The sequence below is a fragment of the Streptomyces sp. NPDC091412 genome, assembly GCF_044756885.1.
Taxonomy (GTDB): domain Bacteria; phylum Actinomycetota; class Actinomycetes; order Streptomycetales; family Streptomycetaceae; genus Streptomyces.
In genome coordinates, this window is sequence record NZ_JBIVTV010000009.1 from 1 (window position 1) to 55,274 (window position 55,274).

At 70.2% G+C, this 55,274-nt stretch carries 53 protein-coding genes and 1 pseudogene (1 of these 54 running past the window's edge); 20 read left to right on the forward strand and 34 right to left on the reverse strand.

Annotated features, from left to right (window positions below):
* The first annotated feature begins 343 nt into the window (after window positions 1–343).
* Window positions 344–1,018: a CBS domain-containing protein gene (locus ACIQMV_RS22030; RefSeq protein ID WP_401778392.1), complete on the forward strand. Its 675-nt coding sequence runs from the start codon at window positions 344–346 to the stop codon at window positions 1,016–1,018.
* 146 nt (window positions 1,019–1,164) lie between these two features.
* Here the strand turns inward: ACIQMV_RS22030 and ACIQMV_RS22035 are convergent, their stop codons facing one another.
* Complete coding sequence (locus ACIQMV_RS22035; RefSeq protein WP_402594864.1) at window positions 1,165–1,983, reverse strand: universal stress protein; 819 nt, start codon at window positions 1,981–1,983, stop codon at window positions 1,165–1,167.
* Window positions 1,984–2,179: 196 nt separating this feature from the next.
* Between ACIQMV_RS22035 and ACIQMV_RS22040 the strand changes: the two genes are divergently transcribed.
* Window positions 2,180–3,046 carry a universal stress protein gene (locus ACIQMV_RS22040; RefSeq protein ID WP_402594866.1) on the forward strand — a complete coding sequence of 289 codons (867 nt, stop codon included), beginning with the start codon at window positions 2,180–2,182 and terminating at the stop codon, window positions 3,044–3,046.
* A 548-nt stretch (window positions 3,047–3,594) separates the two neighbouring features.
* Here ACIQMV_RS22040 and ftsH read toward each other — a convergent pair.
* From ftsH to ACIQMV_RS22060, 4 genes are all read right to left on the reverse strand, one after another.
* Complete coding sequence (gene ftsH, locus ACIQMV_RS22045) at window positions 3,595–5,532, reverse strand: ATP-dependent zinc metalloprotease FtsH (protein WP_402595196.1); 1,938 nt, start codon at window positions 5,530–5,532, stop codon at window positions 3,595–3,597.
* Between the two features lie 574 nt (window positions 5,533–6,106).
* The gene (locus ACIQMV_RS22050) at window positions 6,107–7,534 is read right to left on the reverse strand and encodes an RtcB family protein (RefSeq protein WP_402594868.1); all 1,428 of its coding nucleotides are present in this window, start codon (window positions 7,532–7,534) and stop codon (window positions 6,107–6,109) included.
* Between the two features lie 53 nt (window positions 7,535–7,587).
* On the reverse strand, window positions 7,588–8,025 hold the full coding sequence (locus ACIQMV_RS22055; RefSeq protein ID WP_401778405.1) for an archease: 438 nt from the start codon (window positions 8,023–8,025) through the stop codon (window positions 7,588–7,590).
* A 226-nt stretch (window positions 8,026–8,251) separates the two neighbouring features.
* A complete protein-coding gene (locus tag ACIQMV_RS22060) occupies window positions 8,252–8,719 on the reverse strand; it encodes an Hsp20/alpha crystallin family protein (protein ID WP_402594870.1) in 468 nt (155 codons plus the stop codon).
* Window positions 8,720–9,232: 513 nt separating this feature from the next.
* Between ACIQMV_RS22060 and ACIQMV_RS22065 the strand changes: the two genes are divergently transcribed.
* Together ACIQMV_RS22065 and ACIQMV_RS22070 are read left to right on the forward strand one after the other, a co-directional pair.
* Window positions 9,233–10,738: an ATP-binding protein gene (locus ACIQMV_RS22065; RefSeq protein WP_402594871.1), complete on the forward strand. Its 1,506-nt coding sequence runs from the start codon at window positions 9,233–9,235 to the stop codon at window positions 10,736–10,738.
* A gap of 334 nt (window positions 10,739–11,072) precedes the next feature.
* On the forward strand, window positions 11,073–11,300 hold the full coding sequence (locus tag ACIQMV_RS22070) for a hypothetical protein (protein WP_402594873.1): 228 nt from the start codon (window positions 11,073–11,075) through the stop codon (window positions 11,298–11,300).
* 48 nt (window positions 11,301–11,348) lie between these two features.
* Here ACIQMV_RS22070 and ACIQMV_RS22075 read toward each other — a convergent pair whose 3' ends face one another.
* Both ACIQMV_RS22075 and ACIQMV_RS22080 read right to left on the reverse strand, forming a co-directional pair.
* Complete coding sequence (locus ACIQMV_RS22075; protein WP_402594874.1) at window positions 11,349–11,813, reverse strand: universal stress protein; 465 nt, start codon at window positions 11,811–11,813, stop codon at window positions 11,349–11,351.
* Window positions 11,814–12,138: 325 nt separating this feature from the next.
* Window positions 12,139–14,562 carry a DUF4118 domain-containing protein gene (locus ACIQMV_RS22080; protein ID WP_402594876.1) on the reverse strand — a complete coding sequence of 808 codons (2,424 nt, stop codon included), beginning with the start codon at window positions 14,560–14,562 and terminating at the stop codon, window positions 12,139–12,141.
* Between the two features lie 445 nt (window positions 14,563–15,007).
* On the opposite strand from ACIQMV_RS22080, the gene ACIQMV_RS22085 reads away from it, so the two are divergent.
* A complete protein-coding gene (locus ACIQMV_RS22085; protein ID WP_401778416.1) occupies window positions 15,008–15,475 on the forward strand; it encodes a universal stress protein in 468 nt (155 codons plus the stop codon).
* An 85-nt stretch (window positions 15,476–15,560) separates the two neighbouring features.
* Here ACIQMV_RS22085 and ACIQMV_RS22090 read toward each other — a convergent pair whose 3' ends face one another.
* Entirely contained in the window at window positions 15,561–15,845 is a 285-nt protein-coding gene (locus ACIQMV_RS22090; RefSeq protein ID WP_402594879.1) for a DUF1540 domain-containing protein, read from the reverse strand.
* A gap of 1,557 nt (window positions 15,846–17,402) precedes the next feature.
* Here ACIQMV_RS22090 and kdpF point away from each other — a divergent pair.
* The 7 genes from kdpF (at window position 17,403) to ACIQMV_RS22125 (ending at window position 24,154) form a co-directional block, all read left to right on the forward strand.
* Complete coding sequence (kdpF, locus tag ACIQMV_RS22095) at window positions 17,403–17,492, forward strand: K(+)-transporting ATPase subunit F (RefSeq protein WP_384095769.1); 90 nt, start codon at window positions 17,403–17,405, stop codon at window positions 17,490–17,492.
* A gap of 37 nt (window positions 17,493–17,529) precedes the next feature.
* Window positions 17,530–19,194, forward strand: coding sequence for a potassium-transporting ATPase subunit KdpA (gene kdpA / locus ACIQMV_RS22100; protein ID WP_402594881.1), 1,665 nt, complete (start codon window positions 17,530–17,532; stop codon window positions 19,192–19,194).
* On the forward strand, window positions 19,194–21,323 hold the full coding sequence (gene kdpB / locus ACIQMV_RS22105; RefSeq protein WP_402594883.1) for a potassium-transporting ATPase subunit KdpB: 2,130 nt from the start codon (window positions 19,194–19,196) through the stop codon (window positions 21,321–21,323). Before kdpA ends, kdpB begins: the two co-directional genes overlap by 1 nt.
* Before the next feature lie 21 nt (window positions 21,324–21,344).
* Window positions 21,345–21,980, forward strand: coding sequence for a potassium-transporting ATPase subunit KdpC (gene kdpC / locus ACIQMV_RS22110; RefSeq protein WP_402594885.1), 636 nt, complete (start codon window positions 21,345–21,347; stop codon window positions 21,978–21,980).
* Between the two features lie 115 nt (window positions 21,981–22,095).
* Window positions 22,096–22,800, forward strand: a complete 705-nt coding sequence (locus ACIQMV_RS22115) for a response regulator (protein ID WP_401778427.1) — start codon at window positions 22,096–22,098, stop codon at window positions 22,798–22,800.
* Window positions 22,797–23,216, forward strand: coding sequence for a DUF3592 domain-containing protein (locus ACIQMV_RS22120; protein WP_402594887.1), 420 nt, complete (start codon window positions 22,797–22,799; stop codon window positions 23,214–23,216). The genes ACIQMV_RS22115 and ACIQMV_RS22120 overlap by 4 nt, the downstream gene beginning before the upstream one ends.
* Before the next feature lie 278 nt (window positions 23,217–23,494).
* A complete protein-coding gene (locus ACIQMV_RS22125) occupies window positions 23,495–24,154 on the forward strand; it encodes a pyridoxamine 5'-phosphate oxidase family protein (RefSeq protein ID WP_402594889.1) in 660 nt (219 codons plus the stop codon).
* Here the strand turns inward: ACIQMV_RS22125 and ACIQMV_RS22130 are convergent, their stop codons facing one another.
* The 5 genes and pseudogenes from ACIQMV_RS22130 to ACIQMV_RS22150 all read right to left on the reverse strand — a co-directional run.
* Window positions 24,155–24,607 (reverse strand): CBS domain-containing protein, encoded by a 453-nt coding sequence (locus ACIQMV_RS22130; protein ID WP_401778436.1) that lies wholly within the window; start codon window positions 24,605–24,607, stop codon window positions 24,155–24,157. It abuts the gene before it with no gap.
* Window positions 24,608–24,632: 25 nt separating this feature from the next.
* The gene (locus ACIQMV_RS22135) at window positions 24,633–25,622 is read right to left on the reverse strand and encodes an Acg family FMN-binding oxidoreductase (protein ID WP_402594892.1); all 990 of its coding nucleotides are present in this window, start codon (window positions 25,620–25,622) and stop codon (window positions 24,633–24,635) included.
* A 30-nt stretch (window positions 25,623–25,652) separates the two neighbouring features.
* Complete coding sequence (locus tag ACIQMV_RS22140; protein ID WP_401778440.1) at window positions 25,653–26,531, reverse strand: universal stress protein; 879 nt, start codon at window positions 26,529–26,531, stop codon at window positions 25,653–25,655.
* Complete coding sequence (locus ACIQMV_RS22145) at window positions 26,515–26,961, reverse strand: DUF1918 domain-containing protein (RefSeq protein WP_402595198.1); 447 nt, start codon at window positions 26,959–26,961, stop codon at window positions 26,515–26,517. The genes ACIQMV_RS22140 and ACIQMV_RS22145 overlap by 17 nt, the downstream gene beginning before the upstream one ends.
* A gap of 3 nt (window positions 26,962–26,964) precedes the next feature.
* Window positions 26,965–28,317: pseudogene (locus ACIQMV_RS22150) on the reverse strand (nicotinate phosphoribosyltransferase); the annotation flags it as partial.
* Window positions 28,318–28,488: 171 nt separating this feature from the next.
* Here ACIQMV_RS22150 and ACIQMV_RS22155 point away from each other — a divergent pair.
* The gene (locus ACIQMV_RS22155) at window positions 28,489–28,911 is read left to right on the forward strand and encodes an Hsp20/alpha crystallin family protein (RefSeq protein ID WP_141355697.1); all 423 of its coding nucleotides are present in this window, start codon (window positions 28,489–28,491) and stop codon (window positions 28,909–28,911) included.
* A gap of 63 nt (window positions 28,912–28,974) precedes the next feature.
* Here ACIQMV_RS22155 and ACIQMV_RS22160 read toward each other — a convergent pair whose 3' ends face one another.
* From ACIQMV_RS22160 to ACIQMV_RS22200, 9 genes are read right to left on the reverse strand one after another with little or no spacing between them, the layout of a single operon-like run.
* Window positions 28,975–29,595, reverse strand: a complete 621-nt coding sequence (locus ACIQMV_RS22160) for a V-type ATP synthase subunit D (RefSeq protein ID WP_402594895.1) — start codon at window positions 29,593–29,595, stop codon at window positions 28,975–28,977.
* Entirely contained in the window at window positions 29,592–30,986 is a 1,395-nt protein-coding gene (locus tag ACIQMV_RS22165) for a V-type ATP synthase subunit B (RefSeq protein WP_402594897.1), read from the reverse strand. The genes ACIQMV_RS22160 and ACIQMV_RS22165 overlap by 4 nt, the downstream gene beginning before the upstream one ends.
* Complete coding sequence (locus ACIQMV_RS22170) at window positions 30,983–32,785, reverse strand: V-type ATP synthase subunit A (protein ID WP_402594898.1); 1,803 nt, start codon at window positions 32,783–32,785, stop codon at window positions 30,983–30,985. The genes ACIQMV_RS22165 and ACIQMV_RS22170 overlap by 4 nt, the downstream gene beginning before the upstream one ends.
* Window positions 32,782–33,291: a hypothetical protein gene (locus ACIQMV_RS22175; protein ID WP_402594900.1), complete on the reverse strand. Its 510-nt coding sequence runs from the start codon at window positions 33,289–33,291 to the stop codon at window positions 32,782–32,784. The genes ACIQMV_RS22170 and ACIQMV_RS22175 overlap by 4 nt, the downstream gene beginning before the upstream one ends.
* Complete coding sequence (locus tag ACIQMV_RS22180; protein ID WP_390727712.1) at window positions 33,288–33,515, reverse strand: V-type ATP synthase subunit F; 228 nt, start codon at window positions 33,513–33,515, stop codon at window positions 33,288–33,290. Before ACIQMV_RS22180 ends, ACIQMV_RS22175 begins: the two co-directional genes overlap by 4 nt.
* 2 nt (window positions 33,516–33,517) lie before the next feature.
* Window positions 33,518–33,931 (reverse strand): ATP synthase subunit C, encoded by a 414-nt coding sequence (locus ACIQMV_RS22185; protein ID WP_141355687.1) that lies wholly within the window; start codon window positions 33,929–33,931, stop codon window positions 33,518–33,520.
* Window positions 33,916–35,358 (reverse strand): V-type ATPase 116kDa subunit family protein, encoded by a 1,443-nt coding sequence (locus ACIQMV_RS22190; RefSeq protein ID WP_402594902.1) that lies wholly within the window; start codon window positions 35,356–35,358, stop codon window positions 33,916–33,918. The genes ACIQMV_RS22185 and ACIQMV_RS22190 overlap by 16 nt, the downstream gene beginning before the upstream one ends.
* Window positions 35,345–36,274: a hypothetical protein gene (locus ACIQMV_RS22195; RefSeq protein WP_402594904.1), complete on the reverse strand. Its 930-nt coding sequence runs from the start codon at window positions 36,272–36,274 to the stop codon at window positions 35,345–35,347. Before ACIQMV_RS22195 ends, ACIQMV_RS22190 begins: the two co-directional genes overlap by 14 nt.
* On the reverse strand, window positions 36,271–36,708 hold the full coding sequence (locus tag ACIQMV_RS22200) for a hypothetical protein (RefSeq protein WP_402594905.1): 438 nt from the start codon (window positions 36,706–36,708) through the stop codon (window positions 36,271–36,273). The genes ACIQMV_RS22195 and ACIQMV_RS22200 overlap by 4 nt, the downstream gene beginning before the upstream one ends.
* 167 nt (window positions 36,709–36,875) lie before the next feature.
* Here ACIQMV_RS22200 and ACIQMV_RS22205 point away from each other — a divergent pair, with 167 nt between their 5' ends.
* Window positions 36,876–37,742, forward strand: a complete 867-nt coding sequence (locus ACIQMV_RS22205; RefSeq protein ID WP_402594907.1) for a CBS domain-containing protein — start codon at window positions 36,876–36,878, stop codon at window positions 37,740–37,742.
* A gap of 182 nt (window positions 37,743–37,924) precedes the next feature.
* Here ACIQMV_RS22205 and ACIQMV_RS22210 read toward each other — a convergent pair whose 3' ends face one another.
* The 3 genes from ACIQMV_RS22210 to ACIQMV_RS22220 all read right to left on the reverse strand — a co-directional run bounded on the left by ACIQMV_RS22210 (window position 37,925) and on the right by ACIQMV_RS22220 (window position 39,695).
* Window positions 37,925–38,578: a CBS domain-containing protein gene (locus ACIQMV_RS22210; protein WP_402594909.1), complete on the reverse strand. Its 654-nt coding sequence runs from the start codon at window positions 38,576–38,578 to the stop codon at window positions 37,925–37,927.
* A 43-nt stretch (window positions 38,579–38,621) separates the two neighbouring features.
* A complete protein-coding gene (locus tag ACIQMV_RS22215) occupies window positions 38,622–39,080 on the reverse strand; it encodes a cyclic nucleotide-binding domain-containing protein (RefSeq protein WP_141355680.1) in 459 nt (152 codons plus the stop codon).
* 351 nt (window positions 39,081–39,431) lie between these two features.
* Window positions 39,432–39,695, reverse strand: coding sequence for an SHOCT domain-containing protein (locus ACIQMV_RS22220; protein WP_402594910.1), 264 nt, complete (start codon window positions 39,693–39,695; stop codon window positions 39,432–39,434).
* Window positions 39,696–39,835: 140 nt separating this feature from the next.
* Between ACIQMV_RS22220 and ACIQMV_RS22225 the strand changes: the two genes are divergently transcribed.
* Window positions 39,836–40,378, forward strand: coding sequence for a MarR family winged helix-turn-helix transcriptional regulator (locus tag ACIQMV_RS22225; protein WP_402594912.1), 543 nt, complete (start codon window positions 39,836–39,838; stop codon window positions 40,376–40,378).
* Between the two features lie 18 nt (window positions 40,379–40,396).
* On the opposite strand, the gene ACIQMV_RS22230 is transcribed toward ACIQMV_RS22225, so the two are convergent.
* Window positions 40,397–40,750 (reverse strand): hypothetical protein, encoded by a 354-nt coding sequence (locus ACIQMV_RS22230; protein WP_402594914.1) that lies wholly within the window; start codon window positions 40,748–40,750, stop codon window positions 40,397–40,399.
* 39 nt (window positions 40,751–40,789) lie between these two features.
* Window positions 40,790–42,493, reverse strand: a complete 1,704-nt coding sequence (gene ctaD / locus ACIQMV_RS22235) for a cytochrome c oxidase subunit I (protein ID WP_402594916.1) — start codon at window positions 42,491–42,493, stop codon at window positions 40,790–40,792.
* A 497-nt stretch (window positions 42,494–42,990) separates the two neighbouring features.
* On the opposite strand from ctaD, the gene ACIQMV_RS22240 reads away from it, so the two are divergent.
* The gene (locus tag ACIQMV_RS22240; protein ID WP_402594918.1) at window positions 42,991–43,368 is read left to right on the forward strand and encodes a hypothetical protein; all 378 of its coding nucleotides are present in this window, start codon (window positions 42,991–42,993) and stop codon (window positions 43,366–43,368) included.
* A 110-nt stretch (window positions 43,369–43,478) separates the two neighbouring features.
* Here the strand turns inward: ACIQMV_RS22240 and ACIQMV_RS22245 are convergent, their stop codons facing one another.
* Window positions 43,479–44,546: an endonuclease/exonuclease/phosphatase family protein gene (locus ACIQMV_RS22245; protein WP_402594920.1), complete on the reverse strand. Its 1,068-nt coding sequence runs from the start codon at window positions 44,544–44,546 to the stop codon at window positions 43,479–43,481.
* A gap of 87 nt (window positions 44,547–44,633) precedes the next feature.
* Between ACIQMV_RS22245 and ACIQMV_RS22250 the strand changes: the two genes are divergently transcribed.
* Together ACIQMV_RS22250 and ACIQMV_RS22255 are read left to right on the forward strand one after the other, a co-directional pair.
* A complete protein-coding gene (locus tag ACIQMV_RS22250; protein ID WP_141355664.1) occupies window positions 44,634–45,329 on the forward strand; it encodes a response regulator transcription factor in 696 nt (231 codons plus the stop codon).
* Window positions 45,322–46,437, forward strand: coding sequence for a sensor histidine kinase (locus ACIQMV_RS22255; RefSeq protein ID WP_402594922.1), 1,116 nt, complete (start codon window positions 45,322–45,324; stop codon window positions 46,435–46,437). The genes ACIQMV_RS22250 and ACIQMV_RS22255 overlap by 8 nt, the downstream gene beginning before the upstream one ends.
* A gap of 245 nt (window positions 46,438–46,682) precedes the next feature.
* Here the strand turns inward: ACIQMV_RS22255 and ACIQMV_RS22260 are convergent, their stop codons facing one another.
* Both ACIQMV_RS22260 and ACIQMV_RS22265 read right to left on the reverse strand, forming a co-directional pair.
* Window positions 46,683–48,284: a hypothetical protein gene (locus ACIQMV_RS22260; RefSeq protein WP_402594923.1), complete on the reverse strand. Its 1,602-nt coding sequence runs from the start codon at window positions 48,282–48,284 to the stop codon at window positions 46,683–46,685.
* A 268-nt stretch (window positions 48,285–48,552) separates the two neighbouring features.
* On the reverse strand, window positions 48,553–50,121 hold the full coding sequence (locus ACIQMV_RS22265; protein WP_402594924.1) for an MDR family MFS transporter: 1,569 nt from the start codon (window positions 50,119–50,121) through the stop codon (window positions 48,553–48,555).
* Window positions 50,122–50,313: 192 nt separating this feature from the next.
* On the opposite strand from ACIQMV_RS22265, the gene ACIQMV_RS22270 reads away from it, so the two are divergent.
* Complete coding sequence (locus ACIQMV_RS22270; protein WP_141355656.1) at window positions 50,314–50,910, forward strand: TetR/AcrR family transcriptional regulator; 597 nt, start codon at window positions 50,314–50,316, stop codon at window positions 50,908–50,910.
* Between the two features lie 592 nt (window positions 50,911–51,502).
* Here ACIQMV_RS22270 and ACIQMV_RS22275 read toward each other — a convergent pair.
* Window positions 51,503–52,960 carry a sensor histidine kinase gene (locus ACIQMV_RS22275; protein ID WP_402594926.1) on the reverse strand — a complete coding sequence of 486 codons (1,458 nt, stop codon included), beginning with the start codon at window positions 52,958–52,960 and terminating at the stop codon, window positions 51,503–51,505.
* Entirely contained in the window at window positions 52,953–53,639 is a 687-nt protein-coding gene (locus tag ACIQMV_RS22280) for a response regulator (protein ID WP_402594927.1), read from the reverse strand. The genes ACIQMV_RS22275 and ACIQMV_RS22280 overlap by 8 nt, the downstream gene beginning before the upstream one ends.
* 145 nt (window positions 53,640–53,784) lie before the next feature.
* Here ACIQMV_RS22280 and ACIQMV_RS22285 point away from each other — a divergent pair, with 145 nt between their 5' ends.
* Window positions 53,785–54,468, forward strand: a complete 684-nt coding sequence (locus tag ACIQMV_RS22285; protein WP_402594928.1) for a PepSY domain-containing protein — start codon at window positions 53,785–53,787, stop codon at window positions 54,466–54,468.
* 65 nt (window positions 54,469–54,533) lie between these two features.
* Here ACIQMV_RS22285 and ACIQMV_RS22290 read toward each other — a convergent pair whose 3' ends face one another.
* On the reverse strand, window positions 54,534–55,016 hold the full coding sequence (locus ACIQMV_RS22290) for a hypothetical protein (RefSeq protein ID WP_402594929.1): 483 nt from the start codon (window positions 55,014–55,016) through the stop codon (window positions 54,534–54,536).
* A 113-nt stretch (window positions 55,017–55,129) separates the two neighbouring features.
* Window positions 55,130–55,274, reverse strand: partial view of a hypothetical protein gene (locus ACIQMV_RS22295; protein ID WP_402594930.1) — the end only. 545 nt of this gene lie beyond the right edge of the window; 145 of the gene's 690 nt are visible here — the last part of the coding sequence; its start codon lies beyond the right edge, outside the window — the gene reads right to left on this strand; it ends in the stop codon at window positions 55,130–55,132.

A 55,274-nucleotide genomic window follows, 5' to 3' on the forward strand; every position in this document is an offset into this window, starting at 1 on the left:
TGAGGGACATGTCGCCGACAGGCCAACGGCACAACGCCGTCCCACAGCACCGGCCCCTCACCAGCCCAAACACTTTTTCAGGGGCAAGTAGCTAGGCTGCGGGCAGCAGTGCCTGGCCCTGGCGGGGTGAGGGGTCGATGCCTCCGCCACGCAGTTTCGCCGTCGCGCCTCGCGGCGCCGGTCGCCGGCTTTCGATTGACCAGTTGGGCGCCGAGGTGAGCTCGCATGAGCGCTGCCCTCTCCTCAGAATGGTGCTGTATCCAACCTGCCGCGCTCGACACACCGCCGCACGAAGCGAGAGGTCCCCGTCCGCGAGGTGGGCGGCCCGTATCCGGGAGGCACCATGCACCACCGAACGGTCGAGGAACTCATGACCCGCGATGTCGTCCGGGCACGGCGTGACGCGCCATTCAAGGAGCTCGTCAGGTTGCTGGAGGAGAACGACGTCACCGCCGTGCCCGTCGTGGACGAGCTGGACCGCCCAATGGGTGTGGTGTCCGAGGCTGACCTGCTGCGGAAGACCACCGACCAGGCCGACCCATCGGGAAGGACCCCGATCCCGCACTTGGAGGCCTGGGAGCGGGCCAAGGCCGAGGGTTCGCGGGCCGAGGAACTGATGTCCGCCCCCGCGGTGTGCGCGCGGCCGGAGTGGACCGTGGTCGAGGCTGCCCGCCTCATGGAGACCCAGCACGTCAAACGGCTTCCCGTGGTGGACGAGGCGGACCGGCTCCTGGGTATCGTCAGCCGTGGTGACCTGCTGCGGATCTTCCTGCGCCGCGACGAGGCCATCCGCGACGAGATCACCGGCGATCTGCTGCGGCGCACCCTGGGGCTCGATCCACGGGACGTGACCGCGGAAGTGCGCGACGGGCGGGTCACCCTCGCCGGCATCGTGGAGTCCAGGAGTCTGATTCCCGTCATCGAGCAGTTGTGCCGTGGCGTCGACGGCGTCGTGTCGGTCTCCGGGAACCTTGCCCACCGCACGGACGGCTCCGGCGACGCACCCACCGGCACCTGAGGTGAGGAAACAGGTGGCCGGCCTCCAGCAGGCCGCTGGTCGCCCCTGGTCTTCTCAGCATGGAACGACAGCGCTCACCGGGCCCCTGCTGGGACCGGCGACCGGGCCCAAGGAGGCCGGTGACGGTCCGTCTCGTCCCGTGGCGGTCACCTTTGCGGCACGACGGCGACGGGACACGGCGCGTGATGCAGCAGCGCGTGACTGATCAGGCCCAGCTGCAAGCCCGAATGCCCAAGTCGTGGCCGGGCGCCCACGACCAGCAGATCCGCCGTCGACGCGGCCTCCAACAGGGCACGGCGCGCCGGTTTCTCGATCAATTGCCGGATCACTGAGGCGTTCCGATACCTTTCGGCAGGGCGGCGCAGGGCGTCGTCGAGCACCTGCGCCGGCGGACGCCGGTGGGCTTCCAGGAACCACGACGGGGCCCGCGGTGTCGTACAGGCACCGGACGGTGCGCTCCAGGCGTGTACCGCCACAAGTCGACAGCCCCGCACATGGGCCTCGCGCAACGCGAAGTCCACCGCCGTGCAGCTGCCCTCCCCGTCCTCGACTCCCACGACGACATTCCTGAACCGGGCGGCATGATGCTCCGGGCTGCCGCGGACGACGACGACCGGGCAGTCGGCACGCGCTGCCACGGCGAGGCTGACCGAGCCCAGGAGCATGCCGGAAAGGTCCCCGTGGCCCCTGGAGCCCAGCACCAGCGCGAAGGCATTGCGTCCCTTGCTGACCAGTGCGGAGGCCGCGTCCTCGTGCGAGACCTCGCTGGACAACGGCACCGCGGGAGCATCCTGCCTGGCACGCGCTGAGGCAGCGCTGATCACGTCGGACGCTTCCTGCTCACCGGCCGCCGCGTGCAGGAGATGGAGCGGGATCCCGTGCCGGGCCGCCTCGTCGGCCGCCCAGCCGACTGCCTCCAGGCTCGCCTTGGAACCGTCGACGCCCACCACCAGGGGAATCCTCACCGCGCCCTTCTCCTCTCGTGGCGGATTCCACGGCTCCGATCGCTCCTCCGCGGGTCCGCATGCGCCGCGGTCGGGGCCGGGGGATCCTCGAATGGGAGAAGCTCATCGCGCCCGGTATGCAGGCGACGTCCCGACCACACACTCGGCCGGACGTCCACCGTCCTCTCCAGCTTCATACGAGACGGAGGCCGCCGCCATGCAACCAGTCGTCACCGTGGGCGTCGACGGCTCGCCCGAGAGTCTGGCCGCTGCCCGTTGGGCCGCGGACGAAGCAGTGGGACGCAAGCTCGCGCTGCGGCTGCTGCACGCGTGGCCGCTGCTGGCGCCGGAACCAACCCGGATCCCCGCCGAAGTCGACCAGAACTACTGGGCGAAGCGTCTCGTCCATACGGCGCAGGCGGAGCTGCAAGCACGCCATCCGGGCCTGTCCGTCGTCGGGAACCTGGTTGCCGACGACGCCGAGCACGCCCTGCTCCAAGCGGCCTCGGAGTCGGAGATGATCGTCCTCGGCTCCCGGGGGCTCGAGCCCGTTGAGAGCTACTTCCTGGGGGACGTCAGCATGCCTGTCGTCGCGCGGGCCGAGCGGCCCGTGGTGCTGGTGCGCACCGAGCCCCCGGAGCGGAGACAACCGACGCCGGCGAGCCGTGTCGTGGTGGCCCTGAAACTGCACGGATCCTCAGACGACCTGCTCGACTTCGCCTTCCACACCGCGGCGGCCCGGGGTGTCCCTCTCCTCGCCGTCCACGGTCGCAGCGTGCCGCTCCACGCACGTGTGCCCTGGGGAGTGGACCACCACATCAGCGAGGACATGACGCGGGATGCGAACGAGCAGCTGAGCGGAGAGCTGCACTCGTGGCGGGCGAAGTACCCACAGGTGGACGTGGCCGACAGCATCCGTCTCGACAGTCCCGCAAAGGCCGTCGTACAGGCCGGCGAGGGAGCTGCCGTGCTGGTCTTGGGCCGGCGTCGGCATCGTGTCAGCCTGGTGCCCCGTCTCGGGCCTGTGGCGCAGGCCGCCATTCATCACGGACGCTGCCCTGTCGCCGTCGTCCCTCATGGCTGAGCCCAGCCTTCGCGCCGTGTGGCGGGCCGGGTGCGCGGGAACCATGGAGCGACGGTCGTCCGGGCCGAGTGCGGCACCCCGTTCGAGGAGTCGCCCGCCTGCTCGCAGGTAACCGGATCAGCGGACTGCCGGTGATCGAAGCCGACGAGCATGTCATGGGTGTGGTGTCGGGGACCGACCCCATGACGCGCCAGGCGGACATGCCCGGCCGGCACGCGTCGGCGCGTCGGTTCCGCGCCATGCTGACCATGGCCCCGCCGACAGGAGGCGAAGCTGAACGGCTGGACGACTTGCGTGTTCGCCGACCGACGATGAAGATCCGGACGGCGACGGCGCCAGGCGCTGTGCACGCCGGCGGTCTCCGAACCGGGCTACGGGCGATGTCGTCTTCGAGGCTGACGAGGTGGACGCGACGCCCGGGTACCGGGCGGAGCGTCGTCATCACCTACTCCGACCCGCTGGTGACCGACTCCTGATCCATCCATGGGGGACGCCATGGAGGAATCCAAGTACACCGTCGATGACGCGATGCCCCGGATCGTCGTGAGCTAGGACGTGTTGACGGCCAGGTCATCGCCTCGTCCGTCGGCCTCGTTGCGTTCTTGGCGCAGGACGTCGAGGACGACGGAGCCGTCGATGGTCTCGTGGGCGACCAGCCGTTCCGCCAGGCGTTCCAGGGCGGGCCGGTGACCGCGCAGCAGCGTGATCGCGCGTTGTTCGGCCTGGCGCAGCAGCCGGGCGACCTCCTCGTCGACGATCCGCTGGGTCTGCTCCGAGTACGGCGGCCGGCCGGGCTCGTCGGTGGTCCGGCCGAGGAAGTGCGGGTCGGAGGAGGCGTACCCGATGGGGCCGAGTTCCGGGGAGAGACCGAACTCCCGGACCATGCGGGTGGCGATCTGGGTGGCCCCGGCCAGGTCGTTGGCGGCCCCCGTCGATCCCTCGCCGAAGACCACGAGTTCGGCTGCCCGCCCGCCCAGGCGTACCGACAGAAGGTCGGTCAGATAACTCTCGCTGTACAAGTGGCGTTCCGCCTCGGGGAGTTGCTCGGTGACCCCGAGGGTGACACCGGCCGGCAGGATGGTGACCTTCGCCACCGGGTCGGCGTGCTCGCACAGTGCCGCGACCAGGGCGTGGCCCGATTCGTGGACCGCGACGGAGCGGCGTTCCTCGGGCAGCAGGGCGTTGGAGGACTCCCGGCGTCCCAGCAGCACACGGTCGCGGGCGGCATCCAGGTCGCGCGGCTCGATCCGGGTGCGATTGTCCCGCACGGCGTTGATGGCGCCTTCGTTGACCAGGTTGGCGAGATCCGCGCCTGAGAACCCGGGTGTGGCGCGCGCCACCGCGCGGAGGTCGATGTCCGGTGCCAGGAACTTGTCGCGGGCGTGGACGGCGAGGATTGCGGTCCGCTCGGCCTGGTTGGGCAGCGGCACGGTGACTTGCCGGTCGAAGCGTCCGGGGCGCAGCAGCGCCGGGTCGAGGGCATCTGGCCGGTTGGTGGCGGCGAGGACGACGATGCCGCTGGACTGGTCGAAGCCGTCCATCTCGGCCAGCAGCTGGTTGAGGGTTTGCTCGCGCTCGTCGTTGCCGCCCAGACGTGCCCCGTCTGCGCGACGCGATCCGAGTGCGTCGATCTCGTCGATGAAGATGATCGACGGAGCGCGTTTGCGGGCTTCGTCGAAGAGGTCGCGTACCCGGGAGGCGCCGACCCCGACGAACATCTCCACGAATGCGGAGCCGGTCATCGACAGGAAGGGCACGTCAGCCTCGCCGGCGACTGCCCGCGCGAAGAGTGTCTTGCCGGTACCGGGAGGCCCGACCATGATCACGCCTCGGGGTCCCTTGGCGCCCGCGGCGGTGTATCGGGCGGGATTGCGCAGGAAGTCGACGACCTCGCTGATCTCCTGCTTGACGCCGTCGTAGCCGGCGATGTCGTTGAAGCCGGTGGTGGGCCGTTCTGCCTCGATGATCTTTGCGCGCGAGCGTCCGATGGCGCTCAGCCCGCCCGTCACTGATCCTGCGGCACGGCGTCCCATCCACACGAAGAAGCCGATCAGCAGCAGGAACGGCAGGAACGTGAGGAGCACGGACAACCAGGCCGAGCCGCCGCCGCTGCTCTGGCTGGCTTCGATTCGCACGTGGTGCGATGTCATCTGCTGCTGGAGCTGGGCCCCGGTGCCCAGTGCGGTGGGGATCTGTGTGGTGAACTTCGTCCCGTCCTTCAGAGTGCCGCTGACCGCGCCTTTGTCGTTGATGTCCACCATCTGCACCTGGCTGGCGCCGACCTTGCCGACGAAGTCGGTGTAGGGCAGTGATGTCGTGTGCGGCCCGGAGCGGGCGCGAGAGAGCAGCAGGACGATGACGAGCGTCATAAGTATCCACCAGAAGATCCACCGTCCGCCGACCGGCTGAGGTTGTCGGGATGGAGGTGTAGGTGGTTCACGAGACGGCCCCGCCTTGGCGGGTGGCGTCATGTGCCGGTGCGGCATCCGCACTCGTGTGATCACCAGTCCCACGCCCTTCGGTTGGCATGAACCCCATCTACGAGCCTCAACCCGCTCGTTCCTGGGTGGCAGGGGTCGAATGGCCCTGATGGGGCCATCGGTCAGTGTTCATCCAAGCTCGCAGCCCTTGCCTGTTCCTCGCCGATGCCGCCACCGGGCGGGGAAGCATCCTCTACTACGGCTACGCCAGCCATTACGGCACGAACCCCCCTGTCGAGCAGCGGCCCGTTACCTGAGCCCGATGCCGCGCCCAGGCTGGAAACGCAAAGTTGCTCGTGCACGGTCAGCAGACGGACACACACCGCCTGATTCGGCTCTGAGCGAGTGGTACAGCGGGCAGGAGTCACGGGGATTGTGCCACCGCACCGCACCGCACCGCGCTTGCGCAGCCGCCCATATCCGGCCCCGCAGTCAGAATCGGCTCGCCAGCTCCCGGGCATCGGACTGTTCGCGCAGCCAGCCGGTGGCGTCCGTGAGCCGACGCACCAACCGGCTGCGCAACTGCGAGGTCCCGGACACGCTGTCGGTGCGCGCCTGAGTGTGCCGTTCGGGGCGGTTCTCAGCCTTTGAGGACGCCCAGCGGCACCAGGCGGGCGACAAGGCGGCCCAGGTTGTTGTGTTCGCTCGCCCGGACGACGGCGTCGACATCCTTGTACGCCTCTGGTGCCTCCTCGGTGATGCTCCTCCAGGAGGCGGGGCGCACAGCGACCCCCGCGTCGATCAGCTCCCGGCGCAACTGCCCGGCGGACATTTCGCGGTGCGCGCGGTGTCGGCTCCAGACGCGGCCCGCGCCGTGGCAGCAGGAGTCGAACGCCCGATTGCCGGTGCTGCCGGTCATGACGTACGAGGCGGTGCCCATTGTGCCGGGCACGAACACCGGCTGACCCAAGGGGCGGAGTGCGTCCGGCAGGTCGGGGCGGCCCGGTGGCAGGGCCCGGGTAGCGCCTTTGCGGTGGATGCACAGCAGGTGCTGGGCGGCATCGTTGTCGGTGTGGCGTTCCAGTTTGGCGAGGTTGTGCGAGACGTCGTAGAGCAGGTCCAGGCCTGCGTCGGTGGCCTCGAGAAAGACGCTGCGGGCGGCTTCGGCCAGCAGCTGGCGGTTGGCGCGGGCGAAGTTCGCAGCCGCGGCCATCGCACCCAGGTAGGCGCGACCTTCGGGCGAGTCGACGGGAACGCAGGCGAGTTGCGGGTCGGGTACCTCGATGCCGTACCGGCGCATCACGGTGTCCATGGCCCGCACGTGGTCGGCGCAGATCTGGTGGCCCAGACCGCGCGAGCCACAGTGGATCATGACGCACACCAGACCGGGGCGCAGGCCGAACGCTTGCGCGCACGGCTCGTCGTAGATGGCGTCGACTGCCTGGACCTCCAGGAAGTGGTTGGCCGACCCCAGGCTGCCGACCTGCCCGGCGCCGCGCTCCAGCGCACGTTCCCCGACCTGGGTGACATCGGCGTCGTCGACGGCTCCGCCGTCCTCGCACCGCTCCAGGTCGCGCGGTACGCCGTGGCCCTGCTCGACGGCGTACCGGGCACCGCCGCACAGGATTTCGTGCAGTTGCGCCCGGCTCGCCAGGTGCCACAGTCCGCCGCGCCCGAGCCCGCGCGGGATCATCACGTCCAGGCGGTCCATCAGTACGGGCAGCTTCGGCAGCAGGGCGGTGCGGTCCACGTGCGCGGTGAGCAGGCGTACCCCGCAGGAGATGTCGAAGCCCACGCCGCCGGGCGAGATGACCCCGCCGTGGGCGATGTCGGTCGCGGCCACGCCGCCGATCGGAAAGCCGTAGCCCCAGTGGATGTCGGGCATGGCGTACGAGGCGCGGACGATGCCCGGCAGCGTGGCCACATTGGCCACCTGCTGAAGGGCTTGGTCGCCGGGCTCGTCCGGCAGCAGCTCCCGTGGCGAGAGGACAACTCCGGGTGCGCGCATGGCGCCGGTCTGTTCGATGCGGAACCGCCAGGGTCCCTCCGCCACCAGCCGGATGTCCATGTCGCTTCGGCCTCCTCGGCGAGCCGTTCCGGCGCAGGACGCCGGGACGGACATCACACATCCAGCGTCACCCGGCAGGCCCACCCGTGCGCATCCCGGGCCAGCCACAGCCCGTGCAACGCGACCGCCTTGGGTATGGCCCCGGTCTGCGTGGCCGTCGAACTGTCGGCCATGCTGAATCGCACCCGTACCCCGCCCGGCTCCGGCGTCACCGTGATGTCCGCGGGAAGCTCGTCCGCAGCGTCCATGCGGTAGATGACTTCTTCGAGCACGGCAGCCAGGATCCGGCCGTCGTCCTCGGCTGACACCACGCACTCCCGGGTAACCATGGAAGCACCTGGAGGCAGTTCGGCGAAGCTGCCGACCATGCCCCGTACTGCTTCGACGATGCATTCCTCGCGCGTCGGCGCCCACGCCTCGACACGAAGATCACCGGTGTGCGGAAGACTCCGGTGTCCTCGCGGAGACTGTCCGGGCCCGGCATCGGTCATGGTGCTTGGACACCTTGACCCGAGAGCAGGCCGGTCGGCCGGGCATGCGTTCCGCGCCTGCCGGTCATCGTGGGTGGGGCGTTGTCGCATGGCGCAGGGATGTGCGGCAGATGTCGTACGACGTTTTCGTGCCACCTTTCTGCTGGTGACCACACGTGGTCGTACGGGCGCGGATCGAGGGTCGGTCGACCGAACCCGTCGATCGTGCCCGAGTAGGAGCGATGGTTCAGCCCTCGATCTCGACGTGGTGGGGCTTGGCTGTCTGAGACTTGGGGACGGTGACGGTGAGGATGCCGTCGGCGAGATTGGCGTGAACGTTCTCCGCTTTCACCTCGGTGGGCAGCAGCGCCCGGTACTCGAACCGCCCAGTGCGGCGCGTGCCGCGGCGCAGGACGCCTTCCCGTTCGCGCTCCTTCAGCTCCCCGGTGATGTGGAGTTCCCGTCCGCCGACCTCCACGTCGATGTCCTCGCGCTTGATGCCGGGCAGTTCGCATTCGATCTTGTAAGCCTCGTCGGTCTCGCTCAGGTCGGCCAACGGCGCCCAGGCCATGGGCTCGGTCCAGGACGGAGCGGCGGACTCCAGAAACCGGTTCATCCGCTCGAAGAGTTCGTCGAACTCGGCGGCTATCGGCTCACGCCAGGGGTAGGCCCGCTCCAGCAGGCTGCCGTGCCTGTGTCGTACGGGCAGAGTCATGCGGCTCACCTCCGCGGATGTGAACTCGAAGAGCCATGTGACTCCCTCCCTTCCATCATGAGCGATGGCTGCCCGGTCGGCGACCTCGTACCGGCACGGCTCGGACGCTGTGAGCTGGGGTGTTCGGCGGCTGATGATCAGCGTGGCGGTGTTCAGGACGGAGCGGCGAAGGTCGTGATCGCGCCGACCGGCGTCGGTATCGGACCGGCCGGGGCGCCGCGCCGACGCGCGCGGAGAAAAGGACCGGCAGGGCGCTACCGCAGGCCAGAAGCGTCGGGCCGGTTCGCCTCACTGCCTTTGCTGGAGTTCGGTGCACCCCCGAACCGTCGGGGCCGAACTGACGTGACGTCAGTTTGAGGAGCGCATGCGTTCAGGTCAGCGCCCCCTGGATCCACTGGGGAAAATCTGCGGCGTGCGCTGACGGCGGGACGCGCGGAACGCCGGGTGTGAGTCCGCGCGTGTCGCGGCGACCGGCATTCGAGGTTGTACTGGTGGCAGGAGCGCTGCCGAGCGATGGGAGCAGCCGTGTCGCCGTCCGACCTCACCCGCCCCGCGAAGCCGGAGACGGTCTTCGACCGCGACGCCGAGTGGGACGCGCTCGCCGCTTTCACCTGTGACGCCCGGCCCGGCGCCGGACTCGGTGTCGTGTCGGGACGACTGCGGCAGGGCAAGACGTACCTCCTGAAGGCACTCACCACAGCCCTGGACGGTTTCTGTTTCGGGGCGCAGCAGGCGGCCCGGGCCGAGTCTCTGCGCCGTCTCGGCATCGAACTCGCCCGGTACACGGGCGCAGCGCCGCCCCCTCACGGACCTTGCTGGGAGGATGCCATCGACGCGCTGCTCGCGCTGGGTGACCGAGGCCGGCCCGTGCCTGTCATCTTCGACGAGTTCCCCGACCTGGTACGACAGAGTCCCGAGCTGCCTTCCGTCATCCACAGCGCCTTCCGGCGGCTGCGCGAGACAGGGCGGGACAACCGCACGCGCCTGCTGCTCAGCGGCAGTTCCCTGCCGGTGATGCACCGGCTCTTCGGCGCGGCCTCACCGCTGCACGGACTGGCCGATCTGGAACTCACCCTTCGTCCGCTGGGCTTCCGGCAGGCCGCACGGTTCTGGGGCATCGACGACCCCCGCCTCGCCCTGTTGGTTCACGCCGTCGTTGGCGGAACCCCCGCCTACCGGCGCTACGTCGCAGACGACACTCCCAGCGGACCGGACGACTTCGACGGCTGGGTGTGCAGAAACGTCCTGAACTCCCGAACTCCCCTGTTCCTGGAAGTCCATCACCTGTTGCAGGAGGAAACCGACCACTGGGACCGCGCGCTGTGCCACTCCGCGCTCGCCGCCATCGCGACGGGCTGCCAGACCCAGGGCGAGATCGCAGAATGTCTCGGCACTCCGCTCACCGACGCCTCACACTGTCTGGCGCTCCTGCAGGCGAACGGCCTGCTGTACAGCGAACCCGACGCCTTCCGGCCGCACCTGGTCCGGCTGCGTATCGCGGAGCCACTGCTCGCCTTCGAACACGCAGCCGTCTGGCCCCATCGCTCGGCGCTGGAACAGTGGAACGCCGTCGAGGTCTGGCGGCTCGCACGTCCCGTCTTCGACTCTGCGGTAGCCGGCCCCCACTTCGCACAGATCTGCCGGGACTGGGCCCTGGACTTCGCCGATCAGGCCGTATTCGGCGCACACCCCGCAACAGCGGCTCACGGCTCACTCCCCGACCCCGAGCAACGCGCCGGTCCGGACGCGGCAGCGGACGTCGTCGTACGCGGCCGGGCGGACGCCCGGTCCGGGCCTCTGCTGTCAGTGGGAGTGGCACGCTGGGACGAGGTCATGGACCTGCATCACCTGGAACACCTCCGTCACCTCCTCACGCTGCTCGCCGCCAATGGCGAGGACGTCACCCATACCCGTCCTGCCTGCTACAGCGGCGTCGGCTTCACACCCGCGCTCCACGCGGCGCAAGCCGACGGACAGGTGGTGCTGGTCGATCCCGACCGGCTGTACCGGGGCGATTAGCCCGGTGGCAACAGCGACGACGTGCAGCGCCCAGCGGTGATCCCGTTCAGCCGGGGATGCGGTTCGTCGTCCCGCACCTCGCAACGTCCCGGTGCTCCCCGTGGACCTGCGCCAGCCATCGGCGACGGGCTGTCGAACGCCGGACCGCCGGACCGCCGGACCGATTCCGTTCCTCCGACCGGTCTCCCGTACCTGGCCTGGAAGCCGAGCGCCAGGGCACAGCCTCGGCAAAGGGTTCGCGGCCGGTGACCGTGCCGCCCACGCGGGCAGGCGGGCAAGAGCGGCCGGGGCGCGTCAGCAATGCGGACGCACGATCGACCTGACCCGCTGGCAGGTGGCCAACTGCTACATGGGCCGGGTGGGACTTATCAACAGCGGCGGCGTGTCGGCAGGCCAGGGGGACCTCGCGCAAGTCGTACGGACGGCAGTGATCAACGAGCGGGCCGGCGGTACCGGCCTCATCACCGGTCGAAAAGCCTTCCAGCGGCCCACCGGCGAAGGCATCGAGTTGCTCCACGTCGTCCAGGGCGTCTACCTCGACGACACCATCACCGTAGCCTGACCAGGCCCCTGGATTCAGCCGTCGTAGTCACGTACGCCGCCGCGCCGTTCAGGCTCCGTGGCCGGAACCGCGGACTACGACGACGGGGCACGGGGCGTGCTGCACGCAGTGCTGGCCGACCGACCCCAGCAGTGCCTCGCTGAATCCGCCGTACCCTCGGTTGCCCACGACCAGCAGCTGAGCTCCCGCGGCGGCATCAAGCAGGACCGCGGCCGGGTGTCCGTGAGCTGAGACAGGGCGGAGGTCGACGGGCCGTCCCGGGCCCGGGCCGAGGGCCTCGTCGATCGTCCGGTCGAGGATTTTGCGTGCCTGCTTCTGGTAGTCAGCCGGATCCGTGTCTGTGGGTGGCGCCAGGCCGAACCAGGGCGTTGGGAAGTCCCAGGCAATGATCGCGTCGACCACGCCCCCTACCAGCTTTCCCTGGCTGACTGCCCACCGCAGGGCTGCCTTCGAGGGTTCAGAGCCGTCGACACCTACCACAATCCGCGGAACTGACGTCGCTTCGTCACTCATCACGTACCTGCCTGGTCACGCTTGGCATCCCCTTCTCACCATGCCTGTGGCTGCCTGGGACCGCCACTTCGACGGGACGTCGATGACGTCCGACGGCTGGGCGCCGCGGCACTCGGACCGGTGAACCGCTACGCCACATGGCGCAGTGGGCGGTGCTCCTTGTCGTGGGGACACGGGACCGGGCGGCTTCGATGGCGCCGCAGTCGGCTCGGTGGCCCTGCGGGCAGCCGCAGCAACTGCCTGGCCCGGAACCTGGCCCATTCGCCCTCCCCAGCGCGGCGAGTACGGCCTACTGCCTGTGGTCGGGCGACTGCCCAGGGCGGGGTCAGGAGCGTACGGCGGCCGCTGGAAGGGTGAGTGTCACCGAGAACAACCGTCCGTCGTCGTACGTCGGTTCGAGCGTGCCGCCCATCGCCTCGGTGAGGTCCTGGGAGAGCCGCAGCGTCAGGCTGTCGGCACGCTGGGCGCCGTCGGCGCCGCCCGTGAGCCGGATGCGAAGCCTGCCGTCGAAGGCTTCAGCGGTCAGCGTCGGCGGCCGCCCAGCCGGGCTGTGAATCAGGGCGTCGGCTGCGAGAGCGGTCAGGACCCGGGTGAGCAGGGCGCCATCGGCGATCACATCGGGCGCCTGCTCCGGTAGCCGGACCTGGATGGTCCGGCCGCCGGGGCCCAGGTCGTCCAGTACGGCGGTCAGTAGCTCGTCGAGGCCGACGGGGCGCAGGTAGAGGTCGAGAGCCCCACCCTGCAACCGGTCGAGGTCGGCGAGGTCGGCGACGACCTGTGCGGCACGGCGGACCGACGTGCGGGCCGTGCCCATGTCCTGGCGGGCGAGGGCTTCTTCCGCCGCGCGCAACCGCTCCCGCAGGTCGCGGCCGGCTGCCCGGATCAGGGAGGCGCGCGTGCGTTCGGCGTCTGCGAAGGTGTCCGTCTCGGCGGCGTGCCGGGCGAGCGTGCCGTGCAGGTGGGCCATCCCGAGTTGGGCCGCGCACGCCCCGAGGATCCGCTGGTCGTCGGTGGCCAGGACACCTTGGGTCGCCAGCGTGAGCGTGTCGCTGACCGGACTTTCGACGTCGGCTTCGTACGGCTGCTCCGGTGGGTGTGCACCGGCGCTTGCGACCACGTACCAGCGTGGCCCCGGTGCTGTCTCGGGTGCGCGTTCGAGAAGGCTGACGCCGGTCAGCCCGAAGCTCTCCCGCACCTGTTCGACGAGGCTCGGCAGGTCCTGGCCGTGCATCATGGCCGTTGCCAGCCGGTTCAACACCCGCGCCTCCCATGTCGCGCGTACAGCCTGGCGGGTGTGCCGGGCGGCCGCGTGGGCAGCGGCTCCCACCAGGGTGGCGGCAATGACGAAGCACGCCAGGGCGAGGGCGTCGCCGCCGTGTTCGACCCGCAGCGAGTGAAGGGGCGCGGTGAAGTAGTAGTCGGCGAGCAGCGCCGCCGCGAGGGCCACTGCCAGCGCCGGAACCAGCCCACCGACCAGGGCGGTACCCACGGCGGCGAGCAGGTAGACCAGAAGCACGCCGGACAGGCCGAGCCGGGGGACTGGAGCGGTGAGGAGCAAGGTCAGCACGGGTAGCAGCAGCGCGGCCCCCACCGCCGCTGACCAGAACCGCCGTGGTCCTGTACCGCGGCCGGGGCGCGGCAGCCGCGTCGTGAAGGCGGAGCCGGCGGCCGCCTCGTGGGTGATCACATGGACGTCGATGGGGCCGGAGCCACGGATCGTGCGATGCCCCACCCCGGCGTCCAACAGCAGGGACAGCCGGCCGCGGCGGCTGGCGCCGAGCACGATCTGGGTGACGTTCTCGGCCCGGGCGAACTGCAGCAGCGCCGCGACCACCGACTCGCCCGTCGTCTGGTGGTAGGTGCCGCCCAATGACTCCACCAGGGTGCGCTGGGACGCGAGGGCCGCCGGATCGGCGTGGGTGAGTCCGTCGGCAGGCACAACGTGCAGCGCCAGCAGTTCGCTGCCCGGAGTACGCGCGGCGATCCGGGCGGCCCGTCGGATCAGCGTCTCTCCCTCCGGGCCGCCGGTCAGCCCCACCATGATCCGCTCACGGGTTTCCCAGGGGATGGCGATGCCGTGCTCGGCGCGGTAGTGCTGCAGTCCCTCCTCCACCCGGTCGGCGAGCCACAACAGCGCCAACTCGCGCAGCGCGATGAGATTACCCACCCGGAAGTAGTGGGTGAGGGCCGTCTCGATCCGGTCCGGCGGGTAGATGTCGCCGTGCGCCAGGCGTCGGCGCAGCACTTCGGGCGGAAGGTCGACCAGCTCGATCTGATCGGCTCGGCGGGCCACCTCGTCCGGCAGCGTCTCGCGCTGGCGCACTCCCGTGATCTGCCGGACGACGTCGTTCAGGGACTCCAGGTGCTGGACGTTGAGCGTGGTGACGACGTCGATCCCGGCGTCCAGCAGTTCCTCCACGTCCTGCCACCGCTTGGCGTTGCGGGTGCCGGCGCCAGGGGCATTGGTGTGGGCGAGCTCGTCCACCAGCGCGACCTGGGAACGGCGGGCCAGCACCGCGTCGAGGTCCAACTCGGTGAACTCCGCTCCCCGGTGGGTCACCGTACGCCGCGGCACCGTCTCCAGGCCTTCGGCCATGGCGGCGGTCGGTCGCCGCCCGTGTGGCTCGACGAAACCCGCGACCACATCGGTGCCGGAAGCGCGCAGGCGCTGACCCTCTTCGAGCATGGCGTACGTCTTGCCCACGCCGGGGGCTGCCCCCAGGTAGATCTGCAACCGTCCACGCGCCATCCCCGAGCTCCCGCCGGCTCGTCGCACTGTTCGCCGCGTACCTCCCTTCATGATGTACCCGGAGCAACGGCACGCCGCGCGTCGCCGCCGCACTGGGCCTGGCGCCGGGGACGGCAGAACAACCACTCATACGGCGAGACCGGGCCTGCGTCCGCGTGCGCAGCGATCACCGCGGCGGAGTCGACCGTCATGGCGGTGCCTTCCTCGCCCGTCTGTCGTGTCGTTCGCCCGGTGAAGCATCGGCTCGTTCGGCCTGTTCGACGCCTATTTTCTGCAGTCTTCCGACTCGTCGTGGCGTGCCAAGGGCCGATCGGCTCACTGAACGGCTCACACGGCCCACTCGGCCGTCCTTCCCTGGCGCGCCACCGCGGAGTCGCGCAGCGTGGAGGTGAGGGAGACGGAATTCGGCGTGGCCGGCGAGCGGCCCGCAGGAGAGGTGAGGCGTATGGGCACGGACACTTCCAGGCCGCGTGTCGTGGTCGGCGTCGACGGTTCGCCGTCCTCGCACGCGGCGCTGCGCTGGGCCGTGCGGTACGCCGGACTGATCGGCGGAACCGTGGACGTGGTGGCGGCGTGGGATCTGCCCGGCGCGTACGGCTGGTCGGCTCTGGCCGTGGACGCCGACTTCGACGAGGCCGTCGCCCGGCAATGGCTGAGCCAGGAGCTGAGCGAGGTGCTGGGAGCCGAGGAAGCTGCCGCGGTCAGGGCGCTTGTGATCCGTGGTAACACCGTCGAGGTGCTGCTGACGGCCGCCGAGGGGGCCGAGGTGTTGGTGGTGGGCAGCCGGGGGCGCGGCGGGTTCGCCCGAGCTCTGCTGGGGTCCGTCAGCCGGCACGTCACCGCGCATGCCAGGTGCCCGGTTGTGGTGGTGCGCCCGGAGTCGCGAGGAGGACAGTCCGGCGGACCCGTATGACCCAGTTCCGGCGGCCCGCGACTCGTGCGTCATGGCGGCTTCGATGACCTCGACTCACACCCTGCTGGGACGTAGGACGCTTCCCTCAGCGCGGGCTGTAGGTCAGGCAGTCGGCCACCTTCCGGCCGGAGCCGACGGTGATGCCCGGCGCCTGGCATTCGAGCCGGGTGTTGTGCCGGCAGTCGGTCATCTTGCAAGCACCCACCTGCCCGGTTCCGGCCGGATCACCGCCTTTGAAGGAGGTGATGAAGTACGTGTCGCACTGGGCGTGCGGGGGATCTCCGATGGTGATGGCCAGCGCGTGGCACGCGCTGCCGACGTTGTAGGAGCACGCTTCGACCGCGCACTCGTTGATGTACGGCATGTCCATGGATCCTCCTGGCATTCGGCACACGCCGAGGGCCGACGGCGGTGGCAGCCTGTGCGGGTTGCACGAGGTCAGTCCTCAAGGTGTGGGGGACCCTCGCCTCGGCATCGCGCACGACACGCGCAGCGACCGGGGATCGTCCCAATGGCGGTAACGCCTCCCCGGGCTCGGGGGACTACCAGCAGATCGCGCATGATGAGGAGCCGGGCGTGTGATGCTGCGTGAACGCCCGGCCGGTCTTGGCGTCGTGGCCGGGTTCGTGCGTGAGAGCGTCGACCACATGTTGATGGTGGCCCGCTTCCGGTGGGGGCCGGCGGACCCGTCCGCGACGGCACCGGCGGTGCTGCAGGCGTCCGGAGTTGCGCCCCTCGCGCAGCGGGATGCTCGGGCGGTGCGTACGGGCAGCGAGTTGGATGCCGGCGAGCCCGCTCGAGGGGCGTCCCGAGACTGCTGTCGTGGCTGTGCGCGACGACCGTCGCGCACAGCCATTCTCCTACTCCTCTGTGGCGGGTTCTTCAGCCTCGGTCTCCTCGGCTGCGGTGGGGGCGGGTTCTTCTGCTCCCGTCTCAGCCGCCTCGGGGCTCGGCTCTTCGCCCTCCGCAGGGCCTGCCTCAGTCGTGGCCGGTGACTCCTCGGGGGTGGTCACCGCCTCTGTCCCTTCGGCCGCGGTGGGTTCCTGCTCGGTGTCGCTCACGTGCTCACCGCCTTCCCGTACTGACAGGCAGAAAGAGGCTCAGGTGTCGTCTGGTCGGACGATCGACATGATGCGGAATTCACTACTCATGATGTCACCGAACAGCACTCTGAGGCTTGTCGCGAGGCGACTGGGTATACCCGGAAACGTGCCGCAGGCCGCTGTGATCAACCCCGACGGCGGGCGGCGGGGTCGGACGCGGCCACGTGCGCGGCGACCGCGTCGACGCCGCCGCGCTCGGCGGCACGGGGGAGTGCGGAGTGCCGGAGCCGATACAACGTCCAACCCCTCAGCTCGTCGATGTCCTCGGGGAAGACGAGGGGTTGGCCAGCAGCCGGGTGTTCTCCTCGAAGATCTACTCCGCTCGCCGGTAGGACAGCGGGCCCGTTCGGTCTCCGGACACACGTCCAGCGTTGCGGTACCGGCCGTGGCCTTGCGGCCGGTGAGGATCAGCGGGCTGCGGGTGCGGCTGGCGTGCAGGCGGGGCAGCAGCCGAGCGGTGCCGGACTGCGAGTGCATCCACTCGGGAGGACGGACGAGCCGGGCGTGGGGGCCGATGATCAGCGCCCGTGGTCATTTGCCGCAGCGGGTCGGGCTCAGTGCGTCAAGAACTCATCAAATCAGCGCTCCATAGCGTCACAAACCCGCTAATGAGACTTGTCGAGTGAATAGCTCAGAACTGTTCTGGAAGAGATGTTTTCGACTGGCATATCCCTTTCTCTGCGATCGCATTGTCACGCCGCAGGCGAGCGTTCCCTTCCCGTCATCGCTACGGGGGTGTCACACATGTCGGATCTTGGATTCATCGCCCTCGCCATCGCCGCATTCGCCCTGATCGGTCTAATCGCCAAGGGAGTGAGCCGGCTGTGAGCCTGGACAACATCGTCGGCCTGGTCGTCGCCGCCTGCCTGGTGATCTACCTGGTCCTGTGCCTGATCTTCCCCGAGAGGTTCTAGCTGCGTCCCGCACGGTCCGTAGCTGGAGAGGTTCTCCATGAACGCCACTCTCGCGGGCTGGCTGCAGATCATCGCCCTAGTGGGTGCGCTGGCCCTGACCTTTTGCCCGCTCGGCGACTACATGGCCCATGTCCTCACCTCCCCCCGGCAGTGGCGCGCGGAGCGCCTGGTCTACCGGGTCGGCGGTGTGCACGCGGACGCCGAACAGACGTGGCCCGCCTATCTGCGCAGCGTGCTGGCCTTCTCCTTGGTCTCGGCGCTGTTCCTCTACGGTTTTCTGCGGCTGCAGAACCGTCTGCTGCTGTCCCTCGGCATGAAACCGGTCAGCCCCGACCTGGCCTTCAACACCGCTGCCTCCTTCGTCACCAACACCAACTGGCAGTCCTACTCGGGCGAGGCGACCATGGGCCATCTGGTGCAGATGGCGGGCCTGGCGGTGCAGAACTTCGCCTCGGCGGCGGTCGGGATCGCCGTGGTCGCGGCCCTGATCCGCGGGTTCGCCCGCAAGAGGACCGGTCAGGTCGGCAACTTCTGGCAGGACCTCACCAGGATCGTCCTGCGGATACTGCTGCCGATCTCGTTGGTCATGGCGATCGTGCTGGTCGCCGCGGGCACGATCGAGAACTTCCACGGCTTCCAGTCGATCATCACCATCGCCGGGCAGCATCAGTCCATCCCCGGCGGCCCGGTCGCCTCCCAGGAGGTCATCAAGGAACTGGGTACCAACGGCGGCGGGTTCTACAACGCCAACTCCGCCCACCCCTTCGAGAACCCCAATCCGTTCACCAACTGGCTGGAGATCTACCTACTGCTGGTGATCGGCTTCGCTCTGCCGCGGACCTTCGGGAGGATGGTCGGCGACAACCGTCAGGGCTACGCGATCGTCGCCGTGATGGCGCTGATCTGGGCCGCTTCGGTGGCCATCGTCACCGCCAACGAGCTGCACAGCGTCAGCAGTTCGGCCGGACACGCGGCAGGCGGCATGATGGAGGGCAAGGAGCAGCGGTTCGGGATCTGGGCTTCGGCCTTGTTCGCCGTGTCCACCACCCTGACGTCCTGCGGTGCGGTCAACTCCTTCCACGACTCGTACACGCCGGGCGGCGGGGGTATGACGATCTTCAACATGATGCTCGGCGAGATCGCTCCCGGCGGCGCCGGATCCGGCCTGTACGGGATCCTGATCCTGGCCATCGTGGCGGTCTTCGTCGCCGGGCTCATGGTCGGCCGCACACCCGAGTACCTGGGCAAGAAGCTGCGCGGCCGGGAGATGAAGTACGCCTCGCTGTACATCCTCACCACCCCGGCGATCGTGCTGGTCGGCGCCGGGATCGCGATGGCCCTGCCGGGCGAACGGGCGGCGATGCTCAACCACGGCCCGCACGGCTTCTCCGAAGTGCTCTACGCCTTCACCTCGGCCGCCAACAACAACGGCTCCGCGTTCGCCGGACTGAGCGCCAACACCGTCTGGTACAACACCGCGCTCGGGCTTGCGATGATCCTGGGCCGCTTCCTGCCGATGGTTTTCGTGCTGGCGCTGGCCGGATCGCTTTCCCAGCAGCAGCCGGTGCCCGTCACGGCGGGCACGCTGCCCACCCACCGGCCGCAGTTCGTCGGCCTGCTGTCCGCCGTGATCCTCATCGTCGTCGGACTCACCTACTTGCCCGCGCTCGCGCTGGGACCGCTCGCGGAAGGGTTGCACTGATGCCCACCACCGTGGAAGCCGCGGCACCGACGGGCCCGCCGGCGACTGATCGGCATCGGGTCTCCGCGGGGTTGCTGGACCCCAGGCTGCTCCTCGTCTCCATCCCCGGCGCGCTGCGCAAGCTCGACCCGCGCCTGATGGTCAAGAACCCCGTCATGTTCGTGGTCGAGGTCGGCGCAGTGCTGACCACCCTGTCCGCGATCAAGAACCCGAGCGTCTTCGCCTGGGTGATCACCGTCTGGCTCTGGCTGACCGTGGTCTTCGCCAACCTGTCGGAAGCGGTGGCGGAAGGACGCGGCAAGGCGCAGGCGGAGACACTGCGCCGAACGAAGAGGGACACCATCGCCCGTCGTGTCATCCGTGAGCGGCAGCCCGGCACACCGGAGGTCACCGAGGAGGTGCCCGGGACCGAACTGCGGCTCGGCGATCACGTCGTGGTCGAGGCCGGTGAGATCATCCCCGGTGACGGCGATGTGGTCGAGGGCATTGCGAGCGTGGACGAGTCCGCGATCACGGGTGAGTCGGCCCCCGTGATCCGCGAATCGGGCGGTGACCGCTCGGCCGTGACGGGCGGGACGAAGGTGCTCTCCGACCGGATCGTGGTGCGGATCACCTCGAAACCCGGCGAGACTTTCGTCGACCGCATGATCGCGCTGGTGGAGGGCGCGGCCCGGCAGAAGACACCGAACGAGATCGCGCTCAACATCGTGCTGGCCTCGCTGACCATCATCTTCATGGTCGCCGTGGTGACCCTGCAGCCGTTCGCCATCTTCGCCGGCGCCGAACAGTCCATCGTCATCCTGGTGGCGCTGGTCGTCGCCCTGATCCCGACCACGATCGGCGCGCTGCTCTCCGCGATCGGCATCGCGGGCATGGACCGGCTCGTGCAGCGCAACGTGCTGGCCATGTCCGGACGCGCCGTGGAGGCCGCGGGCGACGTCAACACCCTGCTCCTGGACAAGACCGGCACCATCACCCTGGGCAACCGGCAGGCCGCCGAGTTCCTGCCGGTCAGCGGCGTCGACCTCGAAGCACTCGCGGACGCCGCCCAGTTGTCCTCGATCGCCGACGAGACACCAGAAGGGCGCTCGATCGTGGTCCTCGCCAAGGAACGTCACGCGCTGCGCGCACGGACCGAAGGCGAGCTGGCACACGCCGAGTTCGTCCCGTTCACCGCTCAGACCCGGATGTCGGGGGTGGACCTCAACGGCACGCTGGACAACCGCTCGCTACGCAAGGGCGCGGCCACCGCGGTCATGCGCTGGGTCCGCGACCACGGCGGCCACCCCACCGAAGAGGTCGGCCCGCTGGTCGACGGCATTTCCGCCAGCGGCGGCACGCCGCTGGTCGTCGGCGAGGTGGTGCGGCAGGCAGGTGTCGAGAGCGCCCGGATCCTCGGTGTCATCCACCTCAAGGACGTGGTCAAGCACGGCATGCGCGAGCGCTTCGAGGAGCTGCGCCGCATGGGCATCCGCACCGTGATGATCACCGGTGACAATCCGCTGACCGCCGCCGCGATCACCAAAGAAGCAGGCATCGACGACTTCCTCGCCGAAGCCACGCCCGAAGACAAGATGGCGCTGATCAAGCGGGAGCAGGCCGGCGGCAAGCTGGTCGCGATGACCGGCGACGGCACCAACGACGCCCCCGCCCTGGCCCAGGCGGATGTCGGGGTGGCGATGAACACCGGCACCTCGGCCGCCAAGGAAGCCGGCAACATGGTCGACCTCGACTCCAACCCGACCAAGCTCATCGAGATCGTCGAGATCGGCAAACAGCTCCTCATCACCCGGGGCGCGTTGACCACCTTCTCCATCGCCAACGACATCGCCAAATACTTCGCGATCATCCCCGCGATGTTCGCCAGCGTCTACCCGGGACTGCACCATCTCAACATCATGGGCCTGCACAGCCCGACCTCGGCAATCTCCTCCGCGATCATCTTCAACGCGCTGATCATCATCGCACTGATCCCGCTGGCCCTGCGCGGCGTACGCTACCGGCCCTCCTCAGCGGCTGCGCTCCTCAGCCGCAACATCTGGATCTACGGCCTCGGCGGCCTGGTGCTGCCGTTCCTCGGCATCAAGGCCATCGACCTGATCATCCAGTTCGTCCCCGGACTGCACTGACCGACAAGGAGGGTGATCCTCGTGCTCGGCTCTCTCGTCCACGTGGTCCGCCACCACCTGGCGGCGCTGCGCATGCTGCTGGTGTTCACCGTGATCCTGGGCATCGCCTATCCGCTGGCCGTCACCGGCATCGCCCAGGGCCTCTTCCCGCACCAGGCCAACGGATCCATGATCAAGGACAGCGGCCGGCCGGTCGCCTCCGCCCTCATCGGCCAGAACTTCAACCTCCCGCTGCACAAAGGCCAGACCAGGCCGGCACCCGACCCCAAGTGGTTCCAGCCCCGCCCGTCCGCGGCCGGAAGCACCGGCTACGACCCGACCAGCTCCAGCGCCTCCAACCTCGGCCCCAACAACGCCACGCTGATCAAGACGATCGCCCAGCGCCGGGCCGCGGTGGCCGCGTTCGACGGCGTTCGGCCGAGCAGCGTTCCCGCCGATGCGGTCACCGCCTCCGGCTCCGGGCTCGACCCGAACATCTCATCCGCCTACGCCTACGAGCAGGTGAACCGGGTGGCGAAGGCCCGCCAGCTGGACCCGGCCGCGGTCCGCAAGCTCGTCGCCGCGCACGTCAGCGGCCGCCAGCTGGGTTTCCTCGGGCAGCAGGGCGTCAACGTCGTCCGGCTCAACCACGATCTGGCCGCGTTGCAGCAACGATGAACATGCACCGCGCACCATGCGTCACGCGGTCCGGTCCCGCGAGCTCCCCCTCACCCGACCGGGCCACGTGACTCCTGGCGCGAGGGCGCCGTCCGACGCCAGGAAAGGGACGGAGATGACGCGACACGTGCTGGTCGTCAACCACGAGCCGCAGCTGTTGCGCGCCCTGGACGTCAGTCTGACCGCTCAGAGCTACGCCGTCGCCACCGCGTCCGACGGAACCAGCGCCCTGCGCCTGGCCTCCAGCAAGCCGCCGGACGCGGTCATCGTCGACCTCGACCTGCCGGACGCCGACGGCACCGACGTCATCACCGGCCTGCGGTCCTGGTCGTCCATGCCCGTCATCGCGCTGTCGGAGCATGCCGCACCCGCCGACGTCGTCGGCGTGCTGGACGCGGGCGCCGACGACTACGTGGCCAAGCCATTCGCCATGGAGGAACTGCTGGCCCGGTTGCGTGCCGTGCTGCGGCGTACGGACCGTGGTGGCGGACCCCGGACGGTCACTGTCGGCGACTACGCCGTGGACCTGACCGCTTGCACCGTGGTGAGCGATTCGGGACACGGCGAGACCGTCCACCTCACGCCCAAGGAATGGCAACTGCTCGCCACGCTGTTGCGCAATCCGGGACGGCTGGTCACAGGCCATCAACTGCTGCGCGACATCTGGGGACCGGGGCACGACGAGCACTCCAACTACCTGCGCATCAACATCTCGGGCCTGCGCCACAAACTCGAGCCCGACCCGGCGCATCCGCGCTACCTGATCACCGAGCCCCGCATGGGCTACCGCTTCGAACCCAGCGGAGACAAGGCGCGGTGAGCACGGCAGACACGGTCGTCATGGCGGTCTTCGCCGCCTGCGGCGGTTGCGTGACGGCGCTCGCCGGACTCACCGGCCTGCGCCAGACCCGCAGGATCGAGCGGACCGGCGTCAGGGCCTGGGCACTGGTCAAGCCCAACCCCGAAGCGCGTGGCGAGGATCCCCCGTCGCCACGCCCACTGCTCCAGTTCAGCACAGAGGCCGGCCAAGTGGTGGAGATCGCCAGCCCCGTACCAACGACTCGACGGCGGCCATTGCGCGACGGCAACACACTGCTGATCACCTACGACCCGGCCGACCCGGGCAGCATCGTCGTCCACAACCGCGAACGGCGTCTGCTGGACTACGGGTTCATCGCCGCCGGAACGCTCGTGCTTCTGCTCGCACTCGTGCTGGTCAGCCTCGCAGCGCTGTAGTCCGCGCTCAGCATTCCTACGGGCGCATCGCCACCTGAAATGCCCGCTGGTCCTCCGACCGAGCAGTCCGGCACTGTCGGCGACCGCCCCACCCCTCCCGCTCACCACTGCTGAACCTCACACAGCGTGACGACCAGCGCCACCCGGCGACAGGGAGGCAGGTCGACGAGGACGACGAGAAGATACCCTTGAGTGTCAGGATCATCGTCGGAGCGGACCATCCAGACCCGGGTCAATGACCACGAGGATCACTGCCCCATCGGTTCGGGGAGGAGATCGTGAATGAGGACACCGCAGGTCGGGCTGACCATGATCTCATGCGTCGCATTGAGGTGCGACTTGCGCAGCTCGGTCTCACGGAGGAGGAGTTGGCGGGTCAGGCAGGCATGTCGCCGCGCTACTTCCGGCACCTGATCGCGTCCGGGGCCGATTTCGACCGCGGTGGCTTCCTGCGGGTCGCCGCCGCGCTCGGTATGACCCACCAGGAGTTGCTCGAAGGCCGAAGCGACGCGCCCGCAGGCCAGGGCGGAGCGGCACAGCACCCTGTGCTCATGAAACTCACGACCAAGGAATGCTGGGAGCGGCTCGGCACCCACGGGATCGGGCGTATCGCGTTGCCCGCTCATCCGGGGCCCGGCGTCTTCCCGGTCAACTACATTGTTGACGGCATGACGGTCGTTTACCGCACGGATCCCCGAGGCGCCGCGGTGGCCGAACCCGGCGGCGAGGTCTCCTTCCAGGTCGATCACGTCGACGAGAGCCGGAGCGTCGGCTGGAGCGTCCTGCTCGCCGGCACCGCCGAACACGTCACCGATCCTGAAGCCGTCCAACGCCTCGCTGAGCAGTCCGTCAGCGAGCCGTGGGCCGGCGGTGTCCGCAACCTTTGGATCCGCGTCGTTCCGGCGGAGATCAGCGGCCGCCGGATCCACGGCCTTTGATCATTGCGGGGACGCAGCTTCCGAGGGAGGCCCGGGCGGCTCCTGCAGGACGCTCCAGGCGACCGGACCCAGCAGGTCGCCGAGCCGCCGGAAGACCTCGAGAAACAGGTCGTCGATGGTCAGCACGCCGACCACCCGACCCGCATCCAGCACCGGAAGCCGGCGGACCCCCGTGCGACGGAAGGAACGGTAGGCCAACTGGAGGTCGTCGGCGGCTTCGATCGTGGCGACGCGTGGTGACATGACCGCCTCCACGCGGGCCTCCGTGCCCAGGCCGCCGCCCATGCCCCGTACGGCCAGGTCGCGGTCGGTGACTATGCCGCGCAGCGCTCCGTCCTCGACCACGAGGACAGAGCCGACGGCGCACTCGGCCATCCGTCGGGACACCTCGACCAGGGAGACGTGCGGCGGTACGCACACCGCCGGAGCAGTCATCACCTCGGAAACCTTCATGCGACCGCACGCTCCGATCGGTCCGTCAGAGGACGTCGAGCAGGTCGGCCACCGGCCGCCGTGGGCTCGCGTGGCCTTCGGGGCCGTAGCCGAGCCGGATCACCATCTGGACGTGGGCCATGGCCGAGACAGGATCGCGGACGGCCCACCGGATCTCCGGCCACTCCAGGGGCTGGGAGGTGACCGAGGCGACCAGCCCGTCCGTGGTGGCCCGGAGCAGGACTCGCTCCAGTGCCTGACCGGCGCGGAGCCAGTCCACAGGCTCATCGTGGGCCGTACCCAGCAGGGCGATGTTCGGGTTCTTCTCGAAGGCCGCCCAGCTTCGCCCGGGCATCGGACGGCCGGCGGCGAAGTCACGCACCGGGGCCGAGGTACCGCGTTGGCGAGGACCGAACGCCTCACCGGGAATGCCGTCGGCCGCCCCCGCGGTACCGGACAGCTCCGTGTGCGTCCAGCGCTCCGTCTCCCCGCGTACTTCCGGGGTGAGTGCTTCCCTGCCCTCGGCATCCCGCACCAACTCCAGGATCGCCTGCACATGCCAGGCACCGGGGAACGACAGCTCGGCCCCCTCGGCGCGGGCCGCTTCGCACAGCCTCTCCCGCACGGCGGCCGGGAGCGCTTCGTCACGGAAAGGAAGACGGCTGGAGTGACGGCGGCCGATCGCAGGGCCCAGGCGGGCGAGCGCCCCGTCGGGTGGTCCGGTGCCGCACAGATCCACCTCGGCGAGGAAGTCCTGGTGGGCCGGGTCGGGCAGCAACCGGACGACCGGCGCCAGCCCCGCCGCGGCGGCGGCCACACGCAGGTTGAGGAGCGCGGCGCCGCACCCCATGCGCAGGCCGCGATTCACGGGGTCTGTTCGCGGGAGTGCGCGCTCCGGGTCGGCGTACAGACGCAGGACGCCGGTGTCCCGCAGATAGCGGAAGGCCCAGGGCTGCGCGTTGTGCAGCGAGGGCGCCGCGGCGGCGTCCGCGACGAGTGCCTCGACGGTGTTCACGTCGGGAGGTTCTGCGGTCACGGTGGTTTCCCTTCGTGACGACCCGGCCGTTCACCCGTGTGTCGGGACGGCGATGACAGGGCAGCCGGCGTGGTGCAGCACGCCTTGGCTGACCGAGCCCAGCAGCATGCCGGTGAATCCTCCCCGGCCTCGGGTCCCCACCACCAGGCCCAGTGCATGCGCCGAGGCATCCGTGAGCACCTGGACGGGATGCCCGACGACCACTTCGTGGCGCAGGTCCACCTCGGGGAAGCGGGCGTGGCGGCCCGCCACGATCTCGGAGAGCAGCCGACGGCACTCCTGCTGCGGCTCGTCCGTGTCGAAGAGCCTGAGCGGCCCCGGCTCCCAGACGAAAACGGCTCGCAGCTCAGCGCCGCGCAAGGCCGCCTCCTCGAACGCCATATCGACCGCGGCAGCGGAGTGTTCGCTGCCGTCGACGCCGACGACGTAGTACGCGGGGTCCTGGGTGATGTGTTCCGGCTCGGGGACGACCACCAGGGGACAGTGCGTATGGGCCATCACCGGGAGGGCGACCGACGCGGAGCCGAACGCCTCCTGCCTCCGGCTCAGGTGCTGTGATCCCAGCACGACGGCGGTGGCGTCGCGGCTCTGCTCGCACAGCACCCACACCGGGTCGCCCTCCGCGAGCAGGGCGTCCACCTCGAGCTGCGGGTGCCGGGCCACGACGAAGTCCGTGACCTCCTCGAGCACCTGCTTCCCGGCCTTGTGCAGCGCCTCGTTCCATTCCTCCCACGACGGCGGGACGTCCGGCTTCCGGTAGCCCCTGGTCGGCACGCCCTCGACGTGGACCGGGCGCAACGGCAGCCGTCGGCGGGCGGCCTCGTCGGCGGCCCAGGCCACTGCCATCCGGTGGGCCGGATCAGGAGCGACGCCCACCACGATCGGGCGGCGGTCACCGGGCCGGGACATGGTCGCCTCCGGTCACCACATGCCTGATGGACGCGTCAGGGCCGGGGAAGTACAGGGTCACCCGTCCGCTGTCGGCCCAGCGCACGTCGTAGGGCGGGCCGCCGTCCGGATGGCGGAGACCGACGATCTCGCCGTCTCGGGCGATGACCCCGGCTGCGGTTCCGCGTACGACGATCTCGTCGCCGACGCGGGCGCGCATCCAGGTGCCGCCGGCTTCGGAGCCGGTACTCCGTACGGACCGGTCGTTGTTCTTCGCTGGTGCGGGAGCGGACATCGCCCTCGCCTCCTCCCTGCGGTGGCGCGGAGAGGTGCCGCCAATTCCATGGAAGGCCCTGGGAGGTGCGACCTGCCAGGGGCCATTGGTCCCCGCGACGCGCCTGTCGGCCCTCCGCCGTACGTGCCTGTCACCGCGCGCGGAGGGGTGGGGCATCGCCGTGTCCGGGGGCGCGGCGCGACGCCCCGCGCCCAGGCGGGCTTCGATATCGGCTCGCACCGAGGCGGTCAGCTCTTCAAGGGCCTGGGACCGGACCGGTGGGACCGGCTCGGGGTCCTTGATCCGGCGTGCCGATCCGGGCAGAACGGCGATGTCCTCGCGGAATCGCCTGCGCGCGTCCTGCCAGCGGTCCGGCGACCACGTCCGACGCCCACCCCGCATGACCGTGCGCAGCAGCGGCTGTGCGGAGTCCGGCGGTTCTTCCAGCGCCAGGGCGATGACGTCGGGCCGTCCGGCGCGGCGGAAGACCTGCTTGCGGCCCGGGGCCGTGACTTTCGCCGAGGACAGCTTCATCACCGGGTGGCCGTCGTACTCGACGAGCTTGTACGCAGCGTCCAGGTACGGGGCGTCCGCCGCCACGCCCACACGCGTGCCCACCGCGTACACATCGATCGGGGCACCGGCGCGTACGAGCCGGTCCACTCCGTACTCGTCGAGTCCGCCGCTGGCCACGATCCGTACGTCGGCCAGCCCGGCGGCGTCCAAAAGGGCGCGTGCCCGCCGCGAGAGTGCGTCGAGGTCGCCGCTGTCCAGGCGGATCGCGCAGCCGGGGCCGCGCCGGAGATCGGTGAGAACCCGGGCGGCGACGCGCACGCCCTGCTCGGTGTCGTAGGTGTCGACGAGGAAGGTGACCGGACCGGGGTGGCAGTGCGCGAAGGCGCGGAACGCCTCGTCCTCGCCGGGAAAGGCCTCGATGTAGGAGTGGGCCATGGTGCCCGAGGCCGGGATGCCCAAGGAGGCGGCAGCGGCGACATCGCTTGTGCCGGCGAAGCCCACCAGGGCGCCCAGCCGGGCGGCCTGCAGCCCGGCCCATGGGCCGTGAGTGCGGCGCAGCGAGAAGTCGATGACCGGCCTGCCGGCCGCGGCCAGTACACAGCGCGCCGCCTTGGACGCCACCACCGTCTGGTGGCAGAGCTGGTTCAGCAGGTACGTCTCGACGAGCTGTGCCTGCGGCAGTGGGGCGGTCACCTCCAGCAACGGCTCACCGGCGAAGACCACATGGCCCTCCGGCATCGCGCGCACGTCGCCCTCGAAGGAGAGGCCGAGGAGCGGTTCGAGGTCCTGGACAGGGCGGCGCAGGGCGTCCGCGAACGCTTCGACGTCCTCCTGCTCCGTGCGGTAGCGGGCCAGGAAGTCCAACGCGGACTCCAGGCCCGCGGCGACCAGGAAGCCCCGACCGGGCGGAAGGTCGCGGACGAAGAGGCTGAAGGTGGCCGGGGCACACATGTCCTCCCGGAGATAGGACATGGCCATGGTCACTTCGTAGAGGTCGGTGGTGGTGACGTCGGACATGGTGATCGCCGCCGGTGTCGTGGTGCCCTGGTTTCAGTCTGACCGCGACCGCGGTGGACGAAAGGGACCTCAGACCCCCCTGCATGGGCTGTTCGGCCTCAGCGCCACGGAGTTCCGCGCGCTGAACTGGAGGTGTCCACAGGAAGGGGCAACAGCTCAGGAGGTACGGCGATGAGCACACTGACACGCAGGCAGGGGTTCGCGTTTCCGGAGATCCCTGACTGGTTCGAGAACCTTCCGGCACGGTTCGCGATGCCCACGATGGGTGACCTGTACACGGTCCGGATCGAGGACTACACGGAGGAGGGCCGCTACGTGATGCGGGCGGAGCTTCCGGGCATGTCGCCCGAGGACATCGACGTCTTCATCAGCGACGGCGTGCTGACGGTTCAGGCGGAACGCACCGAGAAGGACATCACGAGGAATCACAGCGAGATCCGGTACGGCGCGATGAGCCGCAGCGTGTCGCTGCCGCCCGGCGCGGACGAGGACGACGTCAAGGCCGACTACGCCGACGGCATGCTGACCGTCAGCGTGGGCCTGGGCACCGAGAAGGCGGAGGCGAAGCACGTGGAGATCCGGCACGGCAAGTGACACCGGCCGACGATGCATGGCGGGTCCACCCGGGCCCGCCGTCGGCGCGTCGTGCGCGGGGTTTCATCGGTCCGTGCGGGTGGAGGCCCAGCGGCGTCGTACCGCTTCTTCGTGTTCGGCCTCCTCCAGCGCCAGTTCCACCGCTGCCAGTTCGGCCTGCAGCCGAGGGATCCAGTGCCGGCGCAGGGCCCGGACCCGCTGCCGCGTCCGTTGGGCTTCCGCGGCCAGGAGTTCGGCGGCTGCCTGGTGGGCGGCAAGGTTCGCCGCGGCGCGGACCGCGGCACGACAGGCCGTCTCGGCGTGCGCGAGGGCCGTGTTGGGGGCTGTCGGTTCCGCCGGGGAGCGTATGGGGTCCGTCCAGTCCACTCCCGCCGGGTGGCTGACGCCCATCAGCGTGGCCCATGTGACGTCGACGCGCGCCCGGTCCGCGGGCGCCGCCACGACCAGCGCGTGTTCGCCGCCGAGCAGTACCCCGCGCAGCAGCCAGGTTTCCGCGTCGGCCAGCCTCTCCCGCCACATCCGGCCCGCGTCCTCAGCTGCCCGTCGCGCGGTGTGCTCCCGGTCGAGCAGGAGCCGGAGTTTGCGTTCCAGCAGGTCCGCTCCGCGCACGGCGGTGGCGAGACTGCGCCGCAGCCGCAGGCGCCCAGCTCGTCCCGCCGGAACCCGGCGCCTGTGCGGGCTCATGGCGCCTCCTCGTCCTGCGGCGGAGTGCGGCTGTCGAGCAGGTCGGCCGGGAGCATGCCGAGCTGGCTGCGCGGCAGGGTCAGCAGCACCTCCCAGGCCCGGTCGAGGGAATCGTCCAACGACCGGGCCTCGGCGGTGCCCTGGGCGAGGAACCGGTTCCGGAAGGCGTCTTCGAGGTCCAGGAGGCGCAGATCGGCCGGGCTGAGCGCCGACCGTCCGATCAGGTCGGCGAGCTCCGCCACCTGCCGGGACCGGGCCAGCGCGGCGATCAACTGTGCGGCGACGGCCGGATGGTCCGCGCGAGTCCGTCCGGCTCCGGTTCCCTTGCGCATCAGACGTGACAGCGAGGCCAGCGGATCCACGGGCGGATAGGTGCCGACGGCCTGGACATCGGCGGACAGCACGATCTGCCCTTCCGTGATGTAGCCGGTGAGATCGGGGACAGGGTGGGTGATGTCGCCCGCCGGCATGGTGAGCACGGGCAGGATGGTGACCGATCCCGGTCGGTCCTTGATTCGGCCGCAGCGTTCGTAGAGGGAGGCGAGGTCGCTGTAGAGGTAGCCGGGGTAGGCCCGCCGGGCCGGTATCTCACCGCGTGCGGCGGACACCTCGCGCAGCGCCTCGGAGTAGGCCGTCATGTCCGTCATCACCACCAGGACGTGGCGGCCCTCCGTGAACGCGAGGTGTTCGGCGACGGTCAGGGCGAGTCGCGGGGTGAGCAGCCGTTCGATCACCGGGTCGTCGGCTGTGTTGAGGAACAGGACCAGTTGCCGTGCGGCGGAACGCGCGGCCAGCCCTTCGCGGACGAACGCCGTGTCGGCGTGGGTGAGCCCCATGCCGGCGAACACGGCGGCGAACGGCTCACCGCCACAGGTCGCCTGAGCCGCGATCTGCACCGCCAGTTCCAAGTGCGGCAGCCCCGCAGCCGAGAACACCGGCAGTTTCTGGCCGCGCACCAGCGTGGTCAGCACGTCCACCGCGCCCACGCCGGTGAGTACCGGTTCGTTCGGCGGTTCCCGGCGTACCGGATTGATCGGCGCGCCGCCGACTGCCGCATACGACCCGCCGAACACCGGCGGCCCGCCGTCGGCCGGTTCGCCCCGGCCGTTGCACACCCGTCCCAGCCATCCGGTCCCCACCGGGATCCGCAACGGCGAGCCCGAGAAGGCGACCCGGGTGCCGGTGCGGCTCATACCGGCGGTGTCCTCCAGGACCTGCACCACCGCGAGGTCGCGGTCCACCTCCAGGACCAGCCCGTGCCGTTGTTCACCAGAGTCGAGGACGATCGTGGCGAACTCGTCCCAGCCGACGCCGCCGACCCCTTCGACGACCACCAGCGGGCCGCGCAGTTCCCGCACGCCCGTGTACTCGATGACCGGGGGACCGGTCATGCCGCCTCCTTCAGCCGGGCCATCACGGTGTCCCGCGCCGCGGTCACCGGAGCGGTCTCCGCCGGGCCGGCCGTCTCGCGCGCCCGCAGCAGCGGGGTGAAGTCGACCGCCTCGACGGCGTCCACGGGGGTACCGGAGTCCACCAGCTCCGCACAGCGGTCGATCACCGTCAGCACCGCCTCCACCAGGGCCGCGGTCTTCTCGGGGGTGCTGTAGGCGTCCGCCGGGGACAGCGCGTTCTGCTGGACCGCTGCCTCGCGCAGCAGCCGTCCGGCGAGCACACTGATCCGCTCCAGGGGCGGCAGGGCGGTGATGCCGACCAGTTCGACGAGGTCGGCCAGCCGGTCCGCCTCCACCAGCTGCCGTGCCACCCGCCCCCGCCGCTCGGCCCACTCGGGGTCGTCGGCCCGCGCGTGCGCGGCGGCCAGCCCGGCGGCGTCCCGGGAGAAGGACTCCGACCAGGAAACGGCCGGATAGTGCCGTGCGTAGGCGAGATCGCGGTCCAGGCTCCACAGACACCGCACGAACCGCTCGGTGTGCGCGGTGACGGGCTCGGTGCGGTCGCCGCCCGGTGGGGACACGGCACCGATCACCGTGACGGACCCGTTCGCGCCGCCGAGCGTGCGTACGGCCGCCGCCCGCTCGTAGAACGCGGCCAGCTGGGAGGCGAGCCCTGCCGGATAACCCTCCTCGGCGGGGAGTTCACCCATGCGGGAGGCGAACTCGCGCAGTGCTTCCGCCCAGCGGGACGTCGAGTCGGCGATCAGGACGACATCGAGGCCCATGTCGCGGAAGTACTCCGAAACCGTCGCCCCCGTGTGCACACTCGCCTCGCGGGCCATCATCGGCATGTTGGAGGTGTTCGCGATCGTCACGGTCCGCTCCGCCAGACGGCCCCCGGTCCGCGGATCAGTCAGCTCCGTCAGCTCCTCCATGACGTCCGCCATCTCGTTGCCGCGCTCGCCGCAGCCGACGTAGACGATCACATCCGCGTCGCACCACTTGGCGATCTGCTGGAGCAGCATGGTCTTGCCGGTGCCGAAGCCACCGGGAACGGCGACCGTGCTGCCCCGCGCCACAGGGAAGAGCAGGTCGACGGCGCGCTGCCCGGTGTTCAGGGGCACGTCCGCCGTCAGTCGTCGCGCGACCGGTCGCGGCCTGCGCACCGGCCACGACTGCGCCATCCGCACCTCGTTCCCGCCCACCACGGCGAGCACGGCGTCCGAGGAGTGCTCGCCCGCCGACGAGATCCGAGTCACCTCGCCCGACAGGTCCGGAGGCACCAGAAGCCGTAGTGGCACGCTCGCGCCGATCTCCCCGAGGACGTCACCGGCCGCGACCCGCGTCCCCTCCGACACCCGTGGCGTGAACGACCGATCCCCGAGGCCCGGTTCAGCAGTCGTCGGCCCGTTCGTGGTGAGAAGGTCGCCGGCGCCGGTCAGAGGGCGCAGCAGACCGTCGAACACACCGCCGAGCAGATCAGGGGCCAACCGCACCGACAGCGGTCGCCCCTGGGGTTCCGCGGGATGGCCGGGGGCCAGCCCGCCGGTGTACTCGTAGGCCTGGACGGTGGCCGTGTCGCCGTGGATGGCGACGACCTCGCCCGGCAGCCGGGCGTCGCCCAGTGCGACCAGATCGTGCATGGCGACCGCAGGAGGGCAGGTGATCTCCACGAGGGGACCGGCGACGCGGAGAATCCGAGGGCGGTCGGTCCGGCCGGTTGCCGGAGCACTGCTCGCGGCCCGCGCAAGCGGGCCGACGCCGGGTGAGTCCGACGCCTGGTTCCCGACGGCGGTCACGGTGGCCCCCAAAGCGTCTCGGCCTGGAGACCCAGCCTCTCCAGGGCGCGGTCGGCGAGGGCGTCCGCCGACAGATCAACCCGGCGGCCAGGCACTTCGGCCGTCACCCCGCCCTCCGCGGCGGCCACGAACCGCGCCTCCGCTCCCAGCAGGGCCCGTGCCACCTCCGCCAGGCGCGACCGCGAAACCGCGTCCTCAGCCAGCGCCCGCCGCACACCCGCGCGAACCGCGGCCCTGAGCACCGCATAGACATCGGCGCGGGCCGCGAGTTCCACCGCCCAGGCGTCCTGCGCCGCACGAACCCGTTCCCGGGCCGCCTCGGCGGCACCGTCCGCCTCGCCGAGTTCCCGGGCCCGCGTGAGCACCGCCTCAGCCGTAGCGCGAGCCGCGCGCAGGGTTTCAGCCGCGACGGCCCGTGCACGGTCCAGTACCGCGTCGGCCGAGGCGCGTGCCGCGCGCAGCAACTCGGCGCGCACGGGGTCCAGCGCATCCACCGGCGCGGTCATGAGGGCATCACCACCGTCAAGGGCCGGGCCGGTTGGGGTGCCGTCGCCGCGTCCCCCAGCACCTCGGCGGCCTCGGGCGTGAGAATCACCAGGCCGACCGTGTCGGGCAGCGTCCGCCAAGCCTCGCGGACGGCGTCCGGTTCCTCCGCGACGAGGACGTCGACCCCGGCCAGGGCCAGCCCGCACACGTTGGTTCGTGCGCCGATGGCGGCCACGGTGCCCATCGTCAGGCCTTTCCGATCAGCAGGATCGCGACCACCAGCCCGTACACGGCGATGCCCTCGGCCAGGCCGACGATGACCATCGCCCGGCCGAACATCTCCGGTCGTTCGCTCAGCGCGGCCAGCGCCGCGGCTCCCGTGTAGGCGACGGCGATCGCGGCTCCTATCGACGCGCCGGCCACCGCGATGGCCGCCCCGATCAAGGCGGATCCGTTGACTCCGCCGTGCGCGGCGGCCTGCGTCGAGGCCTGCGCGGGGCCCGCCAGCGCCGTGGCGAGGACGGCGAAGGCGCCGCCCAGCAGGGCGAGGTTCGTGGCGAGCAGCCAGCGGAAGGCGTGTTTGGTCCGGCGCCGCCGCAGCAGCCGGACGGCGCCGAGCACCGCGACCAGGACCGGCAGGACGATCAGCCAGGTGAGCATGGGATCACCTTCGTAGCGGGGTCGGCAGGTTCCGCCGGGGAAACGTGCCAGGGACGGAACGGTCGGCCTTCCGTCTCGAAGAGCCGGGAGAAGAGTTCGTAGAACTCCAGCCGCAGGGCCTGCACACCGGCCACCAGGGCCTCCAGACCGAAGGACACGGCCGTGCCCACGACGAACAGCAGTGCGGCGCCCGCGACTCCGGCGGCGCCGCGCCCTGCCAGGGCCGTGGTGCCGCGCCACACCAGGCCTGCGAGCGCGGCATGGGTGAGGCCGAACGCCGCGAGCCGGGCGAACGACAGGGTGTTGGTGCCGGTGCGCACGACGACGTCGAACAACCGCACCACCGTCTCGGCGAGTCCCGCGCCGCCGCCCGCCGTGGCCCGGAACAAGCCCGACGCCACCAGCGCCAGCCCGGCCACGGCAAGGGCACCCCCGGCGACGGCCGGGGCCCGCAGGTGCAGCAGCAGGCCCGCCGCGGCCAGAGCGAGACCCAGATAGAACAGCAGTCCGGCACAACCGGACGCCGCGTACAGTCCTGTGCCCCAGCCGCCCTCACGCACGCGGTTCACCGCGCCGGCGACGTGCGCGAGCGCCAGCAGACCGGCCCCGAGGGCCACGGCGGCGGCCAGCAGACGAGTGGGATCCTCCAGCGGGCTCAGCCACAGCACCGGCAGCAGCCCGGTGGGCCCGAAGAACTCGCCGTAGGCGGCCCCCGCGAGCATGGAGGCGACTCCCGCGCCCGCCAGGAAGGGCCACAACCTGCCCAGCCGGGCCCACCGCCGGGGCCACCCGAGGCGCAAGGCGAACGCGCCGAGCAGCAGCAGCGCCCCGTGCCCCACGTCACCGAACATGATCCCGAACATCGCGACGTAGGCGAGGCCCGCCGGCCACGAGGGGTCGAGGTCCGCGTAGGCGGGCGTGCCGTACGTCGTCACCAGCGGCGTGAAGGAGGCGGTCCGGCCCGGCCGCAGCAGTGTCGGGGGATCGGTTCCGTACGGGGAGGGCAGCGGCAGCAGCGCACCGCCCGCCGCGGCCAGCCGCCCCGCGACGCGGGGAACCTCGGTGGCCGGGCACCACCCGGCCAGCGCGGCGACCTCCCCACGCCGTACGGCGCCTTCCGCACGCTCCTCCAACTGGGCCTCGCCCGCCAGCAGAGCGACACAGCCCCGCTGTTCGAGCAGATCGAGATCGGGCGTGGCGGCGGCAAGAACAGCCGGAGCGGTGCTCTCGGGTCCGGCGGTCGTGCCCCGTCCGCGCAACCGCTGCAGGCGCACGGCCGCCGCTCCCGGGGCAGCCTCCTCGGCGCGGTCCAGTTCCACGCAGCCGGCTTCGGCGATGCGCACGAGTGTGTCCCGCAAAGCCACTTGCGGCACGACCACCGCCACACGGCGCATCCGGACCGGCGTCACCGCCTCAGGCCAGGGCATCGAACGCCTCCCCGGGCCGTCCACTGCGAGCCGCGGATTCCAGCGCCGCCCGCACCCGCCAGGCGTCCACGGTCAGCACGGCGACCGCACCGACGACCACCCTGGGCCCGTACCGGCCCTCGCGCAGCATCGCCGCCCCGTCGGACTGCACCGTCCGCCACCAGCGGGCCTCGGCCCGCCACAGCTCGCCCGGCTCGTCGACTTCCGCCAGGACCCAACCGGCCGCCGGGGGCAGGTGCTCACGGAACTCCTGGTATGAAGCGGCGGCCGGCGCCCGGGTCCCGAGCAGCCGTGCCGCATCGCGCCGCACGGGCTCCGGAAGAGAGCGGTGGTGTACGAAGAGTTCACGCGCCGCGAGCAGGAGCGCGCGTCCCTGGGCCCAGCGGCGTGCGGACGGTACGGCGACGGCGGTGCGCCGAGCGGCGGCCATCCGCATGCCCGTGAGCAGGGCCCACGGCGTATCGCCGCCCGGGTCACCCCAGGGTGAGGCGGTGAGGGCCGCGCGCAGTTCCGCGGGCGTCCCGGCCCGCTCCAGACTTCGCCAGGCGGTCTCCAGCGCCCCGAGCCGGTACGGCTCAGGCGCCTCCGCGCGGCGGCCCTCCGGTGCGGGCAGCCGGGCGACCACGTTGGCGATCTCGAACCCGGCGGCGAGCGGAACGAGCAGGCGAGCACCACCCGGCGGCAGCCATCCGGCCAGAACCCGTAGATGCCACAGCACGGTGGCGGCCACCGCCCGCTGTGCCTGCGGCAAGCCCGCCGCTGTCCGCGCGTAGCGAGCGTACGGCGTCGTGGCCAGGCGCCGCAGGGCGTCGTCGAGCGTCGGGCCACGGGCGATCTCCCGCGCCCCAACGGCACCCGGATACCGGCCGACGAGGGCTTTCGCCCGCACCGCTCCAGCGACCCAACCGGCACTCATGGCTCTCCTCGCGCCCCGCCTGCCGGACGCAGGGCATCGGCCACCGCGAGGTCCACCAGGTACGGCATGCGCTCCACCGCCCGCGCGTGGATCGCCGAGGCCGCGCGGTCACCGGCGGCGCGCAGGGCCTCGGCTTCCTGCCGCGCCTCCCGGAGAAGCGGTTCAGCGGCCTGTCGGCGAACCTCCGGGGCTTGTTCCCGCGCGGCCGCCACAAGACGTTCGGCTTCGTGCGAGGCACCCCGCCGAAGGGCCTCGGCCGCCTCCTGGGCGGCGGCCCGGATCCGTGCCGCCCGCTGTTGAACATCCGCCAGTCGGGCGAGGGCAGGCTCCAGTTCCGCGGTGCGCTCCGCCGCCCGATCGGCGGGCACGCCCGTGGCGGACGCTCCCGGCGTACCCGCCGGACGGAACCGCTCCAGGAAGTCCCGCAGGCTCATCGGCGGCCTCCTGCCGATCGGCTGCTCCTTCAGTTTCACCGTTCCTCGTCCGCCCTGCACCGCATAGGGCCGTCACGCTGTTCCATCAGGGCCGATCGGCTCTTGGCACGGGCATGGGGAGCGAAACACTGGGACGGTGGGCAGTTCGACGGAGTCAGGAGGCCGCCGTGAACGCGCACGAGAACCACCGCGCAGAGGCCGAGGCCCGGCGGGACATGCCCGCCCGCCCCTGGAGCCCCGAGGAAATGACACGGCAGGAGAGGCTGCTCCGCTACCTGGGTGTCGTGGCCACGGCCGCCGCACAGCACGCGGGCACCGCGGTCGGCCCGCCCGGCACGGAGGAGCAGGCACCGCCGGCCGCCACGCCTGCGCCGCGGCCTGCACTCCCCGAACCCGGGGAGCCTGTGGTGCGGAACGTGATGGACGTGCCCGCCGCCTCCCTCCGCGAAGACATGCCGTATCGCGACATCGCCCGCTTGCTGGCACGCGAGCATGCGGGCGCGCTCCCGGTCGTGGACGCCGAGGACCATGTGGTCGGCGTTGTCTCGGAGTCCGATCTGCTGGCGAAGGTCGCCTTCGATGCCTCCGGTCACCGGCCCGGACGCGTCGGCAGGCTGCGTGAACGCCGCATGCACGGCAAGGCGCGTGGTGAGACGGCCGCCGACCTGATGACAAGCCCCGCGATCACGGTCCTGCCCGGCGCGACGGTTGCCGAGGCTGCCTGGCTCGCCGCGCTGGCCAGGCTGAAGCGAATGCCCGTCACCGATCACAAGGGCCGTCTGGTGGGCGTCGTGCGCCGTGACGCGCTGCTGCAGGCACTGATCAGAGACGATGCCGGCATCCAGACGGAGGTGCGGGCCAGGCTCGAAGCCTGCTGTCCCCCGGCGGACCGGGAGACCGTGGACGTGACCGTGCACGACGGCATCGTGGAGCTGACCGGGCGGCTGCCCTCGGCGACGATGGCCCGGCTGGTGGCCCAGGTCGAGGAGATCTCCGACGTCGTCGAGGTGAAGAACCTGCTCACCACCACCTGACCTCGGTAGCCGTCATCGGACCACGGGGAGCGTGGTCCTTCGCGTGGTGTGCACTGTGCGGGTCGGATTCGTACTGGTCGAGGCGAGAGGCGACCACGCGCTGCACAACGGTCCTGCGGAAATCGCCATCAGCCGAACTCGACCACGACCTGTGGCGGTTGCCGCAGCACAGCGGTTCGCGGTCATTCGGCGTCGGCGGCGGTGAGACGGCAGTCCACGCCCACGACCCCTTCGACACCTTGGACCATGCGCGTGGCCAGCGGAATCCGAGCGGACTCCCCGACGCGTCCGGTCAGGGTCGCGACGCCGTCGGTCACCATGATGTGCACGGGCTCGACCGGGGCCGGGAAGAGGACGTCGACGACGTCACGGCGGATCTCGTCGGCGAGTTCGTTGTCCGGGCGCAGGAACACCTTCAGCAGATCGCCACGGCTGACCACGCCTTCGAGCACACCCCCGGTGTTCACCACGGGCAGCCGTTTGACATGTCGCAGGGCCATGATGCGTGCCGCCTCGGCGAGCGTGGCATCCGTGTGGACGGTGACGGCCGGCGTGCTCATCAGCTCCTCGGCCAAGACCGCCCCAGCCTTGGCGAGGTCGGTCAGCCTGCGCAGTTGGGTGAACCGGTCGGGGTCGCTGTCCCGGAATTCCTCCTTGGGCAGCAGGTCGGCCTCGGAGACCACCCCGATCACCCGGCCGTCCCCCTCCAGTACCGGAAGGGCACTGACCTTCCACTGATCCATACGCTCGACGATGTCCTTGAACAGAGCCTTGCGGCCCACCGCTACGACGGCGCGCGTCATCACGTCACCAACCTGGTGCGGGCTGCCGTGCATCTCTCCTCCTCGAATTCCTCGGCAGGGCCAAGCACCTGTGTGGTCACGCAAGGCCCCCGCTGCCGAAGGGCGCGTAGAGGTCGAGCAGCCGAATGCGCGAGGCATGCAGCCGCTGCGCGACCACACGTCCCACCCACACCGCAATGGCTCGGCCGAACTCGGCGTCCTGCGCGCATGTCGTGCGCACCGCCTCGGCGTCGAACTCCCAGGCCCGCACCGGGCTCATCGCCTCGGCACCCAGGTGCCAGGTGTACGGCGGAAAGTGCCAGGACCAGCCGACCAGTTCGCCGTGTCCCAGCGTCTCGATGACGGCGGGGCGGCGGCCGGGCACGTGCAGGTCGAGGGCGACGGTGCCGCTCCGCACGATCCACAGGCGATCGGCGGGGCGGCCCTCCTCGAACAGGCGGGTGCCGGCGTCGAAGGAGACCTCACGAGCGAGGCGCATCAGCCGTTCGCGGTGTACGGGCTCAAGAGCCGTGATCATGGTGGTGGCGGAGGTCATCGCACCGGCTCCCTTCCTGAGCTGTTGATCCCGGCCCGGCGCACGTCCTTGTCAGGCGGATCGAGGACAGCAGGAGACGGGAAGGGCACCCCGCTTCTCGCGGATCCGGATCGCGCGGTGCCCGGCTGCCGACCGCTCCTCCGCGTCTCCAACCGTCCTTCCCGCCGCTACCAGCACACCGCCGGGACCGCCGGTGCACCAGGGCCGACCGGCCCCATTGCAGGGTTTGACCTGCAGAACCTGCGACATCACCGCCGGAAGCCGGATCGGCGATGCGAACTCGCGATCAGCGGCCACCGCCTCCCACCGCCTATCGGCCGGTGCAGGGCCCGGCGAACGGCCGGGCCGCGGTCACTGAGGCTTCGGCCTGTGGGCGGCGAGGCGTTCGCGCGCCTCGGTGTAGGTGTCGGCGTCGATTTCACCGGAGGCGAAGCGGCGGTCGAGGATCTCCTCGGGTGTCTCTGGTGGTGGCTGCCCCGGGCCTTGCCCACTGCCGCGATCCGTGGGGGGCCGCGTGAGGCGGACCACGAGCCCCACCAAGAGGCCCAGCAGCACGATCCACACCAGGGGCATCAAGGCCATCCAGGCCCAGCCACCGCCATGCCAGTACCACACTGTGCCCACCTCCCGGGGAGGCTTCCTCCTCCCACCTTCCCTCAGTCCCGGAGGCGGCGCCAGGGCCGTTCGGCACCACTACCACGCGGGTGTCGGCGTCCCTCAGCGGTGACGACCACGACCGATAAGCTGGCCCCGAGATGGGCAGGGACGACGAGATCGAAGCCGATGGCGCGGGCGACAGCGTGGACGCGATGCTGGCCGAGTGGCGGAGCGAGTGGCCGGAACTGGACGTGTCGTCCAGCCAGGTGGTCGCCCGCCTGCTGCGTGCGGCTCGGCTGCTGGAAGAGCGGTTCGTGACGCAACTGCGCCGCCCGGGCGGCATGCCCGTCGCCAATGTCGGGGACTTCGACCTGCTGCAGGCGCTGCGCCGCGGTGGCCCTCCCTACGCGCTGACGCCCGGGCAGCTGCGCCAAGCGCTGATCGTCTCCTCCGCCGGCCTGACGGGCAGGCTCAACAGGCTGGAGCGGGAGGGCTGGATCGAGCGCGGACCCTCCCCTGTCGACGGCAGAAGCACTCTGGTCAGTCTGACGGAGGAGGGCCGGGTGAGTTTCGACCGCCTGGTGGAACGGCACTTCGCCCTGGAACGGGATGTGCTCTCCGTGCTGGAACCGGAGGAGCGCGCGGGGATGGCGGACGCCCTGCGCAAGCTCCTGGTGTCCCTGGAGGAGGACGCCTGCTGAGCGAACGGCCGAGTGGCGTCAGGCCGATCCCGCCGCCGTTCCGAGGATCACCGCGACGCAGAGCCCGATCAGCCCCATGGTCACCACGGCCAGAGCGACGGCCGTCTCCCGTGTGAAGCGGCGGTGTCGGGCCTCGTACTGAGTCTCGAGCTGCTGTATGCGCTCCGCGATCCGGCGGGTGACCTCGCGGGCGTTCTCCACCTGCTCGCGGGCGTACGCTTCCTCGATCACGAGGCGCTGGTCGGTGGTGAGTCCGGGCAGCTCCCAGGCGAAGTCCCGCGCTGTGCGGTGCGCCTCCCGGCGGTTGGCCTCGCGGTAGAGGTAGCCCTCGATCTGGTGCATGCCGAGGGCGGCTTCATGACGTGCGTCCATGGACGGCTCCTGAACGTGTGAACGGGTGGACCGGTCTGCTCAGCGGCGGCCGCCGGCGGTCGTCCGCTCCTCTTCGACGGCGCCACTGACGGCGATCTCGGGATGGGAGAGGTCGAAGGCGGGTGACTCGCTTCGTATGCGCGGCAGCTTTGCGAAGTTGTGGCGGGGCGGGGGACAGGACGTCGCCCACTCCAGCGAACGGCCCCAGCCCCATGGGTCGTTGACGGTGACCTTCTCGCCGTACCTGGCCGTCCTCCAGACGTTGTGGAAGAACGGCAGGATCGACAGGCCGAGCAGGAACGAGGAGATCGTGGAGACCGTGTTCAGGGCGGTGAAGCCGTCGGCCGCCAGGTAGTCGGAGTACCGGCGCGGCATGCCCTCGACGCCCAGCCAGTGCTGGACCAGGAAGGTGCCGTGGAAGCCGATGAACAGCGTCCAGAAGGTGATCTTGCCCAGGCGCTCGTCGAGCATCCTGCCGGTGAACTTCGGCCACCAGAAGTGGAAGCCGGCGAACATCGCGAACACCACGGTGCCGAAGACCACGTAGTGGAAGTGCGCCACCACGAAGTACGAGTCCGTGACATGGAAGTCCAGTGGCGGTGAGGCCAGGATCACGCCGGTCAGGCCACCGAACAGGAAGGTGACCATGAAGCCCATGGACCAGAGCATCGGCGTCTCGAAGCTCAGGGACCCCTTCCACATGGTGCCGAGCCAGTTGAAGAACTTCACCCCGGTCGGGACCGCGATCAGGAAGGTCATGAAGGAGAAGAACGGCAGCAGCACACCACCCGTCACATACATGTGGTGTGCCCACACCGTCACCGACAGACCCGCGATCGCGATGGTCGCGCCGACCAGCCCCATGTAGCCGAAGAGCGGCTTGCGGGAGAAGACGGGAACCACCTCGGACACGATGCCGAAGAACGGCAGCGTCAGGATGTACACCTCCGGGTGCCCGAAGAACCAGAAGAGGTGCTGCCACAGCAGCGCCCCGCCGTTGGACGGGGCGAAGATCTGCGCCCCGAACTTCCGGTCGAACTCGAGCGCGAGAAGCGCGGCGGCGAGCACCGGGAAGGCCAGCAGGACCAGCACGCTGGTGAGCAGCACGTTCCAGGTGAAGATCGGCATGCGGAACATCGTCATGCCCGGGGCACGCATGCAGACGATCGTGGTGATGAAGTTGACCGAGCCGAGGATGGTGCCGAAGCCCTGCATGGCCAGGCCCATGATCCACAAGTCGTTGCCGATCCCCGGTGAGTGGACCGTGTCGGACAGCGGGCTGTAGGCGGTCCAGCCGAAGTCGGCGGCGCCCTGCGGGGTGAGGAAGCCGCCGACGGCGATCAGCGAGCCGAGCAGGTACAGCCAGTAGGCCAACATGTTCAGTCGCGGGAACGCGACGTCGGGTGCGCCGATCTGGAGCGGCATGATCCAGTTCGCGAAGCCGGAGAAGATCGGCGTCGCGAACATGAACAGCATCACGGTGCCGTGCATCGTGAAGGCCTGGTTGAACTGCTCGTTCGAGATGAGCTGCAGACCGGGACGGGCCAGCTCGGCACGCATGAGCAGTGCCATCAGGCCACCGAAGCAGAAGAACGCGAACGAGGTGACCAGGTAGAGCGTGCCGATCCTCTTGTGGTCGGTAGTGGTCAGCCACATGACGGCGGCTCGGCCCGGTAGGCGGCGTCGTCCGGGAGGAGTCGCCCGCGGCGACGAAGCGGGCGGTGACAGAGCGGGCAGGGCCACGGCAATCCTCCATGCGTGCGAGATCTCCGGGCGTGCGGTGCTGACGCACCGAGCGGCCCGGCCTCTGCCAACATATCTCGCTCGCGAGAGAAATAAATCCGGAGGGTGTCCGCGTTCGGAGTCCGGAGGGTGTCCGCGTTCAGGAGTCCGGAGGATGTCTGCGTTCCAGAAGGCCAGGGGGTGTCTGCGTTCCAGGGAGCGGCGGTGCGTTGCGGGGCGGCCACGACGTCGCCGTCCCCGGGCGCCCGTCGACGTGGTCCGGGCGATCGGCCCGCAGGGGGACCAGAGCCACGGGGGCTCGGGCCGGAAGGTGGTGCTCCATACCAGGAGCCCCGAAGCTCGATGACCGTCCTTGCGCGAGACGGTCATCCCTCGTCCGGAAACACCTCGGCCATCGGCTCAGTGCTTCAGACCGAGCCCGGCAATGGGAGCGGTGTGTCAGGCGACTTGGGCATCACCTCCTGATGCGCGGGGCGTGCGACCCGTATCGTCCAGACATGGACACCACTGCTTCACCCCGCGTCCTCGTCATCGGGCTTGATCCGTATCGGCTGCCCGGGCCGTGGGATCCCGAGCCGGTGGCCAAGGCGATCGAGGCGGGACTGACCAAGTTCGCCGAGCATGGCGTGGGCGTCGAGACCTGCCTCATCGGCCTTGACGGAAGTGACGACGTGGAAGCGGTCGTCGGGAATGCGCTGCGCGCCCATCCGTGGGAGTGCGTGACCGTCGGCGGTGGCCTGCGGCACTCGGACGATCAAGTCGAACTCCTCGAGCAGGTGGTCAACCTGGTTCGGCGGCACGCACCCGATGCGGCCATCGCGTTCAACAGCACCCCCACCACTACCTATGAGGCCGCTGCCCGTTGGATCGAGTGACGACACCGGATCACGGGACCCCGGCTTCACCTCCTGGCTCGTCGTCGGGACGCTCGGCGAGCGGACGAATGCCATCCGCAACAGGTGGGGCGCCGGCCTTTACGCGATGTTCACCAGCTGATTCCGGCCGCCACCGGCAGGTGGTCGCCGCCGGTGGCGGGCAGCACCCACGAGCTCTCCGGCTCCACGCCTCTGACCAGGATCTGGTCGATCCGCACCACCGGGAACCTTGCCGGCCAGGTGAAGCCGAAGCCGTTCCCGGCCGCGTCCTGGGCCGAGTGCATCTGTGAGGTGATGCCGGCGAACGCCCGGTCGTCCATGGTGCCGTTCAGGTCGCCGAGCAGCACCACCCGCTCACTCGGATCGGCGGCGACGGCCTTGCCGAGCGCCTGCGCGCCTCTGTCCCGTGAGACCGTCCAGTAGCCATTCCTGGGCATCAGCCGTACGGACCCCAGGTGGGCCACATACACCGTCAGCGGCCCGTGGTCCGTGGCCACCGTGGTGCGCAGCGCCCGGTTGTGGGCCAGCTTGACGTCGACCGGCTTGGTGTCCGCCAGCGGCCCGTAGTCCGTCTCGATGTCGACCGGCCGGGTGTCCGACAGCGGCAGCTTGCTCCACAGCCCGACCGTGCCCTGCACCGTGTGGTACGGGTACGCCTTCGCCAGCTCCTTCTCGTACGTGCCCGTGGCCTGCGGTGTCAGCTCCACCAGGGCCAGCACGTCCGCACCGGAGGCGGCCAGGCCGCGGGCGGTGCCGGCCGGGTCGGGGTTGTCGGCGTTGACGTTCTGCTCGGCCACGGTGAGGTCGCTGCCCGGGCGGGACCTGTCGCCGAGCAGCCCGCCGAAGAGGTTGAGCCACACCACACCGGGCAGCAGCAGCGCGGCCATGGCGGAGGCGGAACGACGCCACAGCGCCCCGATCAGCAGTACGGGGATGAACAGGCCGAACCACGGCAGGAAGGTCTCCACCAGGCTGCCGAGGCCTCCGCGGTCCGTGATCTGCGCGTGCAGCAGCATGAGCAGGCCGAGCAGCAGCGCCGCCGCCGCGAGCACCGGGCCGCGTTTCCAGGGACCCGGCCGGGAGCCGATGCGGATCGCCCGGCGGACGCCCCCGCGCCAGGTGCCGGCGCCGGTATCCCGGCGGCTCCTTGTCCGTGCTGATGGTGGGGTGTGACGCATACCGCCAGTGAAGGGGGCGCGGTGTTGCCGGCGCGTATGAGATTTCCGATATGCCGACGATATGTGCCGGCCCGTAGCCTCGACCGCATGCGCGTATTGATTGTCGAGGACGAGCCCTACCTGGCAGAGGCCATCCGCGACGGCCTGCGCCTGGAAGCGATCGCGGCAGACATCGCGGGCGACGGCGACACCGCTCTGGAACTGCTGAGCGTCAACGCCTACGACATCGCCGTCCTCGACCGGGACATCCCCGGACCGTCCGGTGACGAGATCGCCAAAAGCATCGTCGCCTCCGGGAGCGGCATGCCGATCCTCATGCTGACCGCGGCCGACCGTCTCGACGACAAGGCCACCGGATTCGGACTCGGCGCCGACGACTACCTCACCAAGCCGTTCGAGCTCCAAGAGCTCGCGCTCAGGCTCAGAGCACTCGACCGCAGGCGCGCCCACAGCAGGCCTCCCGTGCGAGAGATCGTGGGTCTGCGCCTTGACCCGTTCCGCAGAGAGGTCTACCGGGGCGGCCGCTATGTCGCGCTGACCAGGAAGCAGTTCGCCGTGCTCGAAGTCCTCGTCGCCGCCGAGGGCGGTGTCGTCAGCGCCGAGGACCTCCTGGAACGCGCGTGGGACGAGAACGCCGACCCGTTCACCAACGCCGTACGCATCACCGTCTCGGCGCTGCGCAAGCGTCTCGGAGAACCCTGGATCATCGCCACCGTGCCGGGCGTCGGCTACCGCATCGACACGCAACCGGAGACAGGCCACAAGGGAGGCGAGCGTGGATAGAGCACCCGGGTTGAGCGTTCGCCTCAAACTCACCCTCAGTTATGCCGGATTCCTCATGCTTGCCAGCGTCCTGCTGCTCGCTGCGGTGTGGATGTTCCTCCTGCGCTACGTCCCCGATCGTGCGTTCATCGTCCCCGGCTCCACTGGCACCGACACCCACGCGGTTTTTCCCGTCCGGTCCAACCTCCTGCACGTCTTCGCTCCGAGGGCAGCCGCAGTGCTGGCATTCCTGGCGGTGTTCGGCCTTGTGGGAGGGTGGATCCTCGCCGGCCGGATGCTCGGCCCGCTGGCTCGCATCACGGGCGCCACCCGCCTGGCCTCGACCGGTTCGCTCTCCCACAGGATCCGACTGCCGGGCCGCAGGGACGAGTTCCGCGAACTCGCCGACGCCTTCGACACGATGCTGGCACGGCTCGAAGCACACGTCGCCGAACAGCGGAGATTCGCAGCCAACGCCTCGCACGAGTTGCGCACCCCGCTGGCGATCTCGAAGGCACTTCTCGACGTGGCCCGCACCGATCCGAACCACGACGTCGGCGAAGTCATCGACCGCCTGCACGCCGTCAACAACCGAGCGATCGGCCTTACCGAGGCATTGCTCCTGCTCAGCCGCGCTGACCAGCGGTCCTTCACCCGAGAACACGTCGACCTGTCCCTCATGGCGGAAGAAGCCACCGAAACACTCCTCCCCCTCGCGGAAAAGCGTGACGTCACCATCGAGACCCGCGGCGACATCACCCCCACGATCGGATCGCAAGCGCTCCTGCTGCAGCTGACCACGAACCTCGTGCACAACGCGATCGTCCACAACCTGCCCGCGCAGGGCACCGTGTGGGTCGATACCAGCGTCCGCCCCAAGACCGTGGTGCTCACTGTCGAAAACACCGGCGAGAAACTCACCCCAGAGCTGGTCTCGACACTCGCCGAACCGTTCCAGCGCGGCACCGAGCGCGTACACACCGACCACGCGGGCGTCGGCCTCGGCCTGGCAATCGTCAGAACCATCACCCACGCACATGACGGAACACTGACCCTCACTCCGCGCTCCGCCGGCGGGATCCGCGTCACTGTGGAACTGCCCGCGACAGAACCGCACTCCGACAGATGACGAATCACCCCCGGCACCGCGGCCGGCGTCTCGCAAGGCGAGGAACGAGTTGCCGCCGAACTCGACATCCACATCAGTGGCGCGGGGCCGCCTCGGGGAGGGGGCGTAGGTGGTGTCGAACCGCTCCAGCTTCGTCACCTCGCCCCGGACCCACACCTCCGCCTCGCCCTGCAGGATCGTCACGTGCTCGTCGCACAGCGCCAAGCGGGCCCACCACCACCCTCGTTGCGGTGTTCGTTCGACCCTCAGCGGTTGCTGAAGGTCACCTCCTTCGAGCCCTCGGCGCGTTCGAAGGTGCCGGCGAAGCCCCAGTTCTGCCAGCCTCCGTCACCGTTGTTGGAGATGGTTCCCTGGTCGATGGAGAACACATCGACACCGTGCACCACCGCGAGGTGTTCGAGGCCGGACACCCCTGAGAAGGAGAGGTCGTTGAACGACTTCACCGCGATGATGTTCGTGCCGGGAAAGCCGCGGCTGTACTCGTCGATCAGTGAATGGATCAACTCGGCGCTGTCGCCCGGTACATCGCCGGAGTAGTCGGTACCGGGGTACGGCCCGCCGTCCGTGTACTTCGGCGTCCCGTCGTTGAAGTTGACCGCGCCCGTTCCGGTGGGGACGGAATCGGCGTCCAGGTCGGCGGGTTCCGGCTGCTCGAAGGTCACCTCCGTGCCGTCGCGGGTGAAGTCGCCGTAGAAGGCCCAGTTGGTGTAGCCGCCGTCGCCGTCGTTACTGAACGTGCCCTTGTCGAAGACGTAGATGTCGAACACGGCCCGGCCCGAGTCGATGTCATCCCCCTCCTCGTCAGCGTGGTACTCGTTGGAGTTCAGCCGGTACCTGCCGTGATGGACGAACGAATCCGGCTGCTCGACCCAGTGCGACGACTGCTCCGAGTGCATCGCGACCACGTTGTAGTCGGGGAAGCAGCGGCGCATGTCGTTCACGAGCATCCGGACAGCCTGAGCCGACGCCTCGTTGTCCAGCGGGGAGTACGTGTTGTAGTACCGGCTCCGGTCGGGCAGTTCTTCCCCCTCGGTCTCGCAACCCTCGTCACCGGGCTGCCAGCCCTCCTTCCGTCTGGGACGGGGCGGCTCTTCGAACGTGACGGTGCGGCGGTCCTCACTGACGTCGAACACGCCGTGGAACCCGCGGTTCTTCCATCCGAGGTCGGCGTCGTCCGCCCAGGTGAACGTGCCGGTCCTGAAGGCATAGACGCGGTACGTCGTGCCGCTGATGCTGACGGTCTCGATCAGCGCCGCACCGTCCATCTGCTGCAGATTGCCCTCATGCGGCTGGGCGATGACGATGTTGTAGTCGGGGAGACAGTAGGCGAGGTCCGCAAGCGCCTCCTGGACCCGCTTCTCCTTGTTCTTCTCGTTGTTGACCTTGTCGATGACGAAGTTGACCAGCCAGGAGTAGCCCCAGGCGGCGGCCGTGCTGACGGGGCCGTTACCCGGAACGGAGACCGACGACTTCGATGCCCGTTCCCGCGGCTCGAAGCACAGATCGGGAAGCGCGTTCCCCTTGCTGCCGTCGGACTTGTCACCGGACTCGCCACCGGGCTCGCCGGTCCCTTCACCAGGGGCGGCCGCGGGCCTGACGGGTTGGCCGGGATCGGACTGCCCGTCGCCGCCGGTGACATCGTTGTCGCCAGTGCAGTCGCTGCCGCCTGCCATCTCCACGACCCGGCAGATCTGCTGGTGTGCGGAACTGGAGATATCGCCCCCGATGACGGTGCCGACGATCGCGCCGACCACGAGGGTGACGAGCCCCAGCATTCCCAGGTACTCGACTGCTGTCTGCCCCGTGCTCGTGCGTACTCCTCGGCGTATTCGGTCGCTGCGGTTCACGCGTCACCTCGTCGTGGCTTGCTCGATCCGGTCACCGGGGGCCGTGCCGTACACCCGCCGGGGACCGAACCGTAACGACGACACCCGGGCCCATGGACAGGGCTCAGAGGCCCATCCCAGGACCCAAATCGGAGGGTGGGGCCCAGTGGTCGGGCCCGGCGCGTCCCGCTGGCCGGGCCTCTACGGAGGCCCACCGGGCAGGTGTCCTGCGAGAAGCCTCTGAGTGCCGGCGGTTGGCGGCCGGGCGGTGGATCGCCTCAATCCGGTCTCAGTCGTCAGTCGTCCGGCCCGGCAGGTCGACGCTGTCGCGCAAGGTGACGGGGGTGAGGAACAGCGCGGCGACCACGCCGACCATGGCGATGATCGCGGAGATCAGGAAGATGTGGCCGGTGGCGTCTCCGTAGGCGGTGCGTACGACCTCCTGGACCGGGGCCGGGAGCGCCTTGATGTTCAGGGTGGATCCTCCGCCTCCGCTCGTGCCGGTCGCGATGCCGAGCCTGGTCAGGCCTTCGGTGATCTTCGTGGTCACGGTGTTGGCGAGTACCGCCCCGAGCACCGAGACACCGATCGTGCCGCCGAGGGAGCGGAAGAAGGTGATGGCTCCGCTGGCCGCGCCGAGTTCCTTGAGCGGGACGCTGTTCTGCAGGACGAGGACCAGGTTCTGCATGGACATACCGACGCCGACGCCGACCGTGGCCATGCCGGCCGACACCGCGACGAGAGACGTCTCGTGGTCGATCATGGACAGGCCCAAGAAGCCGAGCGTCAGGACGACGACACCGATCAGGACGACGGGCTTGGGCTTGCCGGTGCTGGAGACGACCCGGCCGGCCACCGTGGAGGAGACGAGCACCCCGGCCATCAACGGCATGGTGAGCAGGCCGGCTTCGGTGGGCGAGTAGCCGCGTCCGATCTGGAAGTACTGGCCGAGGAAGACCGCCCCGCCGAACATCGCCATGCCGACCGCGAGGCTCGCGATGATGGCCAGGGCGGGGTCACGCCGCTTGATGATGTGCAGTGGTATGACCGGCTCGGCGACCCGGGACTCGACCCACAGGGCCGCGCCCAGCAGCGCGACGGCGCCGGCCACCATGGCGGCGGTCTGCCAGGACAGCCAGGCGAACGAGTTGTCGACGAACGTCACCCACAGCAGCAGGAGGCTGACGCCGGCCGCGATGAGCGAGGCTCCCCAGTAGTCGACCTTGGTGTCCGGACGCCGGACGTCCTGAAGGTGCAGGGTGCGGTTGAGGATGAAGGAGGCGACGACGGTGAACGGCAGCGCGATGAAGAAGCACCAGCGCCAGCCCAGCCAGGAGACATCGGTGATCGCCCCGCCGAGCAGCGGGCCACCGACGGTGGACACCGCCATGACCGCGCCGAGGTAGCCGTTGTAGCGGCCGCGCTCCCTGGGGCTGACCATCGCGGCGATGACGACCTGCACCAGGACCTGCAGTGCGCCCATGCCCAGGCCCTGCACCGCGCGGAAGCCGATGAGCTGAGCGGTGTTCTGTGAGAAGCCGGCGCCCAGGGAGCCCACCACGAAGATCGCGATCGATGTCTGGAGCAGGAGCTTCTTGCTGAACAGGTCGGCCAGCTTGCCCCAGATCGGCGTCGAGGCGGTGGAGGCCAGAAGGGTCGCGGTGACCACCCAGGTGTACTGCGACTGCGTCCCGTTCAACGAGCCGATGATCTGCGGCAGTGCGACCGAGACCACGGTCGAACTGAGCATCGCGGCGAACAGCACCGTCAACAGCCCGCTCAGGGCTCGCAGCACGTGCTTGTGGTCCATGGTCGCGGAGCCGTCCGGGCCCCCGGTTACCGCTGTGTGCGCACTCACGCGCAAACCTCCGGATGAAGAGAGAACAAGGTCGACGAGGACAAGGTCAGGGCCGGCGGGAGGACGGCACGACGGCCGTACGTCAACGCGGTCCGGACACGACCGGGATGCCGACTGGCCCAGAATACATGCGCAGTGTGCAATTTTGCGCACTGCGCAACGTAGTTGTCGCTCTCATAGGATGGCGGCACCATGGAGCACACAGCGGGACTACGCGAACGCAAGAAGGCCGCCACCCGGCAGGCGGTCCACGAGGCCGCCCTGCGCCTGACCGTGGAGCGCGGATTCGACGCGGTCACCGTGGAAGAGGTGGCCGACGCGGTGGGCATCTCACGCCGGACGTTCTCCAACTACTTCGCCACCAAGGAGGACGCCGTCCTGTGGGGCGACGAGCGCTACCTCGAGGAACTGGTCGCCGCCTTCCGCGCCCGCCCACCCGAGGAGAGCCCTTGGGCCGCCCTGTGCACCACCGTCCTGGACCGCCTGCCGGAGAGCGGCGCCCAGGAGTGGGAGATACTCGTACGCACCCGGCTGGCGCTGCGCCACCCCGCACTCCTGGCCCGTCAACTCGCCAATCACGCGGGGCTGGAGGCGAGCCTCACCGAGGCGATCGTCGAGCGCTGTCCCACCCGGGACGCGGACACCGCCCTCGACGCCCGGGTCATGGCGTCGGCCTTCCTCGTCGCGCTGCGCATCTCGATGCGCCGCTGGATCGACAGCGATCTCACCGACGACCCGCGTGAGCTCGTCGTCGACACGATGAACCGCATGGCGTGCCCCTTCGTCTGACGCGCCCTCGGGCCGGTGGCCCCTTGCCCTCGCCGGGCCGGCGGGCACCGCGCCGACCCGGTCGGCCGGCGCAGCCGCACCTCAACGCCCACCAGCTGCGACGCGGTCAGCGTGGTGCTCCGAAGCCGGCGAAGGGGATCCCGCCGGGGAACCACCTTCGTGCACGGCCTGCTGGGCGGCGTGCACAGCCAGGGTCGTCCTGACGGTGCCTCCCATCCCCGACAGCGCGGACACGAGCACCGCGGCCGGCGCGGCCCGCGCGGCGCCTCCCGGACCGTCACCGGGGCCGCCGTCGGGGTCAGCGCGCCGCCGCGCGCGGCGGCCGGCCCGCGACCCGGGCCGTATCGCCTGGACCGCCACCCGGTCCTGTGGCGCTGCCCGGGAGCAGGCGGGGTTCACCGGCCGCGTGGCCGAACCGGCCGTGGCTCGGGGACCCAGGCCGTACGGCCGAGGCGCTCCTGCACGCGGCGCAGGCCCGGGCCGCGCGCGGACGGCCTGACCAACCGCGCTCGTGTGAGAGCGAATCCTGCCCCGGAGACGCCCCGGAACCGCCGGCTGCCGCCCGACGAGGTCGCCCGGTCCTGCCCGGCTGTCAGCGGGCGCGCGGGAGTCCGACCTGGAAGAGTGCGCCGCCGTCGGGTGCGTCGGTGAGGGTGAGTGTCCCGCCGTGGCGCTCGACGACGTCGCGTGCGATGGCCAGGCCGAGGCCCGCGCCGCCGTCGTCGCGGCCGCGGGCCTCGTCGAGGCGGACAAAGCGTTCGAAGACGCGCTCACGGTCGGCCGGGGCGACACCGTGACCGTCGTCGGCGACGCTCAGAACGATCGCGTCCCCGGCCGCCCGCACGGTCACGGTGACCGCGGAGGCGGCGTGCCGCTGGGCGTTGTCGAGCAGGTTGCCGAGCACGCGGGAGAGCTGGGTCCGGCTGCCCTTCACCTCCAGCCCGGCGTCGTCGACGGTGACGGCGGGGGCGATGCGGTCGGTGGGGGCCCGCTGCGTCACCTCCTCCCGCACCAGAGCGGCGAGATCCACCAAGGCGTCGGCCGGGCGTTCCCCGGCGTCGAGGCGAGCGAGCAGCAGCAGGTCGGCGGCCAGGTGCTGGAGGCGTACGACGTCGTGGAGCAGATCGGTCGTGTTCAGCAACTCCGGGTGCTGGTGGGAGACTTCCAGCTGGGTGCGCAAGGACGCGATGGGGCTGCGCAGTTCGTGGGACGCGTCGGCGACGAAGCGGTGCTGACGTTCCACCGACTGCTCCAGCGCGGCCAGGGTCTCGTTGGTCGTGCGGGCGAGCCGCGCGATCTCGTCGCGCGAGGCGGGCTCGGGCACCCGACGCGCCAGGTCGCCGCTGTCGGTGATCTCGGCCATCTCCGCGCGGATGCCCTCGACCGGCCGCAGTGCCCTGCGGGTGACCAGCCAGGTCACCGCCGCCACGACGGCGAGCAGGAACGGCAGGCCCGACAGCATCGACCGGGTGACCTGGCCGAGGGTGGCCTGTGAGTCCTCGAGCGAGGTGGCTGCGTAGACGGTGTAGGTGCGGCCGTCGTAGGTGGTTCCCTGCACGGCGGCGAAGGCGTAGTCGTGGGTCTCGTCACCCAGCTTCACGGCGACCGTCTCACGGTCCACGTCCGTGCCGACCCGGCCCCTGACCGGAGCGGCGTCGTGGCCGTGGTCGTCGTCCCCGTCGTCATCGTCGCCGGAGGAATGCCTCGACGACGTGGTGCTCCTGGGAGCCGGAGCGGGGGCGTAGTCCGTGATCGGGCCACGTTCGTGCAGGTCTTCACTCGCGGCCAGGACCTTGCCCGAGGAGTCGACGACCTGCGCGAGGCGACCGTCGTCGTCGGGCAGGTCCAGCGAGCCGAAACTCCCGTTCAGCGCGGCCTGGGAACCCGCCACCCTACGCGCGGTGACCTCCGACTCCAGGCTCGCCCGGTCGACGAGGTTGTGACGCAGCACGGCGACGACGGCGATACCCGCGGCGACCAGCGCGACGGACACGACCAGCGTGGCCGCGAGCGCCGCGCGTGCCCGTACCGAGGCGAAGACCCTAGGCATCGCGGCCCCGGTCGGCTTCCAGCCGGTATCCGGCCCCGCGCACCGTGGTGATGGAGCGTCGCCCGAACGGCACGTCGATCTTGCGGCGCAGCGCGCTGATGTAGACCTCGACGATGTTGGGATCGCCGTCGTAGGCGAAGTCCCAGACGTGATCGAGGATGTCCGTCTTGGAGACGACCTGCCCGGCACGCAGGGCGAGGTGCTCCAGGACCGCGAACTCCTTCGCGGTCAGCGTGACATCCGCTCCGGCCCGCTCCACGCGTCGGGCGGCGGGGTCGACGGTCAAGTCGCCGATTCGCAGTACCGGAGATCCCCCGCGCGTACGGCGGCGCAGCAGGGCCCGGATGCGGGCCTGCAACACCACGTAGGAGAACGGCTTGGTGAGGTAGTCGTCCGCGCCGGTGTCCAGACCCTCCGCCTCGTCGTACTCGCCGTCCTTCGCGGTGAGCATCAGGATCGGTGTGTCGTCCCCGGCCGCCCGCAACTGGGCGCAGATCCGGTACCCGTTCAGCCCGGGCAGCATGATGTCGAGCACGATCAGGTCGTAGTCCCGCTCCTGCGTCATGTGCAGTCCGGTGAGGCCGTCGTGGGCCAGGTCCACGGCGAATCCCTCGGCGGCCAGGCCACGGGCGAGGGCGGTGGCGAGACGTTTCTCGTCCTCCACGATCAGCAGGCGCATGCCCACCAGGGTCCCAGGTCTTCCTGAAGCGGTCTTCAGGTTGCTTCAGCGGGGCTTCAGGGTGGCCGGGGCACGGTGGTCCATGTCAGGCCGGCACCCCGGCAGCCACGCGGCCCAGCCGCGGCCCGAAAGAAAGGACCGCCTCATGATGAAGGCCCTCAAGCGCTCCCTGGCCGGTCGCCGTCGCACTGTCTCCGCGGTCGTCGCGGCCACCGTCGTACTGGGCGGAGCCGGCGCCGTATCCGCCCTCGCCCTCGCCGGCGACGACCACGGCGGTGCGCATGCGACCGCGGGCGCCACCTCCGACGCGCACGACGGCTCCGACCGCGACGGCAGGCTCGCCGGGAGCGTCAGGGTCGGCCTGAAGGAGGCGGCCGACGCGGCCACCACGTCCCTCGCGGGCACCGTCACCGAAGTCGAGCCGGACGGACGGCGGGGCCAGGCCGTCTGGGAGGTCGACATCGTCGACGCCAAGGGCATCGAGCACGAGGTCACGGTGAACGCCGCCGACGGCAAGGTCATCGCCGGCAGGGCCGACCGCGTCGGGGACACGGCCGACCCCGACGACGCCGCGCTCGCCAAGTCCGCCAGGACGGGCCTGGGCCAGGCAGTGGACACGGCGCTCGACAAGGTCCCGGGCACCGCGACCTCGGCCGAGCTCGACGACCACCACGACAGGACGGCGGCCTGGCACATCGATGTCACCGACGGCCAGGGCGCCGCACACGAGGTCGTCGTCGACGCGCGGACCGGCAAGGTCACCGCCACGCACACCGGTCCGGCCCACTCGCGCGGCCACGGCGCGGACGACGACCGCGAGGACGACTGAGCAGCCGGTGCCGCTGGCGAACTTGTGGCCGAGGGACATGGCCAGGGACATCCTGACGCTCCGGGTCACAGTGACCAGATGAGGTCTCTGTCGAATCCGGGACGGTTCGGTGCGCCGACGTTGTCGCTGGTCGTGGTCCATCTGTGGCGGAAGGCGACGGGAATGTCCAGGGCGAGGAAGTTCTTCCCGTCTCCTGTGTGGGCCCGCAGGTGGAGCCGGTGCCTGGCCACCGGCACCGTGTGAGGGATCCGGAGGTTCCAGGTCTGCTTCCACGGCCCGGCGGGCGGTTGGGCGTCACCCGACAGGCTCGCGCCCATGCTTGCCAGCAGATCGGGCAGTGTGTAGCTTTTGTCCAATATTTTCATAGGGCCGATCTTCATGATCACCCTGCAGGTGACCTGGGTCAGGTCGACCGTCTCTTTGAGGTGGCTGCGCATTTCCCAGCGGACTTGGTGTCCAAGTCGCGGCAATGCGGGTGTGCACGTGATGTCAAGGATGTCCATGACGTAGTTGTCGTCGCTCGCGTCCTCCACCAGGTGGTTGTTCATAGCGCTCATCCCGTGTGTCTTGGGCGGGGAGCCGCACCGGATGCTCTGAGGTCAGAACCCCGGCCCGATTACGGCGGGCCGGGGTTCTATGCCATGCGCATCACGGGCCGGCTCTAGAAGCCGAAGTCGTCGAAGTCGCCGAAGCCGCCGAAGTCGTCGAAGTCGCCCTTGTGGTGACCGATCACCCGGAAGCTGGCGACCACTCCGTCCTCGACGCACACGCCCCCGTGGACCCTCCCGGGCTTCACGCCGTTGGCT

Excerpts from the sequence above, each read along its gene's own strand:
- ACIQMV_RS22280 (WP_402594927.1), bottom strand. The coding sequence starts at position 53,639 with ATGCGCCTGCTGATCGTGGAGGACGAGAAACGTCTCGCCACCGCCCTC.
- ACIQMV_RS22195 (WP_402594904.1), bottom strand. The coding sequence starts at position 36,274 with ATGAGTGCCGGTTGGGTCGCTGGAGCGGTGCGGGCGAAAGCCCTCGTC.
- kdpA (WP_402594881.1), top strand. The coding sequence starts at position 17,530 with ATGAACGCCACTCTCGCGGGCTGGCTGCAGATCATCGCCCTAGTGGGT.
- ACIQMV_RS22210 (WP_402594909.1), bottom strand. The coding sequence starts at position 38,578 with ATGCACGGCAGCCCGCACCAGGTTGGTGACGTGATGACGCGCGCCGTC.
- ACIQMV_RS22275 (WP_402594926.1), bottom strand. The coding sequence starts at position 52,960 with ATGCCTAGGGTCTTCGCCTCGGTACGGGCACGCGCGGCGCTCGCGGCC.
- ACIQMV_RS22050 (WP_402594868.1), bottom strand. The coding sequence starts at position 7,534 with ATGGACATCCGGCTGGTGGCGGAGGGACCCTGGCGGTTCCGCATCGAA.
- ACIQMV_RS22085 (WP_401778416.1), top strand. The coding sequence starts at position 15,008 with ATGGGCACGGACACTTCCAGGCCGCGTGTCGTGGTCGGCGTCGACGGT.
- ACIQMV_RS22290 (WP_402594929.1), bottom strand. The coding sequence starts at position 55,016 with ATGAACAACCACCTGGTGGAGGACGCGAGCGACGACAACTACGTCATG.
- ACIQMV_RS22155 (WP_141355697.1), top strand. The coding sequence starts at position 28,489 with ATGAGCACACTGACACGCAGGCAGGGGTTCGCGTTTCCGGAGATCCCT.
- ACIQMV_RS22250 (WP_141355664.1), top strand. The coding sequence starts at position 44,634 with ATGCGCGTATTGATTGTCGAGGACGAGCCCTACCTGGCAGAGGCCATC.
- ACIQMV_RS22060 (WP_402594870.1), bottom strand. The coding sequence starts at position 8,719 with ATGACTCTGCCCGTACGACACAGGCACGGCAGCCTGCTGGAGCGGGCC.
- ACIQMV_RS22240 (WP_402594918.1), top strand. The coding sequence starts at position 42,991 with ATGGACACCACTGCTTCACCCCGCGTCCTCGTCATCGGGCTTGATCCG.
- ACIQMV_RS22160 (WP_402594895.1), bottom strand. The coding sequence starts at position 29,595 with ATGAGCCCGCACAGGCGCCGGGTTCCGGCGGGACGAGCTGGGCGCCTG.
- ACIQMV_RS22225 (WP_402594912.1), top strand. The coding sequence starts at position 39,836 with ATGGGCAGGGACGACGAGATCGAAGCCGATGGCGCGGGCGACAGCGTG.
- ACIQMV_RS22040 (WP_402594866.1), top strand. The coding sequence starts at position 2,180 with ATGCAACCAGTCGTCACCGTGGGCGTCGACGGCTCGCCCGAGAGTCTG.
- ACIQMV_RS22200 (WP_402594905.1), bottom strand. The coding sequence starts at position 36,708 with ATGAGCCTGCGGGACTTCCTGGAGCGGTTCCGTCCGGCGGGTACGCCG.
- ACIQMV_RS22080 (WP_402594876.1), bottom strand. The coding sequence starts at position 14,562 with ATGGCGCGTGGACGGTTGCAGATCTACCTGGGGGCAGCCCCCGGCGTG.
- ACIQMV_RS22130 (WP_401778436.1), bottom strand. The coding sequence starts at position 24,607 with ATGAAGGTTTCCGAGGTGATGACTGCTCCGGCGGTGTGCGTACCGCCG.
- ACIQMV_RS22090 (WP_402594879.1), bottom strand. The coding sequence starts at position 15,845 with ATGGACATGCCGTACATCAACGAGTGCGCGGTCGAAGCGTGCTCCTAC.
- ftsH (WP_402595196.1), bottom strand. The coding sequence starts at position 5,532 with ATGCCGCACCGGCACATGACGCCACCCGCCAAGGCGGGGCCGTCTCGT.
- ACIQMV_RS22165 (WP_402594897.1), bottom strand. The coding sequence starts at position 30,986 with ATGACCGGTCCCCCGGTCATCGAGTACACGGGCGTGCGGGAACTGCGC.
- ACIQMV_RS22285 (WP_402594928.1), top strand. The coding sequence starts at position 53,785 with ATGATGAAGGCCCTCAAGCGCTCCCTGGCCGGTCGCCGTCGCACTGTC.
- ACIQMV_RS22075 (WP_402594874.1), bottom strand. The coding sequence starts at position 11,813 with ATGAGTGACGAAGCGACGTCAGTTCCGCGGATTGTGGTAGGTGTCGAC.
- ACIQMV_RS22030 (WP_401778392.1), top strand. The coding sequence starts at position 344 with ATGCACCACCGAACGGTCGAGGAACTCATGACCCGCGATGTCGTCCGG.
- ACIQMV_RS22190 (WP_402594902.1), bottom strand. The coding sequence starts at position 35,358 with ATGCCCTGGCCTGAGGCGGTGACGCCGGTCCGGATGCGCCGTGTGGCG.
- ACIQMV_RS22185 (WP_141355687.1), bottom strand. The coding sequence starts at position 33,931 with ATGCTCACCTGGCTGATCGTCCTGCCGGTCCTGGTCGCGGTGCTCGGC.
- ACIQMV_RS22270 (WP_141355656.1), top strand. The coding sequence starts at position 50,314 with ATGGAGCACACAGCGGGACTACGCGAACGCAAGAAGGCCGCCACCCGG.
- ACIQMV_RS22055 (WP_401778405.1), bottom strand. The coding sequence starts at position 8,025 with ATGACCGATGCCGGGCCCGGACAGTCTCCGCGAGGACACCGGAGTCTT.
- kdpB (WP_402594883.1), top strand. The coding sequence starts at position 19,194 with ATGCCCACCACCGTGGAAGCCGCGGCACCGACGGGCCCGCCGGCGACT.
- ACIQMV_RS22215 (WP_141355680.1), bottom strand. The coding sequence starts at position 39,080 with ATGACCTCCGCCACCACCATGATCACGGCTCTTGAGCCCGTACACCGC.
- ACIQMV_RS22230 (WP_402594914.1), bottom strand. The coding sequence starts at position 40,750 with ATGGACGCACGTCATGAAGCCGCCCTCGGCATGCACCAGATCGAGGGC.
- ACIQMV_RS22115 (WP_401778427.1), top strand. The coding sequence starts at position 22,096 with ATGACGCGACACGTGCTGGTCGTCAACCACGAGCCGCAGCTGTTGCGC.
- ACIQMV_RS22140 (WP_401778440.1), bottom strand. The coding sequence starts at position 26,531 with ATGTCCCGGCCCGGTGACCGCCGCCCGATCGTGGTGGGCGTCGCTCCT.
- ACIQMV_RS22180 (WP_390727712.1), bottom strand. The coding sequence starts at position 33,515 with ATGGGCACCGTGGCCGCCATCGGCGCACGAACCAACGTGTGCGGGCTG.
- ACIQMV_RS22175 (WP_402594900.1), bottom strand. The coding sequence starts at position 33,291 with ATGACCGCGCCGGTGGATGCGCTGGACCCCGTGCGCGCCGAGTTGCTG.
- ACIQMV_RS22245 (WP_402594920.1), bottom strand. The coding sequence starts at position 44,546 with ATGCGTCACACCCCACCATCAGCACGGACAAGGAGCCGCCGGGATACC.
- ACIQMV_RS22145 (WP_402595198.1), bottom strand. The coding sequence starts at position 26,961 with ATGCCCCACCCCTCCGCGCGCGGTGACAGGCACGTACGGCGGAGGGCC.
- ACIQMV_RS22065 (WP_402594871.1), top strand. The coding sequence starts at position 9,233 with ATGGGAGCAGCCGTGTCGCCGTCCGACCTCACCCGCCCCGCGAAGCCG.